This window comes from Lutibaculum baratangense AMV1, from assembly GCF_000496075.1.
Classification (GTDB): Bacteria; Pseudomonadota; Alphaproteobacteria; order Rhizobiales; family Tepidamorphaceae; genus Lutibaculum; species Lutibaculum baratangense.
Window position 1 is genome coordinate 165,541 of sequence record NZ_AWXZ01000017.1, and the last position, 55,531, is coordinate 221,071.

Annotated in this window: 55 protein-coding genes and 1 riboswitch (1 of these 56 cut by a window edge); of the genes, 29 read left to right on the forward strand and 26 right to left on the reverse strand. The window is 70.2% G+C overall.

Features of this window, described 5'->3' with window-relative positions; all coding sequences use genetic code 11:
- Positions 1-100 precede the first annotated feature (100 nt).
- Positions 101-538: a hypothetical protein gene (locus N177_RS06375; protein WP_023431449.1), complete on the forward strand. Its 438-nt coding sequence runs from the start codon at positions 101-103 to the stop codon at positions 536-538.
- A 21-nt stretch (positions 539-559) separates the two neighbouring features.
- Here N177_RS06375 and N177_RS21840 read toward each other — a convergent pair whose 3' ends face one another.
- The 3 genes from N177_RS21840 to N177_RS06385 all read right to left on the reverse strand — a co-directional run bounded on the left by N177_RS21840 (position 560) and on the right by N177_RS06385 (position 1,521).
- Complete coding sequence (locus N177_RS21840; protein WP_023431450.1) at positions 560-718, reverse strand: hypothetical protein; 159 nt, start codon at positions 716-718, stop codon at positions 560-562.
- A gap of 137 nt (positions 719-855) precedes the next feature.
- Complete coding sequence (locus N177_RS20950; protein WP_023431451.1) at positions 856-1,032, reverse strand: DUF1328 domain-containing protein; 177 nt, start codon at positions 1,030-1,032, stop codon at positions 856-858.
- Between the two features lie 105 nt (positions 1,033-1,137).
- Positions 1,138-1,521, reverse strand: coding sequence for a PRC-barrel domain-containing protein (locus N177_RS06385; RefSeq protein ID WP_040485243.1), 384 nt, complete (start codon positions 1,519-1,521; stop codon positions 1,138-1,140).
- Between the two features lie 115 nt (positions 1,522-1,636).
- Here N177_RS06385 and N177_RS06390 point away from each other — a divergent pair, with 115 nt between their 5' ends.
- The gene (locus N177_RS06390; protein WP_023431453.1) at positions 1,637-2,677 is read left to right on the forward strand and encodes a L,D-transpeptidase family protein; all 1,041 of its coding nucleotides are present in this window, start codon (positions 1,637-1,639) and stop codon (positions 2,675-2,677) included.
- Complete coding sequence (locus N177_RS20510; RefSeq protein WP_051402266.1) at positions 2,674-3,576, forward strand: extensin-like domain-containing protein; 903 nt, start codon at positions 2,674-2,676, stop codon at positions 3,574-3,576. The genes N177_RS06390 and N177_RS20510 overlap by 4 nt, the downstream gene beginning before the upstream one ends.
- On the opposite strand, the gene N177_RS06400 is transcribed toward N177_RS20510, so the two are convergent.
- The 5 genes from N177_RS06400 to N177_RS06420 form a co-directional block, all read right to left on the reverse strand.
- The gene (locus N177_RS06400) at positions 3,577-4,743 is read right to left on the reverse strand and encodes an MFS transporter (protein WP_023431455.1); all 1,167 of its coding nucleotides are present in this window, start codon (positions 4,741-4,743) and stop codon (positions 3,577-3,579) included.
- Complete coding sequence (locus N177_RS06405) at positions 4,740-5,273, reverse strand: TetR/AcrR family transcriptional regulator (protein WP_023431456.1); 534 nt, start codon at positions 5,271-5,273, stop codon at positions 4,740-4,742. Before N177_RS06405 ends, N177_RS06400 begins: the two co-directional genes overlap by 4 nt.
- Positions 5,274-5,421: 148 nt before the next feature.
- Entirely contained in the window at positions 5,422-5,784 is a 363-nt protein-coding gene (locus N177_RS06410; RefSeq protein ID WP_023431457.1) for a SpoIIAA family protein, read from the reverse strand.
- Between the two features lie 138 nt (positions 5,785-5,922).
- Complete coding sequence (gene infA, locus N177_RS06415) at positions 5,923-6,204, reverse strand: translation initiation factor IF-1 (RefSeq protein WP_023431458.1); 282 nt, start codon at positions 6,202-6,204, stop codon at positions 5,923-5,925.
- Positions 6,205-6,234: 30 nt separating this feature from the next.
- Entirely contained in the window at positions 6,235-7,593 is a 1,359-nt protein-coding gene (locus N177_RS06420) for a DEAD/DEAH box helicase (RefSeq protein WP_040485244.1), read from the reverse strand.
- Positions 7,594-8,054: 461 nt separating this feature from the next.
- Positions 8,055-8,144: riboswitch (glycine riboswitch) on the forward strand.
- Between the two features lie 346 nt (positions 8,145-8,490).
- On the opposite strand from N177_RS06420, the gene N177_RS06425 reads away from it, so the two are divergent.
- Together N177_RS06425 and N177_RS06430 are read left to right on the forward strand one after the other, a co-directional pair.
- The gene (locus N177_RS06425) at positions 8,491-9,174 is read left to right on the forward strand and encodes a L,D-transpeptidase (protein ID WP_040485245.1); all 684 of its coding nucleotides are present in this window, start codon (positions 8,491-8,493) and stop codon (positions 9,172-9,174) included.
- A 64-nt stretch (positions 9,175-9,238) separates the two neighbouring features.
- A complete protein-coding gene (locus tag N177_RS06430) occupies positions 9,239-9,865 on the forward strand; it encodes a trimeric intracellular cation channel family protein (RefSeq protein ID WP_023431462.1) in 627 nt (208 codons plus the stop codon).
- A 750-nt stretch (positions 9,866-10,615) separates the two neighbouring features.
- Here N177_RS06430 and N177_RS06435 read toward each other — a convergent pair.
- Together N177_RS06435 and lepA are read right to left on the reverse strand one after the other, a co-directional pair.
- Positions 10,616-10,909: a GIY-YIG nuclease family protein gene (locus N177_RS06435; RefSeq protein ID WP_023431463.1), complete on the reverse strand. Its 294-nt coding sequence runs from the start codon at positions 10,907-10,909 to the stop codon at positions 10,616-10,618.
- Positions 10,910-11,272: 363 nt separating this feature from the next.
- On the reverse strand, positions 11,273-13,072 hold the full coding sequence (gene lepA / locus N177_RS06440) for a translation elongation factor 4 (protein WP_023431464.1): 1,800 nt from the start codon (positions 13,070-13,072) through the stop codon (positions 11,273-11,275).
- A 175-nt stretch (positions 13,073-13,247) separates the two neighbouring features.
- On the opposite strand from lepA, the gene N177_RS06445 reads away from it, so the two are divergent.
- Both N177_RS06445 and N177_RS06450 read left to right on the forward strand, forming a co-directional pair.
- Entirely contained in the window at positions 13,248-14,381 is a 1,134-nt protein-coding gene (locus N177_RS06445) for a PQQ-dependent sugar dehydrogenase (RefSeq protein ID WP_023431465.1), read from the forward strand.
- A 65-nt stretch (positions 14,382-14,446) separates the two neighbouring features.
- Complete coding sequence (locus N177_RS06450) at positions 14,447-14,845, forward strand: (R)-mandelonitrile lyase (protein ID WP_023431466.1); 399 nt, start codon at positions 14,447-14,449, stop codon at positions 14,843-14,845.
- A gap of 3 nt (positions 14,846-14,848) precedes the next feature.
- Here the strand turns inward: N177_RS06450 and N177_RS06455 are convergent, their stop codons facing one another.
- The 4 genes from N177_RS06455 to N177_RS06470 all read right to left on the reverse strand — a co-directional run bounded on the left by N177_RS06455 (position 14,849) and on the right by N177_RS06470 (position 18,886).
- Positions 14,849-15,346 (reverse strand): DUF29 domain-containing protein, encoded by a 498-nt coding sequence (locus N177_RS06455; RefSeq protein WP_023431467.1) that lies wholly within the window; start codon positions 15,344-15,346, stop codon positions 14,849-14,851.
- Between the two features lie 92 nt (positions 15,347-15,438).
- The gene (locus tag N177_RS06460) at positions 15,439-16,311 is read right to left on the reverse strand and encodes a bifunctional helix-turn-helix transcriptional regulator/GNAT family N-acetyltransferase (protein ID WP_023431468.1); all 873 of its coding nucleotides are present in this window, start codon (positions 16,309-16,311) and stop codon (positions 15,439-15,441) included.
- Positions 16,312-16,417: 106 nt separating this feature from the next.
- Complete coding sequence (locus tag N177_RS06465; RefSeq protein WP_023431469.1) at positions 16,418-18,031, reverse strand: phosphoenolpyruvate carboxykinase; 1,614 nt, start codon at positions 18,029-18,031, stop codon at positions 16,418-16,420.
- A 120-nt stretch (positions 18,032-18,151) separates the two neighbouring features.
- Entirely contained in the window at positions 18,152-18,886 is a 735-nt protein-coding gene (locus N177_RS06470) for a HugZ family pyridoxamine 5'-phosphate oxidase (protein ID WP_040485246.1), read from the reverse strand.
- 164 nt (positions 18,887-19,050) lie between these two features.
- Between N177_RS06470 and N177_RS06475 the strand changes: the two genes are divergently transcribed.
- From N177_RS06475 to N177_RS06535, 13 genes are all read left to right on the forward strand, one after another.
- A complete protein-coding gene (locus N177_RS06475) occupies positions 19,051-19,749 on the forward strand; it encodes a response regulator transcription factor (protein WP_023431471.1) in 699 nt (232 codons plus the stop codon).
- A gap of 10 nt (positions 19,750-19,759) precedes the next feature.
- Positions 19,760-21,520 (forward strand): sensor histidine kinase, encoded by a 1,761-nt coding sequence (locus N177_RS06480; RefSeq protein ID WP_023431472.1) that lies wholly within the window; start codon positions 19,760-19,762, stop codon positions 21,518-21,520.
- Entirely contained in the window at positions 21,517-22,008 is a 492-nt protein-coding gene (locus tag N177_RS06485) for an HPr kinase/phosphorylase (protein WP_023431473.1), read from the forward strand. The genes N177_RS06480 and N177_RS06485 overlap by 4 nt, the downstream gene beginning before the upstream one ends.
- A gap of 211 nt (positions 22,009-22,219) precedes the next feature.
- Complete coding sequence (locus N177_RS06490) at positions 22,220-22,624, forward strand: PTS sugar transporter subunit IIA (protein ID WP_023431474.1); 405 nt, start codon at positions 22,220-22,222, stop codon at positions 22,622-22,624.
- 2 nt (positions 22,625-22,626) lie between these two features.
- Entirely contained in the window at positions 22,627-22,911 is a 285-nt protein-coding gene (locus N177_RS06495) for an HPr family phosphocarrier protein (protein ID WP_040485247.1), read from the forward strand.
- A gap of 153 nt (positions 22,912-23,064) precedes the next feature.
- The gene (gene ahcY / locus N177_RS06500) at positions 23,065-24,459 is read left to right on the forward strand and encodes an adenosylhomocysteinase (protein ID WP_023431476.1); all 1,395 of its coding nucleotides are present in this window, start codon (positions 23,065-23,067) and stop codon (positions 24,457-24,459) included.
- A gap of 128 nt (positions 24,460-24,587) precedes the next feature.
- Positions 24,588-27,185: a PAS domain-containing sensor histidine kinase gene (locus N177_RS06505; RefSeq protein WP_023431477.1), complete on the forward strand. Its 2,598-nt coding sequence runs from the start codon at positions 24,588-24,590 to the stop codon at positions 27,183-27,185.
- The gene (gene tsaE, locus N177_RS06510) at positions 27,182-28,729 is read left to right on the forward strand and encodes a tRNA (adenosine(37)-N6)-threonylcarbamoyltransferase complex ATPase subunit type 1 TsaE (protein ID WP_023431478.1); all 1,548 of its coding nucleotides are present in this window, start codon (positions 27,182-27,184) and stop codon (positions 28,727-28,729) included. Before N177_RS06505 ends, tsaE begins: the two co-directional genes overlap by 4 nt.
- Positions 28,730-28,742: 13 nt before the next feature.
- Positions 28,743-29,474, forward strand: coding sequence for a nucleotidyltransferase family protein (locus N177_RS06515; protein ID WP_023431479.1), 732 nt, complete (start codon positions 28,743-28,745; stop codon positions 29,472-29,474).
- Positions 29,475-29,477: 3 nt separating this feature from the next.
- Positions 29,478-32,570 carry a double-strand break repair protein AddB gene (gene addB, locus N177_RS06520; RefSeq protein ID WP_023431480.1) on the forward strand — a complete coding sequence of 1,031 codons (3,093 nt, stop codon included), beginning with the start codon at positions 29,478-29,480 and terminating at the stop codon, positions 32,568-32,570.
- The gene (gene addA / locus N177_RS06525; RefSeq protein WP_023431481.1) at positions 32,563-36,021 is read left to right on the forward strand and encodes a double-strand break repair helicase AddA; all 3,459 of its coding nucleotides are present in this window, start codon (positions 32,563-32,565) and stop codon (positions 36,019-36,021) included. Before addB ends, addA begins: the two co-directional genes overlap by 8 nt.
- An 84-nt stretch (positions 36,022-36,105) precedes the next feature.
- Positions 36,106-36,429, forward strand: a complete 324-nt coding sequence (gene trxA, locus N177_RS06530) for a thioredoxin (RefSeq protein ID WP_023431482.1) — start codon at positions 36,106-36,108, stop codon at positions 36,427-36,429.
- A gap of 169 nt (positions 36,430-36,598) precedes the next feature.
- Positions 36,599-37,549 (forward strand): aldo/keto reductase, encoded by a 951-nt coding sequence (locus N177_RS06535; protein WP_023431483.1) that lies wholly within the window; start codon positions 36,599-36,601, stop codon positions 37,547-37,549.
- A gap of 39 nt (positions 37,550-37,588) precedes the next feature.
- Here the strand turns inward: N177_RS06535 and N177_RS06540 are convergent, their stop codons facing one another.
- On the reverse strand, positions 37,589-38,029 hold the full coding sequence (locus N177_RS06540; protein ID WP_023431484.1) for a MarR family winged helix-turn-helix transcriptional regulator: 441 nt from the start codon (positions 38,027-38,029) through the stop codon (positions 37,589-37,591).
- Between the two features lie 65 nt (positions 38,030-38,094).
- On the opposite strand from N177_RS06540, the gene N177_RS06545 reads away from it, so the two are divergent.
- From N177_RS06545 to N177_RS06560, 4 genes are read left to right on the forward strand one after another with little or no spacing between them, the layout of a single operon-like run.
- Positions 38,095-38,841 carry a DUF899 domain-containing protein gene (locus N177_RS06545; RefSeq protein ID WP_023431485.1) on the forward strand — a complete coding sequence of 249 codons (747 nt, stop codon included), beginning with the start codon at positions 38,095-38,097 and terminating at the stop codon, positions 38,839-38,841.
- Entirely contained in the window at positions 38,838-39,278 is a 441-nt protein-coding gene (locus tag N177_RS06550) for a VOC family protein (protein ID WP_023431486.1), read from the forward strand. Before N177_RS06545 ends, N177_RS06550 begins: the two co-directional genes overlap by 4 nt.
- The gene (locus tag N177_RS06555; protein ID WP_040485307.1) at positions 39,278-39,784 is read left to right on the forward strand and encodes a DUF1579 domain-containing protein; all 507 of its coding nucleotides are present in this window, start codon (positions 39,278-39,280) and stop codon (positions 39,782-39,784) included. Before N177_RS06550 ends, N177_RS06555 begins: the two co-directional genes overlap by 1 nt.
- Positions 39,785-39,800: 16 nt before the next feature.
- The gene (locus tag N177_RS06560; protein ID WP_023431488.1) at positions 39,801-40,610 is read left to right on the forward strand and encodes a VOC family protein; all 810 of its coding nucleotides are present in this window, start codon (positions 39,801-39,803) and stop codon (positions 40,608-40,610) included.
- Here N177_RS06560 and N177_RS20515 read toward each other — a convergent pair.
- The 5 genes from N177_RS20515 to N177_RS06585 all read right to left on the reverse strand — a co-directional run bounded on the left by N177_RS20515 (position 40,604) and on the right by N177_RS06585 (position 44,178).
- Entirely contained in the window at positions 40,604-41,146 is a 543-nt protein-coding gene (locus tag N177_RS20515; RefSeq protein WP_023431489.1) for an SH3 domain-containing protein, read from the reverse strand. The two genes, N177_RS06560 and N177_RS20515, sit on opposite strands and share 7 nt — an antisense overlap.
- 138 nt (positions 41,147-41,284) lie before the next feature.
- Positions 41,285-41,836, reverse strand: a complete 552-nt coding sequence (ppa, locus tag N177_RS06570; protein WP_040485248.1) for an inorganic diphosphatase — start codon at positions 41,834-41,836, stop codon at positions 41,285-41,287.
- 29 nt (positions 41,837-41,865) lie between these two features.
- Positions 41,866-42,375: a GNAT family N-acetyltransferase gene (locus tag N177_RS06575; protein WP_023431491.1), complete on the reverse strand. Its 510-nt coding sequence runs from the start codon at positions 42,373-42,375 to the stop codon at positions 41,866-41,868.
- 121 nt (positions 42,376-42,496) lie between these two features.
- Positions 42,497-43,303: a DUF1194 domain-containing protein gene (locus N177_RS06580; protein ID WP_023431492.1), complete on the reverse strand. Its 807-nt coding sequence runs from the start codon at positions 43,301-43,303 to the stop codon at positions 42,497-42,499.
- 104 nt (positions 43,304-43,407) lie between these two features.
- Complete coding sequence (locus N177_RS06585) at positions 43,408-44,178, reverse strand: SDR family NAD(P)-dependent oxidoreductase (RefSeq protein WP_040485310.1); 771 nt, start codon at positions 44,176-44,178, stop codon at positions 43,408-43,410.
- Between the two features lie 185 nt (positions 44,179-44,363).
- On the opposite strand from N177_RS06585, the gene N177_RS06590 reads away from it, so the two are divergent.
- Positions 44,364-45,254, forward strand: a complete 891-nt coding sequence (locus N177_RS06590) for an AraC family transcriptional regulator (RefSeq protein WP_023431494.1) — start codon at positions 44,364-44,366, stop codon at positions 45,252-45,254.
- Positions 45,255-45,267: 13 nt separating this feature from the next.
- Here N177_RS06590 and typA read toward each other — a convergent pair whose 3' ends face one another.
- Positions 45,268-47,091 carry a translational GTPase TypA gene (gene typA / locus N177_RS06595; protein ID WP_023431495.1) on the reverse strand — a complete coding sequence of 608 codons (1,824 nt, stop codon included), beginning with the start codon at positions 47,089-47,091 and terminating at the stop codon, positions 45,268-45,270.
- Positions 47,092-47,367: 276 nt separating this feature from the next.
- Here typA and N177_RS06600 point away from each other — a divergent pair, with 276 nt between their 5' ends.
- A complete protein-coding gene (locus N177_RS06600; protein ID WP_023431496.1) occupies positions 47,368-48,018 on the forward strand; it encodes a glutathione S-transferase family protein in 651 nt (216 codons plus the stop codon).
- Between the two features lie 24 nt (positions 48,019-48,042).
- Here N177_RS06600 and N177_RS06605 read toward each other — a convergent pair whose 3' ends face one another.
- The 5 genes from N177_RS06605 to N177_RS06625 form a co-directional block, all read right to left on the reverse strand.
- The gene (locus N177_RS06605) at positions 48,043-48,369 is read right to left on the reverse strand and encodes a 4a-hydroxytetrahydrobiopterin dehydratase (protein WP_280113378.1); all 327 of its coding nucleotides are present in this window, start codon (positions 48,367-48,369) and stop codon (positions 48,043-48,045) included.
- 291 nt (positions 48,370-48,660) lie between these two features.
- Positions 48,661-49,200, reverse strand: a complete 540-nt coding sequence (gene thpR, locus N177_RS06610; RefSeq protein WP_023431498.1) for an RNA 2',3'-cyclic phosphodiesterase — start codon at positions 49,198-49,200, stop codon at positions 48,661-48,663.
- Between the two features lie 61 nt (positions 49,201-49,261).
- On the reverse strand, positions 49,262-50,311 hold the full coding sequence (locus tag N177_RS06615) for an aldo/keto reductase (protein WP_023431499.1): 1,050 nt from the start codon (positions 50,309-50,311) through the stop codon (positions 49,262-49,264).
- A gap of 51 nt (positions 50,312-50,362) precedes the next feature.
- Positions 50,363-50,854, reverse strand: coding sequence for an RICIN domain-containing protein (locus tag N177_RS06620; RefSeq protein ID WP_023431500.1), 492 nt, complete (start codon positions 50,852-50,854; stop codon positions 50,363-50,365).
- Between the two features lie 122 nt (positions 50,855-50,976).
- On the reverse strand, positions 50,977-51,585 hold the full coding sequence (locus tag N177_RS06625; RefSeq protein ID WP_244444240.1) for an arylesterase: 609 nt from the start codon (positions 51,583-51,585) through the stop codon (positions 50,977-50,979).
- A 102-nt stretch (positions 51,586-51,687) separates the two neighbouring features.
- Here N177_RS06625 and N177_RS06630 point away from each other — a divergent pair, with 102 nt between their 5' ends.
- The 3 genes from N177_RS06630 to N177_RS06640 all read left to right on the forward strand — a co-directional run.
- Entirely contained in the window at positions 51,688-52,389 is a 702-nt protein-coding gene (locus N177_RS06630; RefSeq protein ID WP_023431502.1) for an ABC transporter ATP-binding protein, read from the forward strand.
- Positions 52,386-54,980 (forward strand): ABC transporter permease, encoded by a 2,595-nt coding sequence (locus N177_RS06635; protein ID WP_023431503.1) that lies wholly within the window; start codon positions 52,386-52,388, stop codon positions 54,978-54,980. The genes N177_RS06630 and N177_RS06635 overlap by 4 nt, the downstream gene beginning before the upstream one ends.
- A 139-nt stretch (positions 54,981-55,119) precedes the next feature.
- Positions 55,120-55,531, forward strand: partial view of a Bax inhibitor-1/YccA family protein gene (locus tag N177_RS06640; RefSeq protein WP_023431505.1) — the 5' portion only. The gene runs 326 nt beyond the window's last position; only the first 412 of its 738 coding nucleotides appear in the window; it begins with the start codon at positions 55,120-55,122; its stop codon lies off the right edge, out of view.

Here is a 55,531-nt window from a genome sequence, read left to right on the forward strand (position 1 = left end):
GAATTCGCCGCGCAGTCTGAGGGGGACCGCGGCGAGAGGCGACGGCTCCGTGGTCGAACCAACTTGGTGGGACGGGGGAATGTCACTGAGTTTTCTACCTATGAAGATGAAGTTTGCGCTCATCGCGCTGGCTCCGGCGCTGCTCGCAACGGGACCTTCACACGCGGACGATCGTCTGGTCGAAGCCTGCAAGGCGGCCGTCGAAGTCCACGCTCACGGGGTCAAGCTGGATTTCTCCGAAATCAGCCACGAGAACCTCGACGTCGAGGTGGCGATCGCCTTCGAGACCGGGGGCACGTCCTACACCGGCAACGGCAAGTGCAGCTTCCGGCCGACGAGCCTCGACGTGCCGCCGAGCCTCGCTTCCGTGCAGGCGATGGGAAAGAGCGGCGCCTCGATGTTCCTGATCTCGCACCACGCCGTGTGGCAACGCTTCACCGAGACGGGCCGGCAGGCCTCCATGCCCGAGGTGGAGCTGCCCAAGGAGCCTCCAGCCCCGCGTCGTGGCAAGCGCAGGCAATTCGCCGGCGGCTTCTGAAAGAGCCGCGCGGCCGGGCTTTCAGTCGGGCCTCAGGCTGACCGTCACGATCATCAGCGCGAGGGCGAACACCGCGATGCGCCAGGCGTCCTTGCGTCTCTTGAGGCCGGGCAGCCCGAGCGGCCGTATGAGATGGGCCACCATGGCGAGGCCCAGGATGATGCTGATCGTCTTGGCCAAGGGTCGGCCTCGCCTCCTCTTTCGGCCGATCCTAGCGTCCTGAACGGATGCGGCAAGCCGGAGCGGGCGATCCTTCCCATGGAGGGGCCGCGAGACCGCCTCCGGCGCCCGACCGGAGGCGGTGGAATCGCGACCGTCTATCCGAAGAGGGCGCCTCCGGCCAACCCGCCGAAGATCAGAATCAGCACGAAGATCACCAGGAACACGAAGAACAGGATCTTCGCGATGCTCGCCGCCCCCCGGGCGATGCCGGTGAAGCCGAGAGCGCCGGCGATGATGGCGATCACGAGGAATACCAGGGCCCATTCAAGCATTGTCGTTGCCTCTCTTCTGGCCGGGCCACCGTACGCTGCCCGACATCTCCCCCTGAACCCTCCGCTGCCGCGGAAGGTTCCTCACGCCCGCGTGAACACGTCTCGTCAGACCCAGTACCCGGGGACGTTGAAGTGCTCGTGAATGTGCTGGTCGCGCTCGCGGCTCGTCCAGCTCTTCTCCGACGGCTCGATCGCCGGCGCCCCGCGCAGCTGCTCGTCGGCGACGTTGATCTCGTAGCCGCCGAGCTCGTCGCTGTAGCGCAGGAGCGACCAGGGCACCGGGCAGTGGCGCTCGCCGACGCCCAGGAAGCCGCCGAAGGCCAGAACCGCATAGGCGACGCGGCCGGTTTCCTTGTCGATCATCAGCCGGTCGATGTGTCCGATATGCTCCCCGCCCGAGCGGAAGACCTCCGTCCCCTGCACCCGGTCGGACGGGATGAGCCCCCCTCCGTCGGGCGAGAGCACACGAAATTGGGTACCTTGTTCCATCGTCTCCTCCAGACCTTTGTCTTTGGAACGGCGCGCGGAAATCGCCGGTTCCGGGAGGGCGGGAACCGCACGGAGCCGCCGGGGCTTTCTGGCGATGCACCACGACGGGACCCAGATGGCACAGCCGACCTCGACAGTTCTGCTCAGGACGTTCACCGCGCTCGCCCTCTGCACCGGGCTCGCGCACGCGCAGGAGTACGACGCGCCGGCGCCCGCCGAGGGACCGGAGACGATTGTCGGGGAGTCGCTGGAGACGCGGCAGACACTCATCGGACTCGTCGCCTATGCCGAGGATCGGGGCCTGCCGGAAGGGCAGAGCCTGATCGGCATGAAGCTTCAGATCCTGCTCGACCGCGCCCACGCCTCGCCGGGGGTCATTGACGGCTATGGCGGCGAGAACACTGCGAAGGCGCTGAGGGTGTTCGAGGAGCTGAACGGATTTCCGGTCGACGGCGTGCTCGACCCCGATACCTGGGAGGCCCTGAGCTCCGATGCATCGCCGACGACGCAGATCTACGAGATCACAGGGGAGGATCTCGAGCATCCGTTCGAGCCGTTACCGGAAGACTATGCCGAGCTCGCCGCGCTCGACAGGCTGGGCTGGGAAAGCCCGACCGAGATGCTCTCCGAGCGCTTCCACATGGATGTCGACCTTCTGAAGGCGCTGAATCCGGGCGCGGCCTTCGACAGGGCGGGCGAGCGGATCCTCGTCGCCGACCCCGCGGGTGCGCCGCCGGCGGACAGGGTGGTGCGGATCGTGGCCGACCGCAGCGCGGCCAAGCTCTCGGCCTTCGACGCCGACGGCAACCTCGTCGTCGCCTACCCCGCGACGATCGGCAGCCGCGACACGCCGAGCCCCTCTGGCACGTTCGAGGTGACGGCGATCGCCCCGGATCCGGTCTATTACTATCGGCCGGACGAGAACTTCCAGCAGGGCGACAACGACGAGCCCCTAGAGCTCCCGCCCGGCCCCAACAACCCCGTCGGGACGAGGTGGATCGACCTCTCGAAGGACACGTACGGCATTCACGGGACGGCCGAGCCCGCCGAGATCGACAAGACGTTCTCGCATGGCTGCGTCAGGCTGACGAACTGGGACGTCGAGGAGCTGGCCGAGCTCGTGGAGGTCGGTGCGACGGTGGAGTTCGTCAAGTGAGGCGGCCGTTCCTCCTGCTCGCGGCGCTGACGCTCGCGGCGCAGGCGCCCCTTCCGCCAGACCCGCCGGATCCGCCCGGGATCGACGAAGAGCAAGCCCTCCCGGCACCGCGAGAGAAGCCAGCCGACGCGGCGGCACAGGGCGAGGAGGCTGTCGTTCCGGCTCCGCCGGAGAGGCCCGCCGAGGCGGATGAGGATAAGGCGGCCACGGAGGCCGGGACCGAAGCCGAGACGGTGCCGACGCCTCCGGCCCCACCAGCGGAACTGGAGGACACCCGGCAGTCGGAGAATGCCGGTGAGGAAAGCGCCGAGGAGCCGAGCACGCGACGGCCGCTGGTCGTGGACACGACGGACCCGGCCGAGGAGACCGCCTGCCGCGCCCGATTGGCGGCGCTCGCCGCGGAATGGGAGGAGGTCGAGACGCTGAAGGAGGGGCGCTGCGGCCTGTCTCGCGGGGTTCGGCTCGCGGAGGCGGCAGGCCTTGAGCTCGTGCCGGCGGCGACGCTGAACTGCCGCACCGCGGAGGCACTGACGTTATGGTTGCGCGACGACGTCATCCCCGCCGCGGAACGCCATCTCGACATGGCGCCGACGGGCGTGATGATCGGCGGGTCGTATGTCTGCCGCGGCCGAAACGGCCGCCGCGGCGCCCGGCTGAGCGAACACGCCTTCGGCAACGCGGCCGATGTCGGGACGCTCGTCTTCGACGAGAAGGCCGTCCAGGTGAAGCTGCGCGCGGACGACGGTAACCCGAAACGGGCCGCGTTCCAGAAGGAGATCCGCGCCGCGGCGTGCGAGCGCTTCACCACCGTTCTCGGCCCCGGCACCGACCTGGCCCACCGAAACCACCTCCATCTCGACCTGCGGCAGCGCAAGAACGGCTACCGCCTGTGCCAGTGATCAGCCGGAGGCCGAAGCGCCGGGAACCGGCGGCGCGAGGCGCTTCGGGCCACGCCGCAGGGGAAGCGCCAGGAGGGCCAGCCCCGCGAAGGCCGGCATGGCAACCGTGGGCCCACCTCCCTGGAGGAGCGCGCCGAAGACCGGTGCACCCACGGTCTGCCCCACCGCGATCATCAGGAAGGCGACACCGAGGCCGCTGGCCGGCCGTTCCGCCATCGCCTCCACCCCCCACAGGAGATAGACGCCCGTCAGCGTGATGTAGGCGATGCCGAAGAGCGCGCCGCCGATCACCGCGATCGGCGGATGGAGCATTCCGGCGCCCACGAGAGCGATCGCGGCGGCCAGTCCCGCCAGCATCGCCCGGTGCACGAGGTCGAGCCCGAACCGCTCGCTGAGGCGTCCCGCCCAGGCTCCGACGAGGCCTGCGACACCGATGACGGTCCAGAAGGCGGCGACCTCCTGCCGCCCCCACGAGGCGCTCGCCAGGAGATCCGCGCCGAAGGTCCAGCCGGCCGTGCTGGCCGCGCCCGTGAGGAAGGACGCGGCGACCAGCGCGCGCATCTCCGGGCGCAGGAACGGTCTCCAGTCGAAGGCGCCCCCGACAGGCCCGGCGCCGGGGCGGGACGGGGTGAAGAGGAAGGACGCGACCGTCGACAGGGCCGCCACGGCGGCGAAGCCCAGATAGGCATCGCGCCATGCCGCGCCGATCAGGATCGCGGCGGGACCTGACAAAGCGATTCCGGCGCCCGCGCCGGCGTTGACGATCGTGTTCGCCGCCGCCCGTCGGGCGCCCGGCACCGCCGTCGAGATCGCCGCGGCGAGCGGCGGGGAGGAGAGGCCGGTGCTGAGGCCCGCGACGAGGACGCAGGCGGCGAGCACACCTGCGTTCGGCGCGAAGGAGATCCCCAGGAGACCCAGGGTGGCCACGCCCCCCGCGGCGACGGCCACGACTCGCGGGCCCAGACGCTCCGTCGCCACGGCAGCGGCGACGATCGCGACGCAGTAGCCGAGAAAGACGCCGCCGCCGATGAAGCCTGAGACGACGCGGCCGAGACCGAGCTCCTGCGACATCTCCGGGAGGAAGAGCCCGTACGCGAAGCGCGCGAGGCCGTAGGTCACTGCGATCAGGGCGAAGCCCGACCAGGTGAGGCGGTAGACGGCGCTCACGACGCCGCCCGTCCCGCGGCGAGGAGAGCGCGCGCGGCCCGTCGCGCCGACTCGACCGCCGCAGCCGCTCCCCGGTAGACGGCGGCCGCCGTGGCGCCCTCGAAAAGGATCTCGATCTCCGCCGCCAGCGCCTCGTCCGGCCGGCCGAGCTCCTGTTCGACGCGGCGGGCGATCTCCCGCGCGAAGGCGTCCTTGTGCTCCCGAACAAGAGCTGCGAACGCCGGATGCCGCGAGCGGTACTCGCCGTGCGCTCGCAGGAACAGGCAGCCATTGGCGCCCTCACGGTCGATCCAGCGCTGCAAGCCCGTGAAGAGACCGTCCACCCCGTCGCCGTCGACAGCCTGCTCGAAGCGCTCCTGGCGCGCCTTCAGGACCGACAGGGCGAGCTCGTCCTTCGAGCCGACATGCTTGTAGAGGGTGCGGCTCGAGACGCCCGCCGCCCTCACGAGGGCGTCCATGCCGGTGCCGTGGAAACCGCCGCCGTCGAAGGCCTTCTCGGCGGCGGCGATGATGTCCGTGCGCGTGCTCATGAGACGACATGTAAAGTGATCGTTTTACATGTCAAGCCGGACGGTGGCGATCCTGCCGAAGGCACGACGAGGAAAGGCCGCGGACCCCGGGCGGGGCGCGGCCCTTCTCAGAAAACCGAATCGGGAGCGCGCGGCGCCTGAACGGGCGTCAGTCGCCGAGCCAGGCCTTCGCGCGGTCGAGCTGGGCGACGGGGAACACCTTCGTCTCGCTCGGCAGCATCGGGCCCATCGTCTGGATCATGCCGGCGATCATCTGGTTGTCGGTGACGACGGCGATACGGTCGAAATCGTTGATGTGGCGGATGCCGAACATCGAATCGTCGAACATCGCGGTGGGATCGTATCCCTCGAACTTCTTCCCCAGCACGAAGAGGAAGCGGACCTTGCCGTGCTCCTCGAGGGCTGCCTCGAGGGCTGGTATCAGCCGCTCCTTGTAGTCGTCGTGGGTGATGTGGCCGGCGGCTTCGAAGCCGACCGTTCCCTCGGGCAGGCCCCAGACTGGCGTGAGCATCGCGTCACCTCTCCTTGCCTTGAAGCGCTCAGGCGCGGAGGAAGGGTGGCGGGCCCGCGGGGGCTTGGCAAGCCCTCGTGGCCGGAGGGGAAGGGGCGGCGGGGCGGGGCGGCAATGCGCCCCGGCCCGGCAGGGCGCTCAGCGGCGCTTGCCGCTGCCGCCACCGCGGCGCTGGCCGCCACCGGCCGGAGCCGGGCCGCCGGTCTTGTGGCGGTAGTTGATGCGGCCGCGATCGAGATCGTAGGGCGACATCTCGACGACCACCCGGTCGCCGACGAGCGTGCGGATGCGGAACTTGCGCATCTTGCCGGCCGTGTAGGCCAGAACCTCGTGGTCGTTGTCGAGCTTCACGCGGAAATTGCCGTCGGGCAGCATCTCCGTGACCGTGCCGTCGAATTCGAGCATCTCTTCCTTCGCCATGGGCGAATTCTCCTTCTACCGTTGACGATTTCAGCTGCGGCCGGCGCGGGGCGCCGCGGCCACGAAGGGAACCTTGGAAATGTCGTGCACCGCCTCGGCCGGCGTGAAGCGCGCGGCGCCGCCGGCGGGCTTGCGACGGCGCGGCCGGCGCTTCTTCGCGGGCGCCTCGGCGCTGCCGCGAGCCCCGGTCGAGCCGCCCTTCGGCGCGCCGCCGGCGGACCTCGCCGGCGCGGCCGCGACCGCCTCGGCGGGCGTTTCGCCCTCGACGGGGATCCGCAGGCCGATCAGCTTCTCGATCGACTTCAGATAGGGCCGCTCCTCGGCGTCGCAGAACGACACCGCACAGCCGTCGGCCCCCGCACGGGCCGTGCGGCCGATGCGGTGGACGTAGCTCTCCGGCTCGTTCGGCAGGTCGTAGTTGAAGACGTGGCTCACGCCCTGCACGTCGATGCCGCGCGCGGCGATGTCGGTCGCGACGAGCGCCCGCAGCGAGCCGTCGCGGAAGGCGCCGAGCACGCGCTCGCGCTGGTTCTGCGACTTGTTGCCGTGGATCGCCTGCGCCTCGACGCCATCCTTCGCGAGCACGCGCACGAGCTTGTCGGCGCCGTGCTTCGTGCGGGTGAAGATGAGCGCCCGGTCGATCGGCTCCTTCTTCAGCATCTGGGCGAGGAGCTTCGTCTTCTCCGCCTTCTGCACGTGCACGACACGCTGCGCGATCCGGTCGGCGGTGCGCGCGACGGGCGTCACGGCGACTTGGACGGGATCCTTCAGGAGCGTGTTCGCGAGATCCGCGATCGGCTTCGGCATGGTCGCGGAGAAGAACAGCGACTGCCTCTCCTTCGGCAGATGCGCCACGATACGGCGGATCTCCGGCAGGAAGCCCATGTCGAGCATGCGGTCGGCCTCGTCGAGGACGAACATCTCGACCCGGTCGATATTGACCGCGTTCTGGGCCATCAGGTCGGCGAGGCGGCCGGGCGTGGCGACGAGCACGTCGACGCCGCGCTGGAGCGCCTTGATCTGGCGGTTGGCCGACACGCCACCCATGACGAGCGCCGTGGTGGGCTTCAGGTGCTTGCCGTAGGTCTCGATGCTCTCGAGGATCTGGGCGGCGAGCTCGCGCGTCGGCGACAGGATGAGGACGCGGCAGCGCCGCGGCACGGGGTGGCGCTTCTCGGCGCCGGCGAAGAGCCGGTGGAGGATCGGCAGCGAGAAGGCGGCGGTCTTGCCGGTGCCCGTCTGGGCGATGCCGATCAGGTCGCGGCCCTCAAGGAGGTGCGGGATCGCCTGCGCCTGGATCGGCGTCGGGGTCTCGTAATTCGCCTCGGTGAGGGCCTTCTGGATGGGCTCGAGGAGCCCGAGTTCGGAAAACAGGGTCAAAGTCTTCATGTCTTTCGGATTGGCGGCGCGAGCGCAAAGGCTTCGCACCGTCGCATGTGCGCCGGATGGAATCCGGGCGCGCGAATGGGTGGTGGACACCCCGCGCGGCCTGGGCTGTCGGTGCGATTGACTGGCGTGACGGGCTGACGCTGGCCTTCGGAAGACGAAGGCGCGTCCGCTACGCGGCCCGTGTGCGGCATCCCCTCGGGGACGCGCACGTTAATGTGCGCCATGGACGGGGATATGGGGTGTGCGGAGCGTGTTGCCAACCGCAAAGCCGCCCGACATCGCCCGGAACCGGCGCTGCTGTGCCCTATAGCAGGGTTGAAGGCGTTTGGAAACAGCGTGTTTCGGCCGGTCTCCCCGCTGGAGGCGACGAGGCCTGTGGCCTTCCCGCCACATCCGCGAGGGCGCGGGTCCGCCCTGCGGAGCGAGCCCACAAACTTGCCGCAAACCCCTCCGATGTAGAGGCCCGACGAACGGGAGAGAGCCGGCATCGCCGGCCGCCGAAGGAGCAACCGCCCCGGAAACTCTCAGGCAACAGGACCGCTTCGTCGACACGACACTCTGAAAAGTGGGGCGCGAGCCTCCGCCGACGGTGTAAGCGGCGCTTCCGGCAGGAGGCCCCGCGAAGCTCTCAGGCCAATGACAGAGGGGGCAGACATGCGCGGCACGCATGCGACGCGAACCTCTGGAGGCCACCCATGCAGCCGATCTGAGAACTGCCCGACCAGCCTCCCCTTCCATGAAGGGAAGGCGGCGCGCGCGGCGCCGGCCTTCTGCCGGCCGTTGCCCGTCCCCTCCACCAGCCGCAGCCGCGGCAGATCCCGAAGTCGACACGGGGCGACGGATCTTCCCTCGCGTGCTCTCGCGAGACCTTCGCCACCCAAGAACGAAGACGACAAGATGACCGAAACCCTCACTCACCCCAGCCGCCGGCTTTTTCTGGGCGGCATAGGCAGCATGCTTGCCCTCTCCGCCGCCGGCTGCGCCACCATGCCGCCGGTCTCGCAGACGCCGCCGGCGCCCCCGGCCCCGACCTTTCCGGCCCACGCGCTGATGATGTATCGCGCGATGCCGGAGGAGGAGTTCCCGGTGCCGGCCGTCGACCTGAGCGAGCTCGACCCGCGCTACTACCGCGAGGTGGTCGACTACCAGACGGACGAGAAGCCCGGCACCGTGATCGTCGACACGCCGAACCGCTACCTCTACCACGTCGAGGAGGGCGGCACGGCGACCCGCTACGGAGTCGGCATCGGCCGGGCGGGTTTCGACTGGTCGGGCCGCGCGCACATCGCCTACAAGCGCGAATGGCCGAAATGGACGCCGCCCGCCGCGATGATCGAGCGCCAGCCGGAGCTCGAGAAGTGGCGCCACGGCCAGCCGCCCGGCATCGAGAACCCGCTCGGCGCGCGCGCGCTCTACATCCATCAGGGCAACCGCGACACGCTCTACCGCATCCACGGCACGGGTGAGGCGTGGTCGATCGGCAGCGCGGTCTCGTCGGGCTGCGTGCGCCTCGTGCACCAGGACGTGATCGACCTCCACGCCCGCGTGCGGCCGGGCTCGACGATCGTCGTGATCGGCTGAGAGAGTGGCGCGGGGGCGGGCCATCGTCCCGCCCGCGCCGTGATCCCCGGAGGACGGACATCCGATGTTCGACACGCTCGCGGCGATGCTCGACTGGTTCGGCATCGTCGTCTTCACCGTCACCGGCGCGCTCGTCGCCTCGCGCAAGCAGATGGACGCGGTGGGCTTCGTGCTTCTCGGCACGGTCACCGGCATCGGCGGCGGCAGCGTGCGCGACATGCTGCTCGGGCGCCTGCCGGTCTTCTGGGTCGCAGAGCCGGCCTATCTCCTGACCTGCGTCTGCGTCGCCTTCGCGGCCTTCTTCCTCGCCCACATCCCGGCGTCGCGCTACCGGGCGCTCCTGTGGCTCGACGCGGTGGGCATGGCGCTCTTCGCGGTCGCCGGCGCCGAGCGGGCGCTCCTGTCGGGCACCGCGCCGAGCGTCGCCGTCGCGATGGGCGTGATCACCGCGACCTTCGGCGGCATGATCCGCGACGTGCTCGGCGGCGAGACGCCGGTCATCCTGCGCCGCGAGATCTACGCCACCGCGGCGCTCGTCGGGGCCGCCCTGTTCGTCCTGCTCTCGCTCGCCGGGGCGTCCCGCGAGGCGGGCCTGACGGCGGGCTTCCTCGCGGCGCTCGCGATCCGCTTCGCCGCGATCCGCTGGGACTGGTCCCTGCCGCGCTACCGCCCCCGGCCGCCGCGCGTCTGAGGAGCGGCGCGCCCACCTCCGGACGCGCGGACGCGCCCCGCGGGCCGGTGGGTCGAGAGACCCGGCCCCGGAGGCATGCTGCAGTCCGGTGCACTCCCCGACGGTCCAGGCGAGCCTGGCTCGAGGGCGTGCGGGACGCCGGGGCTGTCCGGCCCCACGGCCCTGCGTGCGATGATTTTTGACACGCAGGAGTAGTCCAACCGCGAAACCGTCCGATATCCTCGGCGTCCCGCACGCGGTGTTTCTAGGCCTGCTTCGGCGCACCCCCGGAGGCTAGACTCTTGTTATCCTCCGCTGCGACGGGCCGCGATTCGTCCGCCAGGTCCGCGGTGTCCGAAGTCCCCATTTCAGGTGGACCTGGAGCCGTAAGGCAACGCGCAAAGTCCCGTCAGTGACCCATGGCCTTATGGGCCGGGATGGCCGACTTGAGCCGCCTCCAGCGCCGGAACGTCACACCCGGACATCCAAAGGCCACCGCACCCCGCCCCGCGCCTCCCGACGTTCCGGACACGCCCCTCGAAGTGGGACGGAGTAGGGGGATTATACGGGAGGGCGCAGGAGTGTGACCACGATCGCGGGCGGATGGCCGGCAACGTGCTGACGCGGCTTTGGAATTGGCCGGCCGGCGCCGGTACTTGTTCACGCTTCCGTATGCGGTTGCCGGCCCCGGAGCAAGCAGCCCCTGGATCCTGAACTCGGTTCAGGATCCAGGGGCGACACGGGGAGCATCTGCCCTGCGGCCTTGCAGCCTCAGATGAACAACTCCTCCGCGAGGTCCCGCCACTGCGGGTTCGCCTCCTCGATGAGCCGCATCTTCCAGGCGCGCCGCCAGGCCTTCAGCTGCCGCTCGCGGTACAGCGCCTCGTAGACGTCGGAGAACTGCTCGGCATGGACGAGCCGCTTCACGCCATATCGCCGCGTGAAGCCCGGCACGACGCCGGAGCGGTGCTGATCCATCCGGCGGACGAGGTCGCTCGTCATCCCGACATAGAGGGCGCCGTTGCGCTTGTTCGTGAGGATATAGGCCCAGAATTTCTGTTCCATGCGGGCATGGTCGCGTGCAGCCCGCGCGTGATCAAGATGCTGCTGCCGAGCAAGCGGCCCCTGGATCCTGAACCAAGTTCAGGATGACACCGTGCGTGTGGCGGGCGCAGGGGCACACGCCGGCGCTGCTTAGTTCCTCGCTCAGGTGCACAGGCTGCATGGTCGGCGTCCGTGGCACACGGGAAGAGGCTGCGGCATATTCCGTTTCATCCTGAACATGGGTCTCAGGATCCAGGGGCGACACGGGAAGCACCGGCGCGTCCCTTCACGTCAACCCTACCCGCCGGCACTCGCCGGGAACCTAACCGGTGCTCAGGATGCAGGCCTCACAAGCCTGACAGCAAGTCGAGAGCGCGAGCCCCCCTACCCATCCATCTTCAGCGCCGCGATGAACGCCTCCTGCGGGATCTCGACCTTGCCGAACTGGCGCATGCGCTTCTTGCCCTCTTTCTGCTTCTCGAGGAGCTTGCGCTTGCGGGTGGCGTCGCCGCCGTAGCACTTGGCGGTGACGTCCTTGCGCAGGGCCGCGATCGTCTCGCGGGCGACGACGCGGCCGCCGATCGCCGCCTGGATCGGGATCTTGAACATGTGGCGGGGGATCAGGTCCTTCAGCTTCTCGCAGAGAAGCCGGCCGCGCGGCTCGGCCTTCGAGCGGTGGACGAGCATGGCGAGCGCGTCGACCGGCTCGCCGTTGACGAGGACGCTCATCTTCACGAGGTCGCCCGCGCGGTAGCCCGTCATCTGGTAGTCGAAGGAGGCGTAGCCCTTCGAGATCGACTTCAGCCGGTCGTAGAAGTCGAAGACGACCTCGTTCAGCGGCAGGTCGTAGACGACCATGGCGCGGCTGCCGACATAGGAGAGGTCGACCTGCTCGCCGCGCCGCTCCTCGCAGAGCTTCAGGATCGCGCCGAGATAGTCGTCGGGCGTCAGGATCGTCGCGCGGATCCAGGGCTCGGAGATCTCCTCGATATGGTTCGGCTCCGGCATGTCGGCGGGGTTGTGGAGCTCGATCGTCTCGCCCTTCGTGAGCTTGATCTCGTAGACGACCGACGGCGCCGTCGCGATGAGGTCGAGGTCGAACTCGCGGTGGAGGCGCTCCTGGATGATTTCGAGATGCAGGAGCCCCAGGAAGCCGCAGCGGAAGCCGAAGCCGAGCGCGGCCGAGGTCTCCATCTCGAAGGTGAAGCTCGAATCGTTGAGCCTCAGCTTGCCCATCGCCGTGCGCAGATCCTCGAAGTCGGCGGCGTCGATCGGGTAGATGCCGCAGAAGACGACGGGGATCGAGGGGCGGAAGCCCGGCAGCGCCTCGGCCGTCTGGCGCTTCTCCTCGGTGATCGTGTCGCCCACGTTCGTCTCCGCGACCTCCTTGATCGAGGCCGTGAGGAAGCCGAGCTCGCCCGGCCCGAGCTCGCCCCAGTCGACGAGCTTCGGCGTGAAGATGCCGACCTTGTCGACGTCGTAGGTCGCCTTCGCCTTCATCATGCGGATCTTCATGCCCTTCTTCAGGACACCGTCGATGACGCGCACGAGGACGACGACGCCGAGATAGGGGTCGTACCAGCTATCGACGAGGAGGGCCTTCAGCGGCGCGGCGCGGTCGCCCTGCGGCGGCGGCAGGCGCTTGACGATCGCCTCGAGCACGTCGGCGACGCCCATGCCGGTCTTCGCCGAGATCTCGATCGCGTCGGAGGCGTCGAGGCCGATCACGTCCTCGATCTGGGCCTTCACGCGCGGGACGTCGGCGGCCGGCAGGTCGACCTTGTTGAGCACGGGGACGAGCTCGTGGTCGACGGCGATCGCCTGGTAGACGTTGGCGAGCGTCTGCGCCTCGACGCCCTGGCTCGCGTCGACGACGAGAAGCGAGCCCTCGCAGGCCGCCAGCGACCGGTTGACCTCGTAGGAGAAGTCGACGTGGCCCGGCGTGTCGATGAGGTTGAGGACGTATTTCTCGCCGTCGGCGGCCGTGTAGTTCAGCCGCACGGTCTGCGCCTTGATGGTGATGCCGCGCTCGCGCTCGATGTCCATCGAATCGAGCACCTGCTCCTTCATCTCGCGCTCCGTCAGGCCTTCGCACAGCTGGATGAGACGATCGGCCAGCGTCGACTTGCCGTGGTCGATATGCGCGATGATCGCGAAGTTTCTGATATGGGCGAGATCTGTCATGGGTCAGGCAATTAACACCGGGCGGAACGGGCGCCAAGCGGGATCGTACGGGGCGCGCCGGGTGGCGAAACGCCCCACCGGGCGGGGGCCTTGCGGCCGGCCCGTCCGGGAGGTAGAGCCGCCAGCGGGGCGCGGGCGCCGGAAGGCTCCCGCCGCGGGCTATATAGAGGACGCCTTGGCTCACTTCATCACCCCGGCCGCCATCGGCCTTCTCCTGGGGCTTCTCGTCCCGCTTCCCGCCGCCGATGCCGCCGCCGCGGAGGGGCCGGCGCGGGAGGCGCCCGCCGCCGCCATCGCCGCCGGGGCGGTCGAGAGGGTCGCGGGGCCGTTCGACTTTCCCTGGTCGATCGCCTTCCTGCCGGAGGGCGGGATGCTGGTCGGCACGCGGCCCGGCCGGCTGTGGCGGGTCTCGGCCGACGGGGAGCGACGCGAGATCGCCGGCGTGCCCGAGGTCTTGACCGGGAACCATGCCGGGCTCCTCGACGTGATGGTGACGCGCGACTTCGCCAGGAGCGGCACGGTCTATCTCGCCCATGTGCGCGGCGAGGAGCCGGCGAACACGGTGATCCTGTCGCGGGCGCGGCTTCAGGGCGACGAGCTCATCGACCGCGAGGAGATCTTCGTCGCGGAGCCGATGGCCGACGGGCTCGACGAGTTCGGCGGGCGGCTCGCGGAAGGGGCCGACGGCCACGTCTTCCTGAGCCTCGGCTTCAAGTTCGACCCCGAGCGCAGCCAGGACCTCGGCCAGCACTGGGGCAAGATCCTGCGGCTCGATCCCGACGGCGAGGCTCCCTTCGACAACCCCTTCGCGCACGTGCCGGGCGCCAGGCGCGAGATCTGGAGCTTCGGGCACCGGAACCCGCAGGGCCTCGCCTTCCACCCCGTCACCGGCGAGCTCTGGTCGCACGAGCACGGGCCGCAGGGCGGCGACGAGGTGAATCGGATCGAGCCCGGCCGCAACTATGGCTGGCCGGTCGTCACCCACGGCATCAACTATGACGGCACGCCCGTCGGCATCGGGGTGCAGGCGCCGGGCATGGCGGACCCGCTGCACGTGTGGACGCCGTCGATTGCGCCCTCGGGCCTCGCGATCGACGCGGAGGGCACGTTCTGGGCCGGCGCCCTCGCCGGCATGACGCTCGTGCGGCTCGAGCCGGACGGAGAGGGCGGCTTCGCGGAGACGCGGATGCTCGAGGGGGAGTTCGGCCGCATCCGCGACGTGCGGCGGGGGCCCGACGGGGACCTGTGGTTCGTCACCGACGACCCGGAGGGCCATCTCTACCGGGTGCCGAAGGCGGCGATGGAGTAGGGTCGTGCGCCCTCCGAGCGTCGCGGAGGGGGCACGAGGCGACGAGGCAACAAGAGGAGAGCGGCATGGAGATCACGCGGGCGGACGAGCGGAAGGCCGGGCCGGGGCCGGCCGAGTGGTTCACGGGCGAGGTCAGGTTCGAGCGGCTCTTCGCCTGCGAGGCGCCGGCGCGGGCGGCGGGCGCGAAGGTGACGTTCGAGCCGGGGGCCCGCACGGCGTGGCACACGCATCCGCTCGGCCAGACGCTCTACGTCACCGAGGGGCGGGGCCTCGTCCAGCGCGAGGGCGGGCCGGTCGAGGAGATCCACCCCGGCGACGTCGTCTGGTTCGCGCCGGGCGAGAAGCACTGGCACGGCGCGGGACCGGACGCCACGATGACCCACATCGCCGTGCAGGAGGCGCTCGACGGCAAGACGGTCGACTGGATGGAGCACGTCAGCGACGAGGAATACGCCGGACGCTGAGGGTCAGGTTCGAGCTTGGCGGGTCGGGCCGGACGGGAGCCTGCCCGCCGCGGCTCGAGGATCGAACTCAACTTCCAGGAGCTCATCGAGCGTGAAGGGGCAGGCCTCGGGCAGTCCCGTCACGACAATCCCCCGGTCCTCCAGGGACCGGCGCGCTCCATTGCAGGCAAGCCTCCAGATCGTGGGGAGATCGATCCGCTTCCGGATGCCGGGCGAGCAGGCGAGAACCGCATCCCCCTGGAAGGCCAGCACCTCGTCGAGCCAGTGCGCGGCAGCCTCCGCATCGGGCTCGGCGGCCAGCTTGATCAGGTGAACGAGGACCTGGCGCAGGAGCGAGGAGGTCTCGCGGATCTCGGAACGCCCCAAATCCGCCACCTCCTCCGCCAGCCGCTCCGTGTCGAGCCCGATCGTGCCGCCGGGAATGCCGCGAAGGATGCGCGACTGACGCTCCGTCCACGCGACGAAGTCGCCGTCCTGCTCGTCGAGATGCGCTGCGTCCATGGCATCCACTCACTCTGCCGCCCCCGGCCGATGAGATGATATCACGGACGCGGGCGGCGGTTCAGGGGGGCGTCCGCGCGCGGCGACGCGGTCTAGAGGCGCTTCTCGAAGAACAGGTCGGGATAGGGATCGTCGTTGAAGCGCTCGATCTCGCTCCAGCCGGTCGCACGGTAGAGCGCGAGCGCCTCGACGAGCGCGCTGTTGGAGTCGAGGCGGAGCACCTCGACGGCGAGATCGCGCGCGGCCGCCTCGGCCGCCTCCATCAGACGCCGGCCAAGCCTCAAGCCGCGCGCGGCGGGCGACACCCACAGGCGCTTGATCTCCGCCGCGGTCCCGCCCGTGCCCTTGAGGCCGACGCAGCCGATCGGGATGCCGTCGGAGGTCGCGATCAGGAAGGCGCCGCGCGGCCGGCGCATGTCGGCGGCGTCGGGATCGCGCGACAGGGCGACGTCGAAGCCCCTTTCGAAGCGGCGGCCGAGCTCGGCGTAATACTCGCCGAGGCAGTGGCGCGCCTCCGGACAGGCGGGGTCCGCCTCGACGACCGAGACGCGGTCGCGGCCGAGCGCGGAGGCCACGAGATCCATCGCCGCGAGCAGCGCGTCGGGCTTCGGATGGCGGGCGAGAAGCGCCTGGGCGCGGGCGTTCGAAAGGGCTTCGTAGGCTTCGAACTCGCGTTCGCCGGCCGGCGTGAGCCGCGCCACGCGTCGGCGTGCGTCGGCCGCGTGCGGCACCGTCTCGACCAGGCCCTCCTCCTCGAGAGAGCGCAGGAAGCGGCTCATGAGACCGGAATCGAGGCCGAGATAGTCGCGGATATCGGCGACATCGGCACGCCCGTGGCCGATCGCGTTCAGGACACGGGCGACACCCAGCGGGCGGCCGCGGCCGAGAAATCCGGTGTCGAGCGCGCCGACCTCGGAGGTGACGGCACGGTTGAAGCGGCGGATGCGGGAGACGGGATCGAGCATTAGCTGACTTTAGTCAGATACCTTCGCCGGTCAAGCGGCCGCACAACGAGTAGGGCCGGCGACTTTCGCCGCCGGCCCGAAGCACAAAACCGGTCGGACCGAGCGCCTACTCCGCCGCGTCCTTCAGGACGGGCGCGGCCCTGAGCACCGTCTGGTCGACATGGTCGGCGAATTTCGCGAAGTTGTCGCGGAACATCGAGGCGAGCCGCTGTGCCTGGCTGTCATAGGCGGCGGGATCCTTCCAGGTCGAGCGCGGATCGAGGATCCTCGTGTCGACGCCCGGCACGTCGGTCGGCACCTCGAAGCCGAAGACGGGATCCCTGCGCATCGGGGCATCGTTCAGCGAGCCGTCCAGCGCCGCCTTGAGGAGGGCCCGCGTGACCTTGATCGGCATGCGGTGGCCGTGGCCGAAGGCGCCGCCCGTCCAGCCCGTGTTGACGAGCCAGCACTTCGTGCCGTGCTGCCTGATCTTGGCGCGCAGGAGGTTGCCGTAGACGCTGGGGTGGCGCGGCATGAAGGGCGCGCCGAAGCAGGTGGAGAAGGTCGCCTCGGGCTCGGTCACCCCCTTCTCGGTGCCGGCGACCTTCGCGGTGTAGCCCGACAGGAAGTGGTACATCGCCTGGCCCTCGTCGAGCCTCGCGATCGGCGGCAGCACGCCGAACGCGTCGGCGGCGAGCATGATGATGTTCTTCGGGTGGCCGGCGAGCCCGCGCGGATCGGCGTTCGGGATGTAGTCGATCGGGTAGGCGCAGCGGGCGTTCTCGGTCAGGCTGCCGTCGTCGAAGTCGGGCACGCGGGTCACGGGGTCGAGGACGACGTTCTCGAACACCGTCGCGAACTTCTCCGTCGTGCCGTAGATCTCGGGCTCGGCCTCGCGCGACAGGCGGATCGTCTTGGCGTAGCAGCCGCCCTCGAAGTTGAAGACGCCCTCGTCGTTCCAGCCGTGCTCGTCGTCGCCGAGGAGGGTGCGCTCCGGATCGGCCGAGAGCGTCGTCTTGCCGGTGCCGGAGAGGCCGAAGAAGAGCGCGACGTCGCCGGCCTCGCCGACATTCGCCGAGCAGTGCATGGGCATGACGCCCTGCGGCGGCAGGAGGTAGTTCAACGTTCCGAAGACCGACTTCTTCATCTCGCCGGCATAGGAGGTCGAGGCGACGAGCACCTCCTTCGTCTTCAGGTTGACGGCGATCACCGTCTCGCTGCGGCAGCCATATTTCTTCGGGTCGGCGCGGAAACTCGGCAGGTCGAGGATCGTCATCTCGGGCACGAAGCTCGAGAGCTCCCCGAACTCCGGCCGGCGCAGCATGTAGCGGATGAAGAGCGCGTGCCAGGCGTACTCGGCGAAGACGCGGACATTGATGCGCGACTGCGCGGCCGCGCCGCCGTAGAGGTCCTGCGCGTAGAGCCGCATGCCCCGGGCATGCTCGAGCATGTCGGCCTTGAGCGCGGCGAAGGCCTCGGGCGTCATCGCCTGGTTGTTGTCCCACCAGATCTCGTTTTCGGTGAACCCGTCGCGGACGATGTACTTGTCCTTTGCCGAGCGCCCGGTATGCGCGCCGGTTATGGCGGCGAGGCAGCCATGGGCGGTCACCTCGGCCTCGCCGTCGGCGACCGACGCCTCGAAGAGCTTCGCCTGCTCCCAGTTCCAGCGTACCTCGGACAGGTCCTTCAGACCGAACTCGTCCGTGCCGTGCGCTGGATTGCGCGTTCCTTCTTCCTTCACAGCCTTTGTCCTTGTTGCTTGTGCTCTTATGGGGCGCCTGCCGTCACCCGGCGCGCCGCTCCCGGGGGCGCGCATCAACCTAGGGTAGGAGGACGAAGGGGAGCAACAGTCACTTCGTATTCACTCGTGTGCACGCGCATCTTTCGCGAGCTGGACCAGCACCGGGCGCAGATCGGCCGGCCGCGTCAGCGGCTCTTCGAAGTCGAGCCGCGCCGAGCGTACGCCGCAGACGAGGTCGAGGCCGAGCGCGTCGAGCCCGGAGAGCCGCCACGGACCAGGCTCCTCGCCCAGGAGACGCGTCGCGTAGAGCTCCAGCGCGTCGAGATGGTCCTCGTTCATGTGCGCGACCGCCCCCGCCTCCGTCGCCTGAAGGTCGGCGCAGCCGTCGGGGACGAGGAACTCCCCGGCGGGAACGGCGTGGATGCGCCCGAAGCCCGCGACGAGGTGGGCGCTGTCGCAGGCGAGGCGATAGAAGCCGAAGTCGGCGAAGCCGGCATAGGCTTCCGCCTCGGGATGGCGGGCAAGGAACCTTGCGCGCGCCAACGCCTTGTCCTCGGCAGGCACGATGCGGCCGGTGACCGTGACGCGGGCACCGGCCAGGGGATCGCCGCCCTCGCCGCCGGGCGCCACGAGGAGAAGGCTCGCCCGCGGGTCGGCCTCGAGGTTCCGAGTGTGCACGGCGAGGCCCGAGAGGAGGAGAACCGGCTCGCCGGCAGGCAGTGTCGCGACTGTGACGAGCGACGCGAAGGGATGCCCGTCCGGGCCCAGCGTGGCCAGCCCGCCGGTGCGGGCGAGCCGCATCACCCGCCGTATCGGCGGCACCGGATCGTAGAGCTCGTCCTTCGCGGCGTCCATCGCGTTCACCTCCAATGACTTGACTGATGCACCAATGACACGGCACACCTCATATCCTATGGTGGTCGACCGTTTCCAGCGAACGCGGGGGACGGCCGCCACATTCCTGCTCGGACCTGCCGCTAGAGCCGGGACCGGCCAGACGCCAGAGAACGAACGGACCTATGCCCACGATCGCCCTCGTCGACGACGACCGCAATATCCTGACCTCGGTCTCGATGCTTCTGGAGTCCGAAGGATACCGGATCCAGACCTACACCGACGGCGCCTCCGCGCTCGACGGGCTGGCCGAGACGCCCCCGGATCTTGCGATTCTCGACATCAAGATGCCGCGCATGGACGGCATGGAGCTGCTTCGCCGCCTGCGCCAGCGCACGGAGATGCCGGTCATCTTCCTGACCTCCAAGGACGAGGAGATTGACGAGCTGTTCGGCCTGAAGATGGGCGCCGACGACTTCATCCGGAAGCCGTTCTCGCAGCGCCTTCTCGTGGAGCGCGTGAAGGCCGTCCTGAGGCGGGCGGCGGCGCGCGATCCGGCCGCCGGCAAGGTCGATTCGACGCGGGTGCTCGAGCGCGGCAGCCTCGTCATGGACCCCGAGCGCCATACCTGCACCTGGAACGGCGAGAACGTCGTCCTGACGGTGACGGAGTTCCTGATCCTGCATGCGCTGGCGCAGCGACCGGGCGTCGTGAAGAGCCGCAACGCGCTCATGGACGCGGCCTATGACGACCAGGTCTACGTGGACGACCGCACGATCGACAGCCACATCAAGCGGTTGCGCAAGAAGTTCAAGGCCGTCGACCCGTCATTCGACATGATCGAGACGCTCTACGGGGTCGGATACCGCTTCAAGGAAGGCTGAGCGCCGGCCGATGGCGAGCCAAGCCGACGACGAGGAAGGCGTCGCCGCGCCGCGCCCCTGGCTCGGCCGGATGAGAGCGCTCGGCCGCTTCGTCGCCGACAACGTCTTCTCGAGCCTCACGCGGCGCATCGCCATCATCAACCTCGCGGGGCTCGTCGCGATGGTGTCGGCGATCCTCTACCTCAACCAGTTTCGCGAGGGGCTGACCGACGCGCGCGTGGAAAGCCTGCTGACGCAGGGCGAGATCATCGCCAACGCGCTCGCGCAGGCCGCGACCGCACGGGAATCGAGCCCGCGGCAGGTCGATCCGGAGACGTTCCTCGACCCGGACTCCCGCCACAGCTTCAGCGCGAGCGGCGAGCAGCTGGGGGCGCTCGAGTTTCCTCTCAATCCCGAGGAGATCGCCCGCATCCTGCGGCGGCTCATCCAGCCGACGAGGACGCGCGCGCGGATCTACGACCGCGAGGGCTCGCTGCTCCTCGATTCCCGCTACATCCTGTCGCGGGGGCAGATCCTGTCCTACGAGCTGCCGCCGCCGAACGCGGAGGGGCCGGGCTTCTTCACGCAGACCTGGGACGGGGTGCAGAAATGGCTGCGGCGGGGCGATCTGCCGAGCTACCGCGAGCTCGGGCCGCAGGAAGGCCGCGGCTATTCCGAGGTCGACGCCGCGCTGAACGGCTCGCCGGCGAGCCTCGTGAGGGTGAACGAGCGGGGCGAGATGATCGTCTCGGTCGCCGTGCCGATCCAGCGCTTCCGGGTGGTGCTCGGCGCGCTTCTCCTGTCGACGCAGGGCGGCGACATCGACGCCATCGTGCGGGCGGAGCGCATGGGCATCCTGCGCATCTTCCTCGTCGCCGCGGCGGTGACGGTCATCCTGTCGATCCTCCTCGCCGGCACGATCGCCGGGCCCGTCCACCGGCTCGCGGCGGCGGCGGAGCGGGTGCGCTACGGGCGGCGCGCGCGGGCGGAGATCCCTGACTTCACCGACCGGCACGACGAGATCGGCCACCTGTCGCGCACGCTGCGGGAAATGACGCGGGCGCTCTACGCCCGCATCGACGCGATCGAGACCTTCGCGGCCGACGTGGCGCACGAGCTGAAGAACCCGCTGACCTCGCTCCGGAGCGCGATCGACACTCTGCCCCTCGTCAAGAAGCCCGAGGACCGCGAGCGGCTCCTCGCGATCATCCAGCACGACCTGCAGCGCATCGACCGGCTGATCAGCGACATCTCCGACGCCTCGCGCCTCGACGCGGAGCTCGCGCGCTCGGACGCGGAGCCCGTGGAGATGCGCACGATCCTCGAGGCGGTCGTCGCGATGGCGAACGACCTGCGGCCGGCCGGCGCGGCGAAGGTGGTGCTGCAGGTCGCCGACAGCGACGACGAGACCGCCTACTACGTGAACGGGCACGACACGCGGCTCGGGCAGGTGATCAACAACCTGATCGACAACGCCCGCTCCTTTTCGCCGGAAGGCGGCGAGGTCCGGGTGAAGGCACGCCGGTTGCGCAACGCCGTGGAGATCGCGGTGGAGGACGAGGGGCCCGGCATCCCGCCCGACAACCTCACGCGCATCTTCGAGCGCTTCTACACCGATCGCGGCGAGCGCGAGACCTTCGGCAGCCATTCCGGCCTCGGCCTGTCGATCTCGAAGCAGATCGTCGAGGCCCACCAGGGCAGGATCTACGCCGAGAACCGGATGTCGAAGGACCCGGTGCCGAAGGTCGAGGGTGCGCGCTTCGTCGTGCGCCTGCCGGCGATCACGCCGTGAAGACGCCGCTGATCGCCGGCACGGCCGTCCTCATCGGCGCGGGCGGCGTTCTCCTGCGCGGCCCATCGGGCTGCGGCAAGTCGAGCCTCGCCTTGTCGCTGATCGGCCGCGGCAGCGAAGATCTGCCGGTGCGGCTCGTCGCAGACGACGCCGCCGAGGCGGTGGGCGAGGACGGCGTCGTGGTCCTTCGGCCGCCGCGGGCGACGCGGGGGCTGATCGAGATCCGCGGCGCGGGCGTGAGGCGCATCCCGTTCGCGGAGGCCGCCCCGCTCGCGCTCGTGGTGGACCTCTCGCCGGACCCGGAGAGGCTGCCGGAACCGGCAACCTGCAGGACCCCGGTCTGCGGCGTCGACGTGCCGCGCGTGACGCTCGATCCGCGCAATCCGGCCAATGCCGACATCGTGATCGCGATCATGACCGCGCTCTGCGAGGGCGCGACGCTGCCGTTCGAAGACGGCCCCGCGCCGCCGCCGACAGGCGCCCAGTGATCGGATTGTCGCACCGCCCGGCGCGGGACGCATGACGCTACGGCATTTGCCTTCCGTTCACGAGTTCGGCGCCTTACGTATCTGTCACTTGAATCATTCGAACAACACAGGTCAAATTGCGCCGCTCAATAATGTGCCCCGATTCAACAAAGAGCAGCGGAAGCGGCATGAGCGACGTGAAGGCCCGCCGCTCGGAGCCGACGCCCCTCACATGATCGGTCTTGTTCTCGTAACCCACGGCCGTCTCGCGGCGGAGTTCCGCGCCGCGCTCGAGCATGTCGTGGGCGTCCAGGAGGCCTTCGCCACCGTCTCGATCGGGCCCGACGACGACATGGAGCAGCGCCGCGAGGAGATCGTCCAGGCGATCGACGAGGTCGACCGCGGCGACGGCGTGATCGTCCTGACCGACATGTTCGGCGGCACGCCTTCGAACCTCGCGATCTCGGTGATGCAGTCGGCGCGGGTCGAGGTGGTGGCGGGCGTGAACCTGCCCATGCTGATCAAGCTCGCCAGCGTGCGCACGAACTCCGACCTCGCCGCCGCGGCGATCACCGCCCGCGACGCCGGCCGCAAGTACATTTCCGTCGCGAGCGAAGTCCTCACCGGCAGCGCCTGAGAATGAACGAAACGAGCGACCCCGTGGTGCGGACCGTCTGCATCATGAACCGGCGCGGCCTGCACGCGCGCGCCTCCGCGAAGTTCGTGAAGTGCGCCACGGCCTACCCCGCCACCGTCACCGTCACCCGCGATTCCCAGACGGTCGGCGGCACCTCGATCATGGGCCTCCTGGCGCTCGGCGCCGGCCCCGGCTCGCAGATAGAGATCGCCGCCTGGGGCGAGGGGCGCGAAGAGGCGCTCGCCGCCCTCGTGGAGCTCGTCGAGGGTCGCTTCGGCGAGGAATAGCCGCCGGCCAGGCCGTGCCGCCCCTACCTCCCATGCCGCATTGAGCAGCCGCGCCGCGCCTGATATAGAGCTGCGCTGTCGCTGCGATATTGCGATATAAAGATATCATCATATGGGCGGGCGCCCTCAGACCGACTCACCGACGAGGACACGATGACCACCGATTGCAAAGTCAAGGACCTGTCGCTGGCCGACTGGGGCCGCAAGGAGCTCGAGATCGCCGAGACCGAGATGCCGGGCCTCATGGCGACGCGCGAGGAATACGGGCCCTCGCAGCCGCTGAAGGGCGCGCGCATCGCCGGCTGCCTGCACATGACGATCCAGACCGGCGTGCTGATCGAGACGCTGAAGGCGCTGGGCGCCGACGTGCGCTGGGCGTCGTGCAACATCTTCTCGACCCAGGACCACGCCGCCGCCGCGATCGCCGCCGCCGGCACGCCGGTCTTCGCCGTGAAGGGCGAGACGCTCGAGGAATACTGGGAATATGTCGACCGGATCTTCGACTGGCCGAACGGCGAGACGGCCAACATGATCCTCGACGACGGCGGCGACGCGACGATGTACATCCTGCTCGGCGCGAAGGTCGAGGCCGACGCCTCGAAGATGCCGACCCCCTCGAACGACGAGGAGGAGGCGCTCGTGAAGGTGATGAAGCGGCGCCTTCAGTCCTCGCCCGGCTGGTTCGCGAAGGTGCGCGACGCGATCCGGGGCGTCTCCGAGGAGACGACGACGGGCGTGCTGCGCCTCTACGAGATGCAGAAGAAGGGCGAGCTGCCCTTCCCGGCGATCAACGTGAACGACAGCGTCACGAAGTCGAAGTTCGACAACAAGTACGGCTGCCGCGAATCGCTCGTCGACGGCATCCGCCGCGCGACCGACGTCATGATGGCGGGCAAGGTCGCCGTCGTGGCGGGCTACGGCGACGTCGGCAAGGGCTCGGCCCAGAGCCTGCGCGGCGCCGGCGCCCGCGTCGTCGTCACGGAGATCGACCCGATCTGCGCCCTGCAGGCTGCGATGGACGGCTTTGCCGTCACCACGATGGAGGACGCCGCGCCGTCGGCCGACATCTTCGTCACGGCCACCGGCAACAAGGACGTCCTCACCGTCGACCACATGCGGGCGATGAAGGACATGGCGATCGTCTGCAACATCGGCCACTTCGACAACGAGATCCAGGTCGCGGGCCTGAAGAACTTCAAGTGGACGAACGTCAAGCCGCAGGTCGACATGATCGAGTTCCCCGACGGCAAGCGGATGATCCTGCTGTCGGAAGGCCGCCTCGTGAATCTCGGCAACGCGACCGGCCATCCGAGCTTCGTCATGTCCGCCTCGTTCACGAACCAGACGCTCGCCCAGATCGAGCTGTGGCAGAACAACGGCCAGTACGAGAACAAGGTCTACGTGCTGCCGAAGCGCCTGGACGAGAAGGTGGCGGCGCTCCATCTGGAGAAGCTGGGCGTGAAGCTGACGGAGCTTTCGCCCGAGCAGGCCGCCTATATCGGCGTGACGCAGGACGGTCCGTTCAAGACCGAGCAGTACCGCTACTGATCTCGCGGGGCGGGCGCACGATCTGGTTGGTCTGCCCGCCCCGAAGCGGGTAGATTGCCCATGATTCGAGGTTGAGGTCGGGCACAGGGCTCGCTCGGCGGCGAGGTGCCCGGCTGAAAGGGGAGCGGATGAGGATCGCGAAGCCACGACCATCGGCTTCCGGAGTGGCGGCGTCATGCGCCGCGCTGCTCGCATCCGCCACCCCAGCCTTCGCGCAAGACGGGCCCGAGCTGCGCCGCACGATCGTGGAGCCGGTGCGCGACATGTTCGCCGGCCGCGCGCAGGACGAGATGCTGACGCTCGCGCTGTTTCTCGGCACGCTGCTCTTCGCCGTGATGGCGGCCATCGCGCTCGTCCGCGCGAAGCGGGCGCTCGCCAAGGAGCGGGCAGCCCACGAGGAGGCGCTCGGCGAGACGAAGGCCCGGGCCGACCGGGCTGACGCGCTGCTCGAGGCCGAGAGCCAGGTGCTCGTCGTCTGGGATTCCACGAAATCGGAGCCGGAGATCCGCCTCACGCCCGACAGGATCGGCAACCTGCCGGCGATACGCAGCGAGGTCCTCGCCTTCGGCAAGTGGCTCATCCCGCAGGCGGCGGCGGAGGCGGAGCGCCTGGTCGGCCAGCTGCGGACGCGCGGCGAGGGCTTCAACGTCATGGCGCGCACGCGCGTCGGCGGCCATGTCGAGATCGACGGCCGCACGGTCGGCGGCCGCGCCGTGCTGCGGGTGCGCGACCTCGCCGGCGAGCGGGCGCAGCTCGCGGAGTTCCACGACCGCCACAAGAGCCTCGACCGCGAGGTGAAGGCCCTGCGCGAGGCGATAGAGGCGCTGCCCGTCGCGGTCTGGATGCGCGGGCGCGACCAGCACCTGCGCTTCGCCAACCGGGCCTGCCTCGCCGCCGCCGGCGCCAGCGACATGCGCGCGCTCGCCACCGGCGGGGTGTTCTCCGAAGCGCAGATGAGCGAGCTCGGCGCGGCGCGGCGCGAACGCGGCACCGGCAACGGCCGCATCGCCGTGAAGAAGGGCAACGAGCGCCGCATCTACGCGGTGCACGAGACGAATGCCGAGGAGGGCAGCGTCGGCTACGCGCTCGACGTCACCGAGCTCGAAACGGCGCGCCAGGAGCGCGAACGCCAGCAGCGGGCGCTGGCTGCGACGCTCGACAAGGTGGCGACGGCGGTGGCCGTGTTCGACGCCGACAAGCGCGTCGTCATCCACAACAAGGCGTTCCACGAGCTCTGGCCGGTCGACGAGGACTTCCTCGCCGAGCGGCCGAGCCTGGGCGAGCTGCTCGACCACCTGCGCGCCAATCGCCGCCTGCCCGAGCAGGCGAATTATCGCGAGTGGCAGCGCGCGATGGTGTCGGGCCGCGACGCGAAGGGCGAGGAGATCAGCGCGAAGCCCGTGCTCTGGCACCTGCCGGACGGCCAGGTCCTGCGGGTGGCGCGGAGCGCGAACGCCGACGGCGGCGTCACCTTCCTGTTCGAGGACCTGACGCGCACGCTCGATCTCGAGGCACGCTTCGTCGCCCTGACCCACGTCCAGCGCGAGACGCTCGAGAGCCTCGCCGAGGCGATCGCCGTCTTCGGCAGCGACGGCCGGCTGAAGCTGACGAACCCCGCCTTCGCGCGGATGTGGCGCCTCGACCCCAAGGCGCTCGAGGACGAGCCCCACATCGAGACGGTGATCTCCTGGGCGCGGGTACTCTACCCCTCGGACGAGGAGTGGCAGGAGCTGCGGGCGGCCGTGACGGGGCTTGCCGACCAGCGCCAGCCCGTGACCCGGCGGCTCGAGCGCGCCGACGGCTCGGTCGTGGACCTGCGCGCCGCGCCGCTGCCCGACGGCGCAACGCTCGCCGTCTTCACCGACATGACCGACACCGCGCGCGTCGAGCGGGTGCTGCGCGACCACAACGAGGCGCTGATCGCGGCGAGCCGGATCAAGAACGAGTTCGTCCACAAGGTGTCCTACGAGCTGCGCGCGCCGCTCACGAACATCATCGGCTTCACCCAGCTGATGAGCGACGACACGGCCGGGCCGCTCAACCCGCGCCAGCGCGAGTACGCCGACTACATCCTGTCCTCGTCGAGCGCGCTCCTCGCGATCATCAACGACATTCTCGACCTCGCGACGATCGACGCGGGCGTCCTCGAGCTCGAGCTCGGCGACGTCGACGCGAGGGTCGCGGCCGAGGCTGCGGCGGCCGGTCTCGCCGACCGCCTGAAGGAGGCCGGCATCCGGCTCGACTTCGACATGCCGGCCGACATCGGCACGTTCCGCGCCGACGAGAAGCGGGTGCGGCAGGTCCTGTTCAACCTCCTGTCGAACGCGATCGGCTTCAGCGAGCCGGGCCAGGCCGTCCGTCTCTCCTGCCGGCGCCAGGACGGCGAGATCGTCTTCACCATGACGGACGAGGGCCGGGGCATTCCCGAAGAGGTGCGCCGTCTCGTCTTCGAGCGCTTCGAGAGCCACGCGCTCGGCACCGGCCATCGCGGCGTGGGCCTCGGCCTGTCGCTCGTGAAGAGCCTCGTCGAGCTGCACGGCGGGCGCGTCGAGCTCAGGAGCGAGGAAGGGCGTGGCACGACCGTCTCCTGCCACTTCCCCTTGAGGGCGCCCCATCGCGCCGTCGGCAGCACAGGCAGCGTCACCCAGCTCGAGCCCCGGCGCGCCGCCGCGCTGCCGCCCGCGGAGCCCGCCCCCTCCGACAGCCGGACGGCCTCGACAGAATGACGACGGAGCCACCTGCCCGCCGCGCGCTTCGGCTCGCCGGCGAGGCCGCCACGATCCGCCTGGCCGAGGCGATCGCCTGCGTCGCGCTGCCGGGCGACCTCATCCTGCTGAAGGGCGATCTGGGGAGCGGCAAGAGCACCTTCGCGCGCGCCTTCCTGCGGGCGCTCGCGCGCGACGACGCGCTCGAGGTGCCGTCCCCGACCTTCACGCTGCTGCAGACCTACCCGCTCGACCCGCCGGCGGCGCATCTCGACCTCTACCGGATCTCCGATCCCCACGAGCTCGACGAGCTCGCGATCGACGAGCATCGCGACGGTGTCGTGCTCGTCGAATGGCCGGAGCGGGCCGAAGGGATGTTCGGGGACGACCGGCTGGAGATCTCGCTCGCGATCCCCGATGGCGACGCGGCGGCGCGTAGCGTCAGGATCGAGCCGGTCGGGGAAAGCTGGCGGCGCCGTTTCGACAGGCTCGACGCGATCGACCGGCTGCTCGCCAGGGAAAAGCTCGGCGACGCCCGCCGAAGGCCGCTCGCGGGGGATGCCTCGACCCGGCGCTACGAGCGGCTGAGCGCCGGCGGGCGCAGCCTCGTCCTCATGGACGCGCCGGCGCAGCCGGATCCGGGTCTTCCGGGCGCCGTCCCCTATAGCCGGCAGGTACATCTCGCCGAGGATGTCGGCGCCTTCGCCGCGATCGCCGGGGCGCTGACGACCCGCGGCTTCTCGGCGCCCGAGATCGTGGCGCACGACCTCGAAGCGGGGATCCTGGTCGTCGAGGATCTCGGGAACGAGGGGATCGTCGACGAGGCGCGCCGGCCGATGGCCGACCGCTATCTCGCAGCCGGGGAGCTCCTGGCGGAGCTTCACGCCCACGACTGGCCGCACCGGCTCGAGGGCACCGCCTCGCACACGCTGCACGATTTCGACCTCGACGCGATGGTGGCGGAGACCCGCCTGCTGACCCAGTGGTTCGCGCCGGCGGCGCTGGGGCACGACATGGAGGACGACGCCACCGCCGCATTCGAGGCGGCCTGGCGCGAGGTGCTCGCGCCCTATGCCGACGGGCGGCGCGAGACGAGCCTTCTCCTGCGCGACTACCACTCGCCGAACCTGATCTGGCTGCCCGAGCGCGCGGGCACGCGCCGAATCGGGCTGATCGACTTCCAGGACGCGATGATCGGGCCCTCGGCCTACGATCTCGCCTCGCTCGCCATGGACGCCCGCGTCGACGTCTCGCCGGACCTCTTCGAGGAGATCCTGCGGGCGTACCTCGCCGCCCGGGCCGAGCTGGGGCGGCCGGTCGCGGAGGAGACGCTGCGGCAGGACGTCATGGTGATGGCGGCGCAGCGCACGACGAAGGTGCTCGGCATCTTCGTGAGGCTCGCGCGGCGCGACGGCGAGCCGCGCTATCTCTCCCATCTGCCACGGCTCGAGGCCTATCTCGGACGTGCCCTCGCGGAACCGTTGTTGCGGCCGGTGAAGGAGTGGTACGAAGAGCACCTGCCCGCCAGCGTCCGCCGATCGGCAGGCACGACACGACCCGCCTGAAGCCGAGGAAGACATGAAGCCGGCCAACCGACCGCGCAACGCCATGGTGCTCGCCGCGGGGCTCGGCACGCGCATGCGCCCCCTGACCGAGAGCCGCCCGAAACCGCTCGTCGAGGTGCTCGGGAAGCCGCTGATCGACCACACGCTCGACCGGCTGGCCGAGGCCGGGATCGAGACGGCGGTCGTCAACGTGCACTATCTCGCCGACCAGCTGACGGAACACCTTCGGGCCCGCGCGCGGCCGCCGGAGGTCGTGATCTCCGACGAGCGCGACGAACTGCTGGAGACCGGCGGAGGCCTGAAGAAGGCGCTGCCGCTCCTCGGCCATGAGCCGTTCCTCCTCGCCAACACGGATTCGATCTGGATCGAGGGCACCACGCCCCTCCTCGCGCGGCTCGTCGACGGCTGGGACGAGGAGGCGATGGACGCGCTCCTCGTCGTCGCGCCGACCGTGCTCGCCTTCGGCTATTCCGGCACGGGCGACTTCCTGATGACGCCCGAGGGCAGGCTCCGGCGCCGGCCCGAGCGCACGCTCGCGCCGTTCGTCTACACCGGGCTCGGCATCATCTCGCCCCGCCTTCTCTCCGAGGCGCCGGACGGGGCCTTCTCGCTGAACCTCTCCTTCGACGCGGCGATCGAGCGCGAGCGCCTGTTCGGGCTGCGGATGGACGGGCCGTGGATGCATGTCGGCACGCCCGACGCCATCGCCGAGGCCGAGCGCGTCTTCGAGGAGAGCACGCTCTAGGGCATGACCGAGCGTCCCGCAGCCCCCCGCATCCGCAACGTCCCGCCGACGGCGCCCTTCCTGCCGACGCTGGCGGACGCGCTCATGGACGGGCGGCTCGTGCCGCCGCGCGGCGACGGGAGCCCGCACCGGCTCGAGGACCATCTCGTCCTGCTGCCGACAAGGCGCGCCTGCCGGGCGCTCGCCGAGGAGCTGCTCGACCGGGCCGAGGGACGGGCGACGCTTCTGCCGCGCATCCGCCCGATCGGCGATGTCGACGAGGTGGAGCTCGCGCTCGGCGGCGCGTTCGCCGATCCGGCGGAGCTCGAGATCCCGCCGGCGATCCCGCCCCTGACGCGCCAGATGCTGCTCACGCGGCTCGTCCTCGCCTGGGGCCGCTCGACGGCGCGCGAGCTGCAGGTGCCGGGGCGCGAGGAGCCGGTGGCGGTGCCGGTGGGCCCCGGCGACGCGGCCCATCTCGCCCGGGACCTCGGCACGCTGCTCGACGATTTCGCCGCCGAGGGCCAGGATCTCGGTGTGCTCGCGACGCTCGTCTCCGAGGACCACGCCGACTACTGGCGGATCACCCTCGAGTTCCTGAAGATCGCCACCGAGACCTGGCCGGCCGTGCTCGGGGAGCGCGGCATGGTCGATCCCGCCGCGAGGCGCGACGCGCTGCTTGCCGCGCAGGGGCAGCGCTTCCTTGCCGCTCCGCCGGCGACGCCGGTGATCGCCGCCGGCTCGACCGCGGCCCTGCGCTCGACGCAAGGCCTGCTCGGCACGATCGCGCGCCTGCCCTACGGCGCCGTCGTGCTGCCGGGGCTCGACCAGTTCATGGACGAGGAGGCGTGGAGCGCGATCGACGCCCCCGGGGAGCCGCTGCCCGGCCACCCGCAGTTCCGCCTGAAGCGCTTCGTCACCTCGCTCGGGCTCGAGCGCAAGGACGTGGAGCCCCTGGTGGCGACGCCGGCTCCGAGCCGCGAGCGGCTGATCGCCGAGGTCTTCCGCCCCGCCGGCACGACCGAGCGCTGGGCGATGCTGCGCGAGACGCTGACGCCGCTCGAGATGCAGGGCGCGCTCGAGGGGCTGACGCTCGTGACGGCGGAGAGCGAGCGCGACGAGGCGCTGTCCGTCGCGCTGATCCTGCGCGAGGCGCTGGAGACGCCGGGACGCACGGCCGCGCTCGTGACGCCCGACAGGAGCCTCGCGCGGCGCGTCTGCGCCGAGCTCGTGCGCTGGGAGGTCGAGGTCGACGATTCGGCCGGCGTTCCCTTGGGCGACACCCCGCCGGGCACGCTCCTGCGGCTGATCGCCGACGCGGCCGCGAACGCGTTCTCGCCGGGCACGCTCGTGCCGCTCCTGCAGCATCCGCTCGTGCGGCTGGGCCTCGAGGAGGCGGAGATCCGTCGCCGGGCGCGCGCGCTCGAGCTCGCCGTGCTGCGCGGGCCGAGGCCCGGGCCCGGCCTCGCGGGGCTCGAGGCGGCGGCGGCGGAGCGGCGGCACGAGGCGGAGGCGCGGAAGGCCCTGTCCGACGGGGCGCTCGAGCGCTGGCAGGCGGTCGAGGCGCTGATCGGGGCACTGAAGGACGCCGTGCGGCCGATCGAGGCGCTCGAGCGGGGCACGCAGGGGCTCGCCGCGATCGCCGAGGCGCATCTTAAGGCCTATGCCGCGCTGAGCGCGCTGCCGGAGGGCGAGGAGCCCAGGCCGCACGAGGCCGACGCGACGATGGCGCAGTTCGTGGCGGAGCTCATGGAGGCGGCCCCCGAGGGGCCCGACGTCACGCTGCGGGAATATCCGAACGTCCTCTCGGCCATGCTGTCCGGCCGCAGCGTGCGGCCGCTCAGGCCCGGCCATCCGCGGCTGCAGATCCTCGGGCCGATCGAGGCGCGCCTCCTGAGCGCCGATCTCGTCGTGCTCGGCGGCCTCAACGAGGGCACGTGGCCGGAAGCCGCGCGCACCGCCCCCTTCCTCAACCGGCCGATGCGGGCGGGCGCGGGCCTCGAGGCGCCGGAGCGCTTCGTCGGCCTCGCGGCCCACGACGTGGCGCAGCTGATGAGCCTTCCGCACGTCGTCGCGACCCGCACGACGAAGGCCGGCGGCCAGCCGACCGTCGCCTCGCGGTGGCTGCAGCGGCTGAAGGCGGTGATCGGCGCCGAGACCTACGAGGGCCTCGAGGCCGGCGGGCGCCGCTACACCGACTGGGCGCACGGCATCGACCTCGCCCCGACATTCGAGCCCTTCCCCGAGCCGCGGCCCACGCCACCGCGCGACCTGCGGCCGGGCCGGCTGCGCGTCAGCGAGATCGAGACGCTGATCCGCGACCCTTACGCGATCTACGCGCGCCGCATCCTGCGGCTCGACCCGCTCGACCCGCTGGAACAGGAGCCCGACGCGGCGGCGCGGGGCTCGCTGATCCACGACGCGCTCGCATCCTACGTGCAGGCGGTCGATCGCGGCGAGAGGCCCGGGCGCGAGACGCTTCTCGCGATCGGCACCAGGCGCTTCGAGCCGCTCTCCGCCTTCCCCGAGATCACCGCCTATTGGTGGCCCCGCTTCGAGCGGCTGGCGGCCTGGTTCGCCGCGGTCGACGAGGAGATGCGGGCCGACGCCGTGGAGCGGCTGACGGAGACGGAGGGCCGCACCACGATCGCGATGCCGGAGCGGGAGATCGATCTCGTCGCCCGCGCCGACCGGATCGACCGGCTGAAGTCGAGGGGCTTGCGCATCATCGACTACAAGACCGGCAGTCCGCCGAGCGCCGCCCAGATGCAGTCGGGGCTCGCGCCGCAACTGCCGCTCGAGGGCGCCATCGCGCTCGCGGGCGGCTTCGGCGACGCGCTGAAGGCGCGGCCGATCGCGGCGCTCGAGCACATCCAGGCGACGGGGCGGACGCCGCCGGGCCTGCGCTGCGCGTTCGAATCGAAGGAGGCGACGACCGAGGAGGTGGTGCAGAAGGCTTGGGGCGGCCTTCTCGGCCTGCTCGAGAGCTTCGAGCGCGAGACGACGCCCTATCTCGTGAAGCCGCGGGCGAAGTTCGCGAGCCGCTGGACCGAATACGACCACCTCTCCCGCGTGGCGGAGTGGAGCGTGTCGGGCGAGGGCGACGGCAATGGCTGAGAAGCTGTCGATCCCCGACCACGTCAAGCATCGCCAGCGGCAGGCCTCCGGCCCGGACGCCTCGGCCTGGGTGCGCGCGAACGCGGGCGCCGGCAAGACGCACGTTCTGACGCAGCGCGTGCTGCGGCTGCTGCTCGCCGGCGCGGAGCCCTCGAAGATCGTCTGCATCACCTATACGAAGGCCGCGGCGGCCGAGATGTCGAACCGCGTCTTCGAGCGGCTGGCCGCCTGGGCGACGGCGGGTGACGAGGAGCTTTCGCGGAACCTTCAGGAGATCGAGGGGCGGCCGGTGAAGCCGCGCGAGCTGAAGCGGGCCCGCCAGCTCTTCGCGGCGGCCGTCGAGACGCCGGGGGGCCTGAAGGTCCAGACGATCCACGCCTTCTGCGAGCGCCTCTTGCAGCAGTTCCCCTTCGAGGCGAGCGTGCCGCCGGGCTTCGAGGTGCTGGACGAGCGGGCGCAGGCGGAGCTCCTGATCGAGGCGCGAACCGCGGTGTTCCGCGCGCTCGGCGACGACGGGCCGGTGCGGCGGGCGATCGCGAGGCTGAGCGCGCGCGCGGCCGACCAGACCTTCGAGGCCCTCCTGGCGGAAGCCGTGGCGCGGCGCTTCGAGCTGCGCGCCTGGCTGATCGAGGCGGGCGAGCGCGACGAGGATGCGACGAGCGATCTCGCCGCGGCGATGGCACGGCTCCGCCGGGAGCTCGGCCTCGGTCCCTGCGAGACCGAGGCGTCGATCCTCGCGGAGATCCTCGACCGCGCGGACCCCGCCCGCGCCGCATGGCAGGGCGTCGCCGACACGCTGATCGCGGCGGGCGGCAAGATGGCGCCGCTCGGCGTCCACCTTGCCAAGGCCTGCTGCGCGCCGGACGACGAGGCCTGTTTCGAGGCGTACCGCAACGTCTTCCTGACCGGCGGCGGCGAGCCCCGGAAGAACCCCATCACGAAGGCGTTCCGCAGCGAGCACCCCGAGCTCGCCGAGCGGCTGGAGGCCGAGATCGGCCGCGTCTGCCCACTCGTCGAACGCCTGTCGATCGCCCGGATGGCGGAGGACACGGAGGCGCTGTTCACGCTCGCCGACGCGGTGATCGCCCGCTACGAGGCGTTGAAGGCCGCCGGCGGCCGGATGGACTTCGACGACCTCGTCCGCCGCGCCGCCGACCTCGTGACGCGCGCCGACACGACCTGGGTGCTGTTCAAGCTCGACGGCGGCATCGACCATATCCTGGTCGACGAGGCGCAGGACACGAGCCCGATGCAGTGGCGCGTGATCGGGTCGCTGGCGGAGGAGTTCTTCGCCGACAAGGGTGCGCGCGAGGCTGGCCGCACGGTCTTCGCGGTCGGCGACGAGAAGCAGTCGATCTACTCCTTCCAAGGCGCCGACCCGACGGGCTTCAAGGCGATGGAGACGACGTTCAGCAAGCGGGCGGAAGGCGCGGGGCAGACTTGGCATCCGGTACGGCTCGATCTGTCCTTCCGATCGGCGCCGGCTGTGCTCGAAACCGTGGACCGGGTGTTCGGCCCTCCGAAGGGCGGCGGCGAGGGCCTGCGCTTCGGGGCGGAGCACCAGCCGCACGAGGCGATCCGCGCCAGCGCCCCGGGACTCGTCGAGATCTGGGAGCCGGTCCCGCCGCCTGCCGTGCCGGACCAGAGCCCGTGGGACGCGCCGCTCGACGCCGAACGCGCCGACAGCCCGGCCGCGACCCTCGCCGCGCGCATCGCCCGCACGATCCGCCGCTTCATCGACGAGAAGGAGCCGCTTGAGTCGACCGGGCGGCCGGTCCGCCCCTCCGACGTCATGATCCTCGTCTCGCGGCGCGACCCGTTCTCGGCGAACATGATCCGGGCGCTGAAGGCTCAGAACATCCCCGTCGCCGGTGCCGACCGGCTCGTGCTGACGAGCCACATCGCCGTCATGGACCTGATGGCGCTCGGCCGCTTCGTGTCGCTGCCGGAGGACGACCTGACCCTCGCCTGCCTCCTGAAGAGCCCGCTCCTCGGTCTCTCGGAGGAGGAGCTGATGGACCTCGCCGCCGGCCGCGGCGGCACGCTGTGGGGGGCGCTGCAGGCGCGATCGGCGGAGAGCCCGCGCCTCGCCTCGGTGCGGGCGAGGCTCGCGGAGTGGCGGGCGCGGGCGGGTTACGAGCGGCCGTTCGAGTTCTACGCCCGCATCCTCGGGCCCGACCGCGGCCGCGAGGCCTTCCACGGGCGGCTCGGCTCGGAGGCGTTCGAGGCGATCGACGAGTTCCTGTCGCTCGCGCTCGCCTACGAGCAGGGCCACACGCCGTCGCTGCCGGGCTTCCTGCGCTGGCTCGACCTCGCACCGGCCGAGATCAAGCGCGACCTCGACCAGGGGCGCGACGAGGTGCGGGTGATGACGGTGCACGGCGCGAAGGGCCTCGAGGCGCCGATCGTGTTCCTGCCGGACACCTGCACGCTGCCGCGCGAGCAGCGCGTCGGGCCGATCTTCCAGACACCGGAGGGCTGCCTCGTCTGGGCGCCGTCGAAGAAGGCGGACGCGCCGCTGACGGCGGTCCTGCGCGAGGCCGGGGTAGCCCGCCAGATGGAGGAGCACCGGCGCCTGCTCTACGTCGCGATGACCAGGGCGCGGGACCGCCTCTATGTGGCGGGCTATGTCGGCGCGAAAGGCCGCCCCGAGGCGTGCTGGCACGCGCTGGTCGATGCGGCGTTGCCCGAGGAGATCGCGCCGCAGGTCGAGACGCCCGAAGGGCCGGCCAGGCGCTACCGCAGTGGCGAGGCGAGGTCGGCGGAGGCGGGGAAGCCCGCACCGGCCCGCGCCGAAGCGCCCGGCTGGCTGCACAGGCCGGCGCCGGCCGAGAGCGCGGCGCGGACGGTTCAGCCGTCGCGGCTCGTGCCGCATCGCGGCTTCGCGGCCGACGCGGCCGCTGCGGAGGCCCGCGCGGCGGCGCTCCAGCGCGGCACGGCGCTGCACCGGCTGCTCGAGAGCCTGCCGGAGGCGCCGCCGGAGCATCGCCGGAGCCGCGGCGCACGGGCCCTGGGTCTTCTCCTGCCGGGCCTGCCGGAGGAGAGGCGTGACGCGCTCCTGGCCGAGGTCATGGCGATCCTCGACGATCCACGCTTCGCGGAAGCGTTCGGGCCGGACAGCCGCGCGGAGGTCTCCCTCGGCGGAGAGGTCGCGGGTGTGGGTGACCGGTTCAGCGCGCAGATCGACCGGATGGCCGTGACGGATGGCCGCGTCCTGATCGTCGACTACAAGTCGGACCGCGCCGTGCCCGCCTCGATCGGCGAGGCGCCGGCCGCCTATCTCGCCCAGCTCGCGGCCTATCGCCAACTCGCCCGGCAGATCTACCCGGAGAAAGTGGTCGAGGCCGCGATTCTCTGGACGGCCGCGCCGCGGCTCGATCCGGTGCCCACAGACCTGCTCGCCCCGCATGGCGGCCCTGCGTCGCTTGACGCGGCAGGGCCTCATCCATAGCTTCGCGGCCAATAGCCGAGCCTGGAACGGGCGACCGCGCGCGGCCGATTCCCGCTCCATCGCGACACGAGAGGATTGAAGACCATGGCCAACACGGCTGCCGTGACGGACGCGAATTTCGAGACCGACGTCCTGAACTCGAACGAGCCCGTGCTCGTCGACTTCTGGGCGGAGTGGTGCGGCCCCTGCAAGCAGATCGCCCCGGTCCTCGAGGAGATCGCCGGCGAGATGGGCGGCAAGGTGAAGATCGCCAAGATGAATGTCGACGAGAACCCGCAGGCGCCGGCGACCTACGGCGTGCGCGCGATCCCGACGATGATCCTGTTCAAGGGCGGACAGCCCGTCGGCACGCAGGTGGGCGTGCAGCCGAAGAGCCGGCTCGTCTCCTGGCTGAACGACTCGATCTGAAGCGGGCGCGAGCCCGACGGCACGCGACGCGAGGCCGGTCCCGTCACGGGGCCGGCCTTTCTTCTTTGGCGGCGCAGCGCCGACCTTTGCAGCTTTGGCGCCTTGCCGCGGCGGCACTGTCTCTGCGCCCTGTCGCCGTTTCCCACAGACCTGAAGGAGGAAGAACCCCATGCAGTCGCACCCCCTCGGCCGCTCCGACCTCTCGATCGCCCCGCTCGTCTTCGGCGGCAACGTGTTCGGCTGGACGGCCGACGAGAGGACGAGCCACGACCTGCTCGACCGCTTCGTCGACCGCGGCTTCAACGCCGTCGACACCGCCGACGTCTATTCGCGCTGGGTGGAGGGGCACGAGGGCGGCGAGTCCGAGACGGTCATCGGCAGCTGGCTGAAGGCCAACAAGGGCAAGCGCGAGAGGATCGTGCTCTTCACGAAGGTCGGCTCGGACATGGGACAGGGCCGCAAGGGCCTGTCGGGACAGCGGATCGCCGAGGCGGTCGACGCCTCGCTGACGCGGCTGAAGACCGACTTTATCGACCTCTATTTCTCGCACTTCCCCGACCCTTCGGTCGCGCATGACGAGACGCTTCGCGCCTACGAGAAGCTGATCAAGGCGGGAAAGGTGCGCGCGCTCGGCGCCTCGAACTACGACGCGGAGCTCCTATCCGGGGCGCTTTCGGCGAGCGCGGAACAGGACCTGCCGCGCTACGAGGTCATCCAGCCGGAGTACAACCTGCACAACCGGAAGGACCTCGAGGGGCCGCTGCTCGACCTCGCGCGCAAGGAGGAGATCGGCGTCGTCACCTATTTCAGCCTCGCCTCCGGCTTCCTCTCCGGCAAGTACCGCTCGAAGGAGGACCTTCAGGGGGCGAGCCGCGCGGGCATGGTGGAGAAGTATCTCGACGAGCGCGGCATGAGGATCCTCGACGCGCTCGACGAGGTGTCGAAGGCGCACGGCGCCGAGCCCGCCGAGGTCGCCATCGCCTGGATCATCGCGCGCGACGGCGTGACCGCCCCCATCGCGAGCGCGACGAGCCGCGACCAGCTCGAGAGCCTGTTCAAGGCGGCGGAGCTGCAACTGACGCCCGAGGACATGACGCGGCTGGACGAGGCGAGCGCCTGAGGCGGGCTCGGGGCCTCGGGACGCTGTCCCGCGGCCCGTTCACGATATCGCGAGCATCCCCGCCCGGAGCTCCGACACGTCGCCGAGCGCCGCGTCGATCTCGTCGTGCTCGCGCTGCCAGATCGGCAGGGCCCCGAGAAGCGCCGCCTCCCCCTCCGGCGTGAGGGCGACGCGGCGGCTCCGCCGGTCGGCCGGGTCGGGTGCGATCTCCACGAGGCCCCGGCGCTGGAGCGGCTTCAGGGCCGCCGTCAGCGTCGTGCGGTCCATCGCCAGGACCTCCGCGACCGCGCCCATCGTCGGCGGCTCCGGCCGGTTGAGCGACATCAGCAGCGAGAACTGGCCGTTCGTCAGGCCCACGGGCTTCAGCGCCTCGTCGAAGCGCCGCGCGAGCACCCGCGCGGCCCGCTGCGCATGCAGGCACAGGCACCGGTCGCGGACATGGATGGTGGTGGCGTAGGGGATCGCGGGAGGTTTTGACATGCCGATTATATGTTGATATCAACGCTAAAGGTCAAGGCCGGGCGGGCCCAGCGCAGGAGATCGAAATGCAACGGAATCCGGTCGTCGGACGCGAGGAATGGCTCGAAGCGCGACGGGCGCTTCTGGCGAAGGAGAAGGCCGAGACGCGGATGCGCGACGAGGTGAGGGCGGCGCGGCAGGCCCTGCCGTGGGTTCGGGTGGAGAAGGACTACGTCTTCGGCACGCCGACGGGCCGCAAGAGCCTCGCGGAGCTCTTCGACGGGCGCAGCCAGCTGATCGTCTACCACTTCATGATGGGGCCGGGCTGGAGCGCGGGCTGCGACGGCTGCTCGTTCCTCGCCGACCATCTCGACGGCACGCTGCCCCACCTCAACCACCACGACGTCACCCTGATCGCCGTGTCGCGCGCGCCCCTTTCCGAGATCGAGACATACAAGCGGCGCATGGGCTGGCGCTTTCCCTGGGTTTCGTCGAACGGCAGCGACTTCAACTACGATTTCAACGTCTCCTTCACGCCCGAAGCGATGGCGGCCGATACGGTCTTCTACAATTTCCGCGACACGCCGGTCGAGCGTGCCTTCGAGGAACTGCCGGGCCTCAGCGCCTTCTACCGCGACGAGACCGGCGAGGTCTTCCACACCTATTCGAGCTACGCACGCGGGCCCGAGGAGCTGATCGGCACGCTGATGATCCTCGACCGTGCGCCGAAGGGCCGTAACGAAGAGGGCACGATGGACTTCGTGCGCCGCCACGACGAGTACGAGGCGGCGCCGAAGCCGGACCGCGCCTGCCACGGCGAAGCGGCCGAATGAGGGTCGGCAACGCGCTCGCGGGCCTCGCGGTCCGCGACCTCGTCGATTCCGCCGACTGGTATGCGCGCCTCTTCGGCCGGCCGCACGACGCCTCGCCGATGGAGGGACTCGTGGAATGGCGATTCCCCGGCGGCGGCTGGCTGCAGGTCTTCGCCGACGCCGAGCGGGCCGGGCACGGCTCGGTCACCCTCGCCGTCGCCAATATCGAGGAGACCCGCACCGAGCTCGAGGCGCAGGGGCACCCGATCGAGTGGAGCTTCGACGGCGACATCACGAACGGCGCCGTCATCCGCGATCCCGACGGCAACCGCGTCGTCTTCGCGCAGTCCGTGAACGAAGAGATCAACCCTTCCGCCCACATCGATGGGGCCGGCGAGGGCACGTCAATCAAGGTCCGCCGAGACGGAGCGGGCCCATCAGGGAGGACCACGGCATGATGAACCCCGAACCCCAGGATGAGCACCGCTGGCTCCAGAAGCTCGTCGGCGACTGGACGGTGACGATGAGCGCGGAATGCGGAGCGGCCGGCGAGGCGCCACAGGACGTGAGCTGGTCGGAGACGGTTCGCGCGCTGAACGACCTCTGGATCGTCGGCGAGGGCAGCGGCGCCATGCCCGACGGGACGCCCGTCACGACGATCATCACCCTCGGCTACGACCCGCGCGTGAAGGCGTTCGTCGGCACCTGGATCGGCACGATGATGACCCATATGTGGGTCTATCGCGGCTCGCTCGACGACTCCGGCAAGGTCCTGACGCTCGACTGCGAGGGGCCCGACTTCGAGAACCCGGAGCGGACGCTGCGCTATCAGGACGTCATCACGATCCTCGATGATGACCGCCGGACCCTGACGGGCAGGGTGCAAGGCGCCGACGGCGAGTGGAAGGTGATGATGGTCGCCCACTACACCAGGACGCGGGCGGCGGCCGCCGCCGTCGCCTGAGCGAAAGGACCGACAGATGAGCGACCCCACCGGAACCTTCGTCTGGTACGAGCTGATGACCAGCGATCCCGCCGCCGCCCTCGCCTTCTACGGAAGCGTCGTCGGCTGGACGACGAGCGGCATGCCGATGCCCGGCAAGCCCGACGAGACCTACACGATGCTGCACGCGGGCGACCGGCCCGTGGCGGGTCTCATGGCGCTGCCCGAGGATGTCGCGAGCCAGGGCGGCCGGCCCGGGTGGATCGGCTATGTCGTCGTCGAGGATGTCGACCGGGCGGCGGAGAAGCTCGCCGCCGCGGGCGGGACCGTTCACCGCCAGCCCGCCGACATTCCGGGCGTCGGCCGCTTCGCCGTCGTCGCGGATCCCGCGGGCGCCGTGTTCTGCCCGTTCCGCGGCGCGCCCGAGATGAGCGAGGGGCCCGCGCCCGCGCCGATGGGCACGCCGGGCCATGTCGGCTGGCACGAGCTGATGGGCGGCGAGGTCGACGACAGCCTCGCCTTCTATGGCGGCCTGCTCGGCTGGACGAAGGAGCATGACATGGACATGGGCCCGATGGGCGCCTACCGCCTGTTCGCGGGCCCCGACGGCCAGATGATCGGCGGCATGATGAGGAGGCCTTCCGAGGTGCCTCAGAGCTTCTGGCTCTACTACTTCAACGTGCCGGCGATGGACGCAGCGATCGAGAAGGTGAAGGCCGGCGGCGGGCAGGTGATCAACGGGCCGATGGAGGTGCCGGGCGGCTCGACGATCATCCAGGCGCTCGACCCGCAAGGGGCGATGTTCGCCCTCGTCGCGCCGCCTGCGCAAGGATCGGGCGCTCAGTAGAGCCCGCGGCGGGCGCCGTAGCCGGGATAGGGGTAGAGGCGGTTCGCCCCGCCCGGCGCGCGGCGGGGCTCGACCGGCTCTATCCTAACGGGCGCCGGCGGCCGGTAGGTCGGGGCGGGTGTCTCGTGACGGCCGAACTCGCCCGTCGCCAGGCGATCCTGCCGGCGGTTCGTGCGGGTCTCCCAGCGGTAGCGATCTGGCTCGCCCGCGCGGTCCGTCGGGTCGTATCTGACGACGGGAAGGGCGGAGGAGCGTCCGCTCCGCAGGATGGTCGTGCCCCCGCCAGTGCCTTCGAGCGCGAGGTAGCGGGCCGACGCCCAGCCACGCCGGCCGTTCCAAGCGACCTCGCACCAGGCGAGGTCGGAGAGGCAGCCCTCGACGTCGACCGCCCCGCCGCGCGGGATGGTCGCGATGACGGCGTGGCCGGTTCCGGGCCCCGCGCGCAGGTTCAGGTCGCTCGTGGCGAGCCCCGGCTTCGCCGCAGCCGGGACGGCGGCGATAAGAGCGGCGGCCGTGAGGATCGCGAGGTGCCGCATGAGCTCTGGCTTTCCCGGGCGCGATGGACAATAAGCGCGAACGGAGCACGGAGGCCGGCCGTTCCATCGCGGCTCCTCTCTGAAGGAGCCGCGCGAGGAAGACAGCCGACGCCGACGCGGCCTGGTTCGGGGCCGGCGTCAGCCCGCGGAGGGCTCGAAGCCCTGCTTCTTCGCGCGCTCGATCGAATCGACGATCAGCTGCTTCGCCTCCTCGACCGAGGCCCAGCGCACGACCTTGACCCACTTGCCGCCCTCGAGATCCTTGTAGTGCTCGAAGAAGTGGTTGATCTGGTGGAGAGTGATCTCCGGCAGGTCCTCGTAGGTCGCGATGCGCTCGTAGCGGCGCGTGAGCTTCGTCGTCGGCACGGCGATGATCTTCTCGTCGAGGCCGGACTCGTCCTCCATCAGGAGCGCGCCGACCGGGCGGCAGGCCATCACCGCGCCCGGCACGATCGGCCGCTGGTTCGGGATGAGCACGTCGATCGGATCGCCGTCGTCGGACAGGGTGTGCGGGACGAACCCGTAATTCCCGGGGTATCGCATCGGCGTGTAGAGGAAGCGGTCGACGAACAATGTCCCCGCGGCCTTGTCCATCTCGTACTTGATGGGCTCGCCACCCACCGGGACCTCGATGATGACGTTGATCTCTTCCGGCGGATTCTTCCCGGTCGGAACGGCGTCCAAGCGCATGTCTTACCCTTGAAATTGAGGAAACGGCGTCAAGCCCAGCCGAAGGCGAGCTTCTCGAGCCGCCGATCGGCGAAGCTTTCGTAGGCGCGCGCCACCGTAGCGCCACCGAGCCTCTTGTAAAAGCCGCAGGCGGGCGAATTGTCCGCCAGCGCCCAGATGATCGTGCCCTTGAGGCCGCGGTCCTCGTTGATCGCGCGGACGCGCCCGAAGAGCCGACGCCCGAGGCCGAGCCCCTGGTGCGTGGGACGCAGATAGAGCTCGTAGATCTCGCCGCGATAGGGCAGGCGCGGCACGCGGCTCGGCCCGTGCGTGGCGTAGCCCGCCACCTCGCCGGCGAAGACGAGGACGCTCAGCGTGTCCGACCGCCGGCTCGCGAGCCGGTGCCAGTAGGCCGGCCCCCGTTTCGACAGGATCTTCTCGAGCGACAGCGCCGGCAGGATCCCGGCATAGGCGTTGCGCCACGCCTCGTCGTGCACCGCCGAGATCACCTCCGCATCGCCGGCGCGGCCGGGGCGGACGTCTATGAGATCCGTAGCCATGTCAGAAGGATAGTACCGCGAACGTGGCCGGACAACGACGGAGGGGGCGACTGCGGTGCCGTGCCTCGCAAACCCTCGATCGGAGAGAGGAAAGCCGGGAGGCCGAAATCTCCGGGGTTGCTCACGGCCCGTCCATGCGCATGCGCCAGATCCTCTCCCCGATGTCGCACGGAACCCGCGGCTCGTTCGCGGCCTCCCGCGCGGGCAGGGGCCCGGCGATCTCGAGCACGAGCTTCTGCCGGATGGCGGTGGCGAACTCGCTCGGATCCCGCACCGGGACGATGAAGGCGCCGGGACCGCCGATCACGCAGTCGGCGTAGTAGAGATCGAGGTCGGCGATGTCGAAATAGGCGAAATAGCTCGCGGGCGCGGTCAGGAACGGCAGGCCGTTGATGACGATGCCCTGCGCCACCGCACGGTCGCGGGCCGCCGTCACCCGCTCGCCCTGATTGTTCGGTCCGTCGCCCGAGACGTCGATCACCCGCTTCAGGCCACGGAAGCCGCTGTTCTCGAAGAGGCCCGCGGAAAAGCCGATGGCGCCGGAGATCGACGTCCGGCGCGCCCGGGTGAAGGGAAGGGCCTCGAGCCGCGCGGCGAGCTCGGCCGCCGCGTCCGGACCGTCGACCAGCGTCCAGTCGAGGACCAGGTTCTGGGTGGCGGTGCCCGCCCACTCCACGAAGGCCACCGCGATCCGCTGGTGCAGCCCGCTCGCGATCGCGTTGATCACCCGGGGATCGCGGAAGGCCGCGACGTAGCCTTCCCGCTGCAGCCGCTGTTCCTTGGCGTCCATGCTCATCGAGATGTCGACGGCGATGACGAGCTCGACATCGACCACCGTCTCCGCCGGCTGGGCCGGGAGGCGCGTGGGCAGGGTAAACGAGAGCGCGGCCGCCAGAAGCACGGCCAGCGAGAGGTTCCGTGGCGTCATCGGAGAATGCTACGGCGGAAGCTCGCAGGCGAACAGGGCCGACCGCTTCACGAGTTGGCGAACCGGCGAAAAGCGGCGGCGCCTGATCGCCGGAGGGGACAGGTTCAGAGGTTCTGACCGCCGGAGATCTCGATGCGCTGCGCGGTCATCCAGCCCGTCTCGGGCGAGAGGAGTGCGGCGATCGCCGGACCGATGTCGTCCGGCCGGCCCGCACGGCCCATTGCGGTCGTCGAGGCGACGGAAGCGTTGACCTCGGCGTCGTCGCGTACGAGGCCACCGCCGAAGTCGGTCTCGATGGCGCCCGGAGCGACAGCGTTGACGGCGATGCCGCGGGGGCCGAGCTCCTTCGCGAGATAGCGCGTGAGCACCTCGACCGCGCCCTTCATGGTCCCGTATGCGGCGTAGCCAGGAAGAGCGAACCGCGCGAGGCCGGGGGAGAGGTTCACGATGCGCCCGCCGTCGCGGATCAGCGGGAGCAGCTTCTGGGTGAGGAAGAAGACGCCCTTCACATGGACGTTCATGAGGTCGTCGAACTCGGCCTCGGATGTCTCGGCGAAGGGGCGGTGGACGCCCGTGCCGGCGTTGTTCACGAGACAGTCGAGACCTTCGGTGCCCCAGCTATCGGAAAGGACCGTCCGGAGGCCGTCGACGAAGGCGTCGAAGCCTCCGAGATCCGCCGTGTCGAGCGGCAGCGCGACGGCCGTGCCGCCGAGCGCCTCGATCTCCCAGACCACCTCCGCCGCCGCCGCGCCATTCGCGCGGTAGGTGAGGACGACCCCGGTGCCGGCCCGCGCGAGGGCGAGCGCGGTGCTGCGGCCGAGGCCGCGGCTGCCGCCGGTGACGAGGGCGATGCGGCGCGTGTGTGCGTCGGTCATGATGTTGCATCCCATGTGACGTTGTGGCGATGCATCGGAAGATGCGGGCCGGGCGGCGCGCGCGATTGCCGGATCCTTCGCGGCTCTTGCCCGTTCCTCCAGACTTGTGACGGCCCGCGCCGCCGGGGGATGGCAGCGGGCCGCCCCTGCGCAATACTCCGCCGAGGAACAGCGGAGGCGACATCTTGCCCATAACGCTCAGAGACGGCCTGGCCGCGCTCGCCGAAAGTCACCGCGCCGGCCTCGAGCCCGTGCCGATCGGGCTGGGCGACGTCTCCGTCATGCGCGCGCACGAGCCGTCGGGGCCGCTCTACACGGTCTACGAGCCGGTCTTCTGCCTCGTCGCGCAAGGGGCGAAGCAGGCGACGATCGGGGAGACGATGCACGAGTTCTCCGCCGGCCAGTCGCTCGTGGTCAGCGTCGAGCTGCCGGCGATCGCGCGGGTCGTGCGGGCAAGTCCCGAGGCGCCTTACCTGGCACTCGCCGCCCCGCTGAAACTCGATCTGCTGCGCGAGATCATGGCCGAGATGTCCGGACGGGAGGCGGGCGACGAGGAGAAGACGGCCGCCAGCTACGTGCACGAGGCCGACGAGGAGCTGTTCGAGTGCGGCTCACGGCTGATCCGGCTCGCCTCGCGGCCGGACAGCGCGGCCGTTCTGCTGCCGTCCCTGCTCAGGGAGATGCACTACTGGCTGCTGGCGGGACGGCAGGGCGACAGCCTGCGGCGCATGGCGCGCCCGGACGGACAGGGCGAGCGGGTCGCCCGCGCGGTGCGTCACCTGCGACGGGAATTCGCCCGCCCGATGCGGGTGGAGACCCTCGCGGAGATCGCCCATATGAGCGTCTCCTCGTTCCACCACCACTTCAAGGCCGTCACCTCGATGACGCCGCTGCAATACCAGAAGCAGCTTCGCCTGATCGAGGCCCGGCGGCTCCTGCTCGCCGAGGCGACGAGCGCGGCGCACGCCGCCTACAGCGTCGGCTACGAGAGCGTGCCGCAGTTCACCCGCGAATATGCCCGCATGTTCGGCACGCCGCCGAAGCGGGATGCCGACAGGCTGCGGGCGACGGCGTGAGGGGCCGCGGGCGTCACGCGACGCCGGCCGCCCTCGCCTTCTCGGCGCGCTTGCGGTCGTTGGGATCGAGGTGGATCTTGCGGAGCCTGATCGATTCCGGCGTCACCTCGACGAGCTCGTCGTCGCCGATCCAGGACAGGGCGCGCTCGAGCGTCATGCGGATCGGCGGCGTCAGCCGCACCGCCTCGTCCTTCGAGGTCGTGCGGATGTTCGTCAGCTTCTTGCCCTTGAGGACGTTCACCTCGAGGTCGTTCTCGCGGGTGTGCTCGCCGACGACCATGCCCTGATAGACCTTCGTGCCGGGGTCGATCATCATCGGCCCGCGATCCTCGAGGTTCCACAGCGCGTAGGCCACCGCCTCGCCCGGCTCGTTGGCGATCAGCACGCCGTTGCGGCGGCCGGCGATGTCGCCCTTGTAGGGCGCGTAGGCGTGGAACAGCCGGTTCATCACGGCCGTGCCGCGCGTGTCGGTGAGAAGCTCGCCGAGATAGCCGATCAGGCCGCGCGTGGGGGCGTGGAAGACGAGACGCTGGCGGTTGCCGCCCGACGGCCGCATCTCGATCATGTCGGCCTTGCGCTCCGAGAGCTTCTGCACGACCGAGCCGGCGAACTCCTCGTCGACGTCGATCGTGACCTCCTCGACCGGCTCGAGCGCCTGGCCCGTCTCCGGATCGCGCTTCACGACGACGCGCGGCCGCGACACGGCGAGCTCGAAGCCCTCGCGGCGCATCTGCTCGATGAGGATCGCGAGCTGCAGCTCGCCGCGGCCCGAGACGACGAAGGCATCGGCGTCGGCCGTGTCCTCGATCTTCAGCGCGACGTTGCCCTCGGCCTCCTTGAACAGCCGGTCGCGGATGACGCGGCTCGTCACCTTGTCGCCCTCGGTGCCGGCGAGGGGGCTGTCGTTGACCATGAAGGTCATCGACACGGTCGGGGGGTCGATCGGGTGGGCGGGGATCGGCGCCTCGACCTCGGGCGCGCAGAACGTGTCGGCCACGGTGCCCTTCGTCAGGCCCGCGATCGCCACGATGTCGCCGGCCGAGGCCTCCTCGACGGCGACGCGCTCGATGCCGCGGAAGGCGAGGATCTTCGAGACGCGGCCCGTTTCCACCTGCTTGCCGTCGCGCGCGAGCACCTTCACCGTCTGGTTCGGCTTCAGCGTGCCCGACGTGATGCGGCCGGTGATGATGCGGCCGAGATAGGGGTTGGCCTCGAGGATCGTGCCCAGCATGCGGAACTGGCCCTCTTCGGTCTTCGGTGCCGGCACGTGGGAGAGGACGAGCTCGAACAGCTTGTCCATGCCCTCGACCTGGTCGAGCGCATCGTTCATCCAGCCCTGCTTGCCCGAGCCGTAGAGCACGGGGAAGTCGAGCTGCTCGTCGTCGGCGTCGAGGGCGGCGAAGAGATCGAACACCTCGTTCAGCACCTCGTCGATCCGCGCATCGGGCTTGTCGACCTTGTTGATCGCGACGATCGGCTTCAGGCCCACCTTCAGCGCCTTGCCGACGACGAACTTCGTCTGCGGCATCGGGCCTTCGGCTGCGTCGACGAGCACGATCGCGCCGTCCACCATGTTGAGGATACGCTCGACCTCCGCGCCGAAATCGGCGTGGCCCGGTGTGTCGACGATGTTGATGCGGGTGTCCTTCCAGACGACCGAGGTCGCCTTGGCGAGGATCGTGATGCCGCGCTCGCGCTCGAGGTCGTTTGAATCCATCACGCGCTCCGCGACCTTCTGGTTGTCGCGGAACGTGCCGGACTGCTGGAGCAGCCGGTCGACCAGGGTCGTCTTGCCGTGATCGACGTGAGCGATGATGGCGATGTTGCGAATATTCATGGGGCGATGAACCGTGCCAAAACGAAAAGGCGCGGCACCGTCGCCCGGCCCGCGCGTGAAACCTGTCGCGGCGTTATATACGCGCGTGCCCCCGATTTCGCAAATGCGAAGGTGACGGAAGGGGAAGGTGGCTGCGTGCGGGGCGCGTGTCGGAAGCGGTGAGCCCCATGCGTCCTCGGTTCATAGGCGCGAGAGGCGGGGCACTCGCTTCCCGGCGTCGGTGCAGTCCCGCTGCGGTGCTCTTCGAGAGCGCCGGGCAACCCGCGGAGCAAGCCAATGCCTCCCATCATCACGGCTTTCGAGAGCTCTCCCGATCGCGGCCGGGGACAGGCGCGCGACATGCGCGTGCGCTGGGCGCTCGAGGAAGTCGGCCAGCCTTACGGCGTCCGTCTCGTCTCGTTTAGCGAGATGAAAGAGCCCGGGCATCGGGCGCTTCATCCCTTCGGGCAGATACCGACCTATGAGGAAGGCGATCTCGCCCTGTTCGAGACGGGGGCCATCGTCCTCCACGTCGCCGAACGCCATGCGGGTCTGTTGCCGGACGCCGCTCATGCACGCGCACGCGCGATCGCGTGGATGTTCGCGGCGCTCAACACGGTGGAACCGCCGATCGTCGAGCGCGAAATGGCATTCTACCTCGAGCGGGACAGGATCTGGCACAGGGAGCGCATGCCTATCCTCGAGCAGCGCATCCGCGTGCGGCTCGAGGAGCTGTCGACGCGGCTCGGCGATGGCCCCTGGCTCGACGGCGCCTTCAGCGCCGGCGACCTGCTGATGGTGACGGTGCTGCGCAGGCTGGCGGGATCGCCCGTGCTGGAGGCGTATCCGAACCTCGTCGCCTATGTCGCCCGGGGGGAAGCGCGGCCGGCTTTCGAGCGCGCCTTCGCGGCTCAGCTGGCGGTCTTCACCGCCTCGTCGGGCCTCTGACGAGGGCGGACCGCGATGGCGGCCTCAGCCCTTCGCGTAGGCGTCCATCGACTTCGCGAGCTTGACGTCGAGCTCGGTCAGGCCGCCGGCGTCGTGCGTCGACAGCGTGACGTCGACCCGGTTGTAGACGTTCGACCACTCGGGATGGTGGTTCAGCTTCTCCGCCCGAAGCGCCACGCGCGCCATGAAGCCGAAGGCCTCGTTGAAGGTCTTGAACCTGAAGCTCTTGGCGATCGCGTCGCGGCCCTCGACCGGCTCCCAGCCGTCGAGCTCGGACAGCGCCGCCTCGCGCTCGGTGGCTCCCAGTCTGTCTGCCATGTCGTCCTCCCGTGGCCTCTGGCTCCGGACCAACAGTAGTGTCCGGCGCCCGACGGACAATGCGTTCCGGTCTTGCGGAACAGGGCCCGACTGTTTTACGTTAGGTCATCGCGTTGTCATATCACGCGCTCCGGACGGGACGGCCCAGGCAATGTGCCGCCTTGCGCAGATGGGAGCAGCGGAGACGACGCGGGAACCGAAGGAGCGGAACGACATCCCGAGGTTTGTTCACCGGCCTTCCGGGCGACGGAACGGCCGGCATCCGTGCGGCCAGGGCCGTGCGTTGCCTTCCGGGCAGCTCCGGCACAGCCTCACCTTCTCCCGCTAGCCGCCCTCGAGCGGATATTCCTCCTCCACGACGTAGGGCCCGCCGCCCGTGCTGGCGCGCGCGGAGAAGAGGACGAACTGCGTCACCTCGAAGGGCATCGACATGAACCCGCCCCGGCCCTCGAGATAGCCCGCGACCGAGCCGGCCGAGACGCCGCGGAGGCGCGCGATCATGACGTGGGGCGAGTAGCGGCGCCCCTCCGGCGGCAGGCCTATCATCTGCATGAGCCGCTCGTGCTCGGCCTGGAGCGCGTGAAGGGCCGGCGAGGGCTGGACGGAAGCATGGATCGAGTGGGGCTTTCGCCCGCCGAAGGCGTCGAGCCCGGTGAGCTGCAGCGTGAAGGGACCCCGGCGCACCCGCCGCAGCGCTTCGTGCACCTCCGCCGCCGTGCCGTTCTCGACGTCGCCGATGAAGCGCAGCGTGACGTGATAGTTTTCCGGGTCGATCCACCGCGCGCCCGAGAGGCCGCCGCGCAGCGTCGTCAGGTGCGCGGCCACCGCCTCGGGGATCTCCAGGCCGGTGAACAGGCGGGGCATGAGCGGCCTCCACTGATCCGACGGGCAGGACGGCCGGCAGGGGCCGGCGCGCGCGAAATGCCTACGGGCTCGGATTCTGATGGAGAAGGTGGATCTGGTCGACCCTTTCCTCCAATTCCGCCCTCCAGGGCAGGTCGGCGGCGTCGAGATCTGTGGATAGCTGCTCCGGCGTGCTGGCGCCGATGATGACGGACGTCATGAAGGGCCGCGTCAGCGCGAACCTGATGGCGAGCTGCGAAGGCGGAATGCCCTCTTCCCGGGCGAGCTCCACATAGGCCCTGACCGCGGCCTCGGATCCCGGCTTCTCGTAGCGCTGCAGCCGGTCATAGAGCGCCTTGCGCGAGCCCGCCGGCAGGGCACCGTCGAGATACTTGCCCGTCAGATATCCCTGCGCCAGCACGGAGTAGGCAAGCAGCCCCACCTCTTCGCGCATCGCGATCTCGGCGAGCGCCACCTCGAAGGTCCGGTTCACGAGGCTGTAGGCGTTCTGGATCGACTGGACGCGGGCGAGGCCCTTCGTCTCCGACAGGGCGAGATATCGCATCGTGCCCCAGGCGCTCTCGTTCGAAAGGCCGACATGGCCGATCTTGCCCTCGCGCTGAAGCTCCGTGAGCGCTTCGAGCGTCTCCTCGATCGGCACCTCGTCCGGGGCCGGCTCAGGCGCGCGGTAGATCGTCGGGTTCGATCCGAACTGCGACACCGCCCGGTCGGGCCAGTGCACCTGGAAGAGGTCGATGTGGTCGAGGCCGAGCCGCGTCAGGCCCTTGTCGACGGCCTCGCGCACATGGTCGCGGGAGAGGTTCGCCGGCCTGCCGTCGCGGAACCAGGTGTTCTCCGAGCGCCCGACGACCTTCGAGGCGACGAGCACCCGGTCGCGGTTGCCCCGCGCCCTGATCCACGAGCCGAGGATCCGGTCGGTCGCGCCCTGCGTCTCGGCTTTCGGCGGGATGGGGTAGAGCTCAGCCGTGTCGTAGAGATTGACGCCGCGCTCGAAGGCCATGTCGAGCATGCGATGCCCCTCGGCCTCGGTCCGCTGGTCGCCGAAGACCATCGTGCCGAAGGAGAGCGCGCTCACGCGCAGGTCGGTCCTGCCGAGACGCCGGTATTCCATGAGCCTGCCATGTCGGTTGGAGGTCCGGCACGGCCTCGCGGGCCGGCTGGCCTAGTTGATCTGCCAGAGCTGCCCCGAATAGTCGCCGCAGGGCACGAGGTGAGCGTGGCCGTTCTGCGGACCGCCATTCACGATGTCAAGGCACATGGCCCCGCCGCGGAACTGCGTGGTCAGCCGGTACCAGCCGTTGTCGTTGCGCAGGCTCCAGAGCTGTCCGGAGTAGTTGCCGCAGGGGTTGAGCACGACGAAATCGTTGTTCGCACCGCCGTTGACGACGTCGAGGCACATGCCGGCGCCCCGGAACTCCGTCGTCAGGCGATGGAAGTCGCCGTCGCGCGTGACCTTCCAGTTCTGGCCCGAGTAGTTGCCGGCGGGCCGAATGACCGCGAAATTGTCGTAGGGCCCGCCATTGGTGATATCCAGCACCCGATCCCGCCCGAGCCACTGCGTCCACAGACGCGCCCATTCGGCCGCCTGCGCGGCTGGCGATGCGGCGCAAGCCAACACGACGGCGAGCGCCGTGACCTTCGAGATTTCGAACATGCGTCCCCCTTGCCCCCGAACCGTCCGATCCCCCTCGGACGGTCATGGCAGGCGAGACTACAGCCACGGAGCGGCGGCTGTCCTGCCGGAATTCGCGGCGCAAACCGGCAAAGGCTGCCGGGTCAGTCGGCGCGAGCCGCTTCGATGCGCGCGATGAACTCCTCGACGGTCGGCAGGATGCGCTCGACGATGACGGCGACGCCGTCGGCGGTGGGGTGAAGGCCGTCGTCCTGGATCAGGCTGTCGTTCAGAGCGACGCCGTCCATGAAGAAGGGATAGAGGAGCGTGTCGTGCTCCTCGGCCAGCTCCGGGAAGATCGCATTGAACCGCCGGCCGTAATCCTGCCCGAGATTGGGGGCTGCGAACATGCCGGCGAGCAGGATCGGGAGGTCCCTGTCCGTCAGCCGCGTCAGGATCTCGTCGAGATTCTCGCGCGTCCTCGCCGGATCGAGGCCGCGCAGCATGTCGTTCGCGCCGAGCTCCACGATCACGCCGTCGACATCCTCCGGCACGGCCCAGTCGAGCCGCTCGAGGCCCGCGGCCGTCGTGTCGCCGGAGACGCCGGCGTTCCGGATCGTGACGTCGTGGCCCTTCTCGCGGAGCGCCGCCTCGAGCTGCGCGGGGAAGCTCTCGTTCTGGGCAAGCCCGTAGCCCGCCGTCAGGCTGTCGCCGAACGCGACGATGTCGACGGCCTCGGCCGCCGCCGGCCGGCTGAATGCGATGAAGGCCAAAAGAAGCACAACCACGTATTGTTGAACAACATTGCAGCGCAGCAGGCGGGGCCCATATGGGTGGAACCATCCCCGGCCCCGCTTTCCGAGGAGTGCCGCCACGTGTCTCATTCCGCCATCTCCGTCGAAAATGTTCACCTGAGCCTCGGCGATGCCGCGGCCCGCGTGCATGTGCTCCGGGGTCTCGACGTGCATATAGGGCGGGGCGAGGCGGTCGGCATCGTCGGTCCCTCCGGCTCGGGCAAATCGACGCTCCTCATGACGATGGCCGGCCTCGAGCGCCCCGACGAGGGGCAGGTGAGGGTCGCCGGCGAGGATCTGGGCCGGCTCGACGAGGACGGCCTCGCCCGGTTCCGTGGCGAGAATGTCGGCCTCGTCTTCCAGTCCTTCCACCTCATCCCGAACATGACCGCGATCGAGAACGTCGCGGTGCCGCTCGAGCTCACGGGCCAGCCCGACGCGTTCGAGCGGGCACGGGCGGCGCTCGAGCGGGTGGGCCTGTCGCACCGCCTCGACCACTATCCGACCGCGCTGTCGGGCGGCGAGCAGCAGCGCGTCGCCCTCGCCCGCGCGCTCGTGACGGAGCCCAAGATCCTGTTCGCCGACGAGCCGACCGGCAATCTCGACGGCGAGACGGGCAAGCAGATCATCGAGCTCGTCTTCGCGCTCCAGCGAGAGCATCAGGCGACGCTCGTCCTCGTGACGCACGACGAAGGCCTCGCGGCGCGCTGCGACAGGGTGATCGCGATGCGCGACGGCGAGATCGTCGGCGGCGAGGCCGGCATCGGGCGGGCGGCCGAATGACGGCCGTCACCGAGACCGCAGGGGAGGCGGCGGCCACGTCTCCCGTAAGCCGGCTGCCGCTGCCGCTGAGATTCGCGGCGAGGGAGCTGCGCGGCGGCCTCAGGGGCTTCGCCGTGTTCATCGTCTGCATCGCCCTCGGCGTCGGCGCGATCGCCGCCGTCGGCTCGATCTCCCGCGCCCTCGTCGACGGGATCTCGGAGCAGGGGCAGACGATCCTCGGCGGCGACGTGTCGGTGTCGCTCGTCCACCGCGAGCTGCCCGAAGGCGAGCTCGCGGGTCTCGAATCCCTGGGCGAGGTGTCGAAGATCGCGACGCTGCGCGCGATGGCGCGGCGGCCGGACGGCGAGACTCAGACGCTCGTCGAGCTGAAGGCCGTCGACGACGCCTACCCGCTCGTGGGGGAGCTCGAGGTTTCGGGCGCCGACACGGCATCCGGGGCCCTAGCAGCGACGGACGACACACACGGCCTGCTGGCGGAGGCGGGTTTCGCGGCGCGGCTCGGCATCGAGGTCGGCGACGCCGTCGAGATCGGCAACGGCAGGTTCACCCTCTCGGGCATCATCGAGCAGGAGCCCGACCGGCTGTCCGACGGCGGCATCGGCTGGGGCCCGCGCGCCATCGTCTCGCATGAAGGGCTCGAGGCGTCGGGCCTCGTCCAGCCGGGCAGCCTCCTGCGCTACACCTACCGGGTGCTGCTCGACGGCGTGGCATCCGACGCGCGCGTCGCGCAGGTGGCCGAGGGCCTCGAGAGCGAGTTCCCCGATGCCGGCTGGCGCGTCCGCACGCGCGACAACGCCTCGCCCCGGCTGAAGGAGTCGATCGACCGCTTCTCCATGTATCTCGTGCTCGTCGGCCTGACGGCGCTGATCGTCGGCGGCGTCGGCGTGGCGAATGCCGTGACGGCCTATGTCGAGCGCCGCCGCGAGGGCATCGCGACGTTGAAGAGCCTCGGCGCGAGCCGGCGCGTCGTCTTCCTCACCTATCTCTCCGCGATCCTGATCCTGGCCGCCGGCGCGATCCTGATCGGGCTCGCCTTCGGCGCCGCGGCCCCGCCGATCGCCGGGCTCTTCCTGCGCGACGCCCTGCCCGTGACGAATTACGGACCCTTCCCCGGCGAGCTCGCGAAGGCCGCGCTCTACGGCCTCCTGACGGCGCTCGCCTTCGCGCTCTGGCCGCTCGGCATCGCCCGCGAGATCCCGGCGCGCGCGCTGTTCCAGGGGCGGGCGCAGGATCAGGGTGCCTGGCCGGCGCGGTGGCTGACGGTGCTCCTCGCCGCCGTGGTGCTCGCGCTCTGCGGCCTGGCGATCCTGTTCGCGGCCGACCGCTTCCTCGCCGCCATCATCGTCGGCTCGGCGGCGGCCATCTTCGTCGCCCTGAGGCTCGTCGCCTGGGGCATCATGGCGGGCGCTCGCGCCCTGCCCCGATCGGGCCCCCTCGCGTGGCGCATGGCGCTGACGGCGATCCACCGGCCGGGCGCGGTGACGCCGAGCGCGGTCCTGTCGCTCGGCCTCGGGCTCACGCTGCTCGTCGCCGTGGCGCAGACGGACGGCAACCTCACGCGCCAGCTCACCGTCTCGCTGCCCGACCGGGCGCCGAGCTTCTTCTTCCTCGACATTCCCCGCAATGCCGCGGAGGACCTGCGCCAGACGATCGAAGAGGTCGCGCCCGACGCGACGGTCGAGGAGGTGCCGATGCTGCGTGGCCGGATCGTCTCGCTCGAGGGCGTCCCGGTCTCCGAGATCGAGCCGCACCCGGACGCCGCCTGGGTCCTGCGCGGCGATCGCGGCCTGACCTATGCCGAGACGCCCCCCGGCAACGGCGAGATCGTGGCGGGCAGCTGGTGGCCCGAGAACTACCAGGGCGAGCCGCTCGTCTCCTTCGCCGCCGAGCTCGCCGAGCAGCTCGGCCTCGAGGTCGGCGACAGAGTCGAGGTCAACGTGCTCGGGCGCACGATCGAGGCGCGTATCGCGAACCTGCGCAAGGTCGAGTGGGAGTCGCTGTCGATCAATTTCGTGATGGTGTTCTCGCCCAACACCTTCGCCGGGGCGCCGCACATGGTGCTCGCGACCGCGAGCCTGTCCGACGCCGAAGAGCGCGGCGGCGCCGAGGCGAGGCTGATGCGCGAGGTGACGCGCGATTTCCCGACCGTCACGATGGTGCGGGTGCGCGAGGCGCTGAACTCGATCAACGATATCGTGCGCCAGCTCGCCTGGGCGATCCGCGGCGCGAGCGGCTTCACGCTGCTGGCCGGAATCGTGGTGCTCGGCGGCGCACTCGCCGCGAGCCACCGCCACCGCATTCACGATGCCGTGATACTGAAGACGCTGGGTGCGACGCGGGGCCGCCTGCTCTGGACCTACGTGCTCGAGTTCGGCCTGCTCGGACTCGTCACGGCGGCTTTCGCGACGATTGCCGGCACAATCGCCGCCTGGGCGGTCGTGACCTTCGTCATGCAGCTCGATTTCGTTGTTTTCCCGTGGGTTGCGCTGGCGGCGGCGACCGGTGCGCTCGCCGTCACGATCGGCCTCGGTCTCGTCGGCACCTGGCGGGTGCTCGGCCAGCGGCCGGGTCCGTGGCTACGGAACGAGTAGCTTCTTCTTCTGCAGCGGAGCGTGCTGTCTCAACGGGTTACGATACGTTCATGATGCGGCAACTCCGTATTGCGGGGTTTCCACACCTCCCCCATATTCACGCCATCCCGTGGTGTCACTTCTAAGCGAGGGGAACTCGATGGCAGAGTGGAATAGGCAGGCCGCACCGAGATACGGCACTGCCACGGGAGCCCGGGTCGGGGAGATCGACCAGGGGCTCCGCAGCTACATGCTGCAGGTCTACAACTACATGGCGATCGGCCTTGCCGTGACCGGTGTCGTCGCGTTCGGCGCGTTCACGATGGCGGTCAACAGCCCCGACTTCGCCCAGCTGATGTATGGCAGCCCGCTGCGCTGGGTGATCATCTTCGCGCCTCTGGCGATGGTGTTCTTCCTGTCGGCACGCATGCACAAGATGAGCACGTCGGCTGCGCAGATGGCCTTCTGGGCCTTCGCGGCCCTGATGGGGCTCAGCCTGTCGTCGATCTTTCTCGTCTATACCGGCAACTCGATCGCGCGGGTGTTCTTCATCACCGCGGCGTCGTTCGGTG

Bases quoted from the DNA above. Each gene is read 5' to 3' on its own strand.
- N177_RS06375 (WP_023431449.1), top strand. From the start codon at position 101: ATGAAGATGAAGTTTGCGCTCATCGCGCTGGCTCCGGCGCTGCTCGCA.
- N177_RS20950 (WP_023431451.1), bottom strand. From the start codon at position 1,032: ATGCTTGAATGGGCCCTGGTATTCCTCGTGATCGCCATCATCGCCGGC.
- N177_RS06385 (WP_040485243.1), bottom strand. From the start codon at position 1,521: ATGGAACAAGGTACCCAATTTCGTGTGCTCTCGCCCGACGGAGGGGGG.
- N177_RS06390 (WP_023431453.1), top strand. From the start codon at position 1,637: ATGGCACAGCCGACCTCGACAGTTCTGCTCAGGACGTTCACCGCGCTC.
- N177_RS06405 (WP_023431456.1), bottom strand. From the start codon at position 5,273: ATGAGCACGCGCACGGACATCATCGCCGCCGCCGAGAAGGCCTTCGAC.
- N177_RS06410 (WP_023431457.1), bottom strand. From the start codon at position 5,784: ATGCTCACGCCAGTCTGGGGCCTGCCCGAGGGAACGGTCGGCTTCGAA.
- infA (WP_023431458.1), bottom strand. From the start codon at position 6,204: ATGGCGAAGGAAGAGATGCTCGAATTCGACGGCACGGTCACGGAGATG.
- N177_RS06420 (WP_040485244.1), bottom strand. From the start codon at position 7,593: ATGAAGACTTTGACCCTGTTTTCCGAACTCGGGCTCCTCGAGCCCATC.
- N177_RS06425 (WP_040485245.1), top strand. From the start codon at position 8,491: ATGACCGAAACCCTCACTCACCCCAGCCGCCGGCTTTTTCTGGGCGGC.
- N177_RS06430 (WP_023431462.1), top strand. From the start codon at position 9,239: ATGTTCGACACGCTCGCGGCGATGCTCGACTGGTTCGGCATCGTCGTC.
- N177_RS06435 (WP_023431463.1), bottom strand. From the start codon at position 10,909: ATGGAACAGAAATTCTGGGCCTATATCCTCACGAACAAGCGCAACGGC.
- lepA (WP_023431464.1), bottom strand. From the start codon at position 13,072: ATGACAGATCTCGCCCATATCAGAAACTTCGCGATCATCGCGCATATC.
- N177_RS06450 (WP_023431466.1), top strand. From the start codon at position 14,447: ATGGAGATCACGCGGGCGGACGAGCGGAAGGCCGGGCCGGGGCCGGCC.
- N177_RS06455 (WP_023431467.1), bottom strand. From the start codon at position 15,346: ATGGACGCAGCGCATCTCGACGAGCAGGACGGCGACTTCGTCGCGTGG.
- N177_RS06460 (WP_023431468.1), bottom strand. From the start codon at position 16,311: ATGCTCGATCCCGTCTCCCGCATCCGCCGCTTCAACCGTGCCGTCACC.
- N177_RS06470 (WP_040485246.1), bottom strand. From the start codon at position 18,886: ATGGACGCCGCGAAGGACGAGCTCTACGATCCGGTGCCGCCGATACGG.
- N177_RS06475 (WP_023431471.1), top strand. From the start codon at position 19,051: ATGCCCACGATCGCCCTCGTCGACGACGACCGCAATATCCTGACCTCG.
- N177_RS06480 (WP_023431472.1), top strand. From the start codon at position 19,760: ATGGCGAGCCAAGCCGACGACGAGGAAGGCGTCGCCGCGCCGCGCCCC.
- N177_RS06490 (WP_023431474.1), top strand. From the start codon at position 22,220: ATGATCGGTCTTGTTCTCGTAACCCACGGCCGTCTCGCGGCGGAGTTC.
- N177_RS06495 (WP_040485247.1), top strand. From the start codon at position 22,627: ATGAACGAAACGAGCGACCCCGTGGTGCGGACCGTCTGCATCATGAAC.
- ahcY (WP_023431476.1), top strand. From the start codon at position 23,065: ATGACCACCGATTGCAAAGTCAAGGACCTGTCGCTGGCCGACTGGGGC.
- N177_RS06505 (WP_023431477.1), top strand. From the start codon at position 24,588: ATGAGGATCGCGAAGCCACGACCATCGGCTTCCGGAGTGGCGGCGTCA.
- tsaE (WP_023431478.1), top strand. From the start codon at position 27,182: ATGACGACGGAGCCACCTGCCCGCCGCGCGCTTCGGCTCGCCGGCGAG.
- N177_RS06515 (WP_023431479.1), top strand. From the start codon at position 28,743: ATGAAGCCGGCCAACCGACCGCGCAACGCCATGGTGCTCGCCGCGGGG.
- addB (WP_023431480.1), top strand. From the start codon at position 29,478: ATGACCGAGCGTCCCGCAGCCCCCCGCATCCGCAACGTCCCGCCGACG.
- addA (WP_023431481.1), top strand. From the start codon at position 32,563: ATGGCTGAGAAGCTGTCGATCCCCGACCACGTCAAGCATCGCCAGCGG.
- trxA (WP_023431482.1), top strand. From the start codon at position 36,106: ATGGCCAACACGGCTGCCGTGACGGACGCGAATTTCGAGACCGACGTC.
- N177_RS06535 (WP_023431483.1), top strand. From the start codon at position 36,599: ATGCAGTCGCACCCCCTCGGCCGCTCCGACCTCTCGATCGCCCCGCTC.
- N177_RS06540 (WP_023431484.1), bottom strand. From the start codon at position 38,029: ATGTCAAAACCTCCCGCGATCCCCTACGCCACCACCATCCATGTCCGC.
- N177_RS06545 (WP_023431485.1), top strand. From the start codon at position 38,095: ATGCAACGGAATCCGGTCGTCGGACGCGAGGAATGGCTCGAAGCGCGA.
- N177_RS06550 (WP_023431486.1), top strand. From the start codon at position 38,838: ATGAGGGTCGGCAACGCGCTCGCGGGCCTCGCGGTCCGCGACCTCGTC.
- N177_RS06555 (WP_040485307.1), top strand. From the start codon at position 39,278: ATGAACCCCGAACCCCAGGATGAGCACCGCTGGCTCCAGAAGCTCGTC.
- N177_RS06560 (WP_023431488.1), top strand. From the start codon at position 39,801: ATGAGCGACCCCACCGGAACCTTCGTCTGGTACGAGCTGATGACCAGC.
- N177_RS20515 (WP_023431489.1), bottom strand. From the start codon at position 41,146: ATGCGGCACCTCGCGATCCTCACGGCCGCCGCTCTTATCGCCGCCGTC.
- ppa (WP_040485248.1), bottom strand. From the start codon at position 41,836: ATGCGCTTGGACGCCGTTCCGACCGGGAAGAATCCGCCGGAAGAGATC.
- N177_RS06575 (WP_023431491.1), bottom strand. From the start codon at position 42,375: ATGGCTACGGATCTCATAGACGTCCGCCCCGGCCGCGCCGGCGATGCG.
- N177_RS06580 (WP_023431492.1), bottom strand. From the start codon at position 43,303: ATGACGCCACGGAACCTCTCGCTGGCCGTGCTTCTGGCGGCCGCGCTC.
- N177_RS06585 (WP_040485310.1), bottom strand. From the start codon at position 44,178: ATGACCGACGCACACACGCGCCGCATCGCCCTCGTCACCGGCGGCAGC.
- typA (WP_023431495.1), bottom strand. From the start codon at position 47,091: ATGAATATTCGCAACATCGCCATCATCGCTCACGTCGATCACGGCAAG.
- N177_RS06600 (WP_023431496.1), top strand. From the start codon at position 47,368: ATGCCTCCCATCATCACGGCTTTCGAGAGCTCTCCCGATCGCGGCCGG.
- thpR (WP_023431498.1), bottom strand. From the start codon at position 49,200: ATGCCCCGCCTGTTCACCGGCCTGGAGATCCCCGAGGCGGTGGCCGCG.
- N177_RS06615 (WP_023431499.1), bottom strand. From the start codon at position 50,311: ATGGAATACCGGCGTCTCGGCAGGACCGACCTGCGCGTGAGCGCGCTC.
- N177_RS06620 (WP_023431500.1), bottom strand. From the start codon at position 50,854: ATGTTCGAAATCTCGAAGGTCACGGCGCTCGCCGTCGTGTTGGCTTGC.
- N177_RS06635 (WP_023431503.1), top strand. From the start codon at position 52,386: ATGACGGCCGTCACCGAGACCGCAGGGGAGGCGGCGGCCACGTCTCCC.